The organism is Paraburkholderia sp. J11-2, assembly GCF_905220185.1.
GTDB lineage: Bacteria > Pseudomonadota > Gammaproteobacteria > Burkholderiales > Burkholderiaceae > Paraburkholderia.
The window spans coordinates 1-53,747 of record NZ_CAJMYY010000044.1 but is presented as its reverse complement, the minus strand read 5'-3'; the positions used below and the strand labels follow the sequence as shown (position 1 = coordinate 53,747).

Genomic DNA, 53,747 nt, shown 5'->3' with positions numbered 1-53,747 from the left:
CGGTCGACTGCGGAGAAGACTGGGTCATGAGTGCTTTGCTCTTTGCTCGTCAGAAAGTGGGGCCGGGCAGCAAGGCCGCCGCGGCGCATCTTACGAAATGCTTATATGGGCGCAACAGGCTGCGCTGCAAGCGCTCTCGCAACGCGCGCCGGAGTCGTGCGCGCTGCGGCGCCTTAGCTGCGCGCGAGCACGAACACGCCGATCAGGATGATGCCGATGCCGACGAGCCGCTGCACGCTCATCACCTCGCCGAACAGATACCACGCCGCGAACGCGTTGACCACGTAGCCGAGCGAGAGCATCGGGTAGGCAATCGAGACATCCACGCGCGAGAGCCCGACGATCCACACGACCACGCTGAACACGTAGCACGTGAGGCCGCCGAGAATCGGCACTTGCGTCGCGAGCTTCAGGCCAATGGGCAAGATGTTCGCACGGCTGAATTCGAAGTGTCCAACGGCATTGACACCCGCTTTCAGCAACAGTTGCGCACAGGCGTTCAGGCCGACGCCGGCGAGGATGCAGATCAGGGAAATCGGATTCATCGAGAAGGGTGATTCAACGGGTTATCGGGTTGCGACGGGAAGGCCGGCGTGAGCTGGCCGCCGCCGCGCGGCCAGCCCGATTATCGCGCATGCGTCAATCGGGGCCAGCAAGGTGCCAGGGAGGTGCCAGAAAGCGCTCAGGATTGCGGCTTCTCGACGATCACGCGCCGCGCGTCGCGGGCGATCACCTGCATCGGCAGGCCCTGCGCAGCCAGTTCCTCGTAGCGCTTCACCGGAATCAGCGCGAGCGCATAGCGGTCGGCTTTCCAGCGCGCTTCCCAGTCGGCGATGGTCGGTACCCATTTTTGCGGTTCCTCGGAGATGCCGAAGGCAAGCTCGTCAGTGACCTCGACCATCGTCATCGTGTGGCGCACGTAGAAGGGCATGGTGTGGTCGAGTACGCCCACGGAGTAAAAGGGCGTGTCGGGCGGCAGCTTCGCAATGGCAGCGCGCACCGCGGGTGCGAGCGGCGCGCCGGAGCTCAGCGTGCCGAACACATCGTGGCCCGTGCCCGCGATGGTCGCGAGCAGCAGCCAGGCCGTGCCGAGCGCGAGCGCCGGCGCGCGCGCGCCGGTTTCGGGCGTCCGCTTCGCGCGGTTCAGGCGCAGGCCGACCATCGTGACGACGAAGGCCACCGCGGCGGCGGCGAACACCCACACCTGGAACTCGCGGTAGAGCGCATTGGGGTTGCGCGCGTCGCCAAGATGCGTGAGCACGAACGAGCCCCCCATCAGCACGACGGCGAGAAGCGCGTAGCCCGCAAGGTGCTTGTTCCACTGCGCGCGCGTCATGACCGGCAGATACATGCCGATGATGAGCGCAACCGGCGGCGCGATCGGCAGGACGTAGGAAACGAGCTTCGAGTGCGAAGCGCTGAAGAACAGAAAAATGAACACCGTCCACACGAGCATTAGCACGACGGGCGAGAAACCGTTGGGCTGGCGCGGCGCGCGCAGCGCATGGCGCACACTCTGCACGCTCACCGAAAGCCACGGCAGGAAGCCCACCAGCATGACCGGCACAAAGTAGTAAAACGGGCCGGGACGGTTCTGCGCGGGCGTGAGGTAGCGCTGGAACTGCTGGACGATGAAGAAGAAGTTGAAGAACTCGGGATTGCGCTGCTGCACGAGGATGAACCACGGCGCAACGATCGCGAAGAACACGATCAGGCCGCTCACGAGATACAGACGCTTCCAGAGCGCCCAGTCGCGCGAAATCGCGGTATAGAGCACGAGCACCGCGCCCGGCAGGATCAGGCCGACGAGGCCCTTGGAGAGCACCGCCATCGCCATGGCCGCCCAGCACACCCACATCCACAGGCGTGCGTGGTTTTTGGGCAGGGTCGGGCACTGGGCGAGCAGCAGCGCGCACAACGTGAGCTGCATCCAGAACGACAGGCCCATGTCGAGCGTGTTGAAGTGGCCCATCAGGTTCCAGTACGGCGCGCAGGCGAGCACGACCGCGGCGAAGAAACCTGTGGCGGCATTGAACACGCGCGCGCCGGTGAAGCCGATCAGCAGCACGCCGGCGAAGCCGGTGAGCGCCGTGTAGAGGCGCGCCTGCCATTCGCCGATGCCGAACCACGCGAACGTGAGCGCGTTCATCCAGGTTTGCAGCGGCGGCTTCTCGAAGTACTTGTAGTCGTTGTAGCGCGGCGTGATCCAGTCGCCGGTCGCGAGCATTTCGCGCGCCATTTCGGCGTAACGGCCTTCGTCGCTCGGCAGCAGGTGGCGCCAGCCGAGCGGCAGGAACCAGATCACGGCGAAGGCGAGGATCAGGAGCAGGATCGCGCTGCGGTTGAGCGGTAGCCTCGATGGCGTATCGTTCATGGGTTTCAGCCTGTTCTTGTTGCAGTCGTTGCGGTCGGGATGCGGGCGTGTGCGCCAGGCACGCGCGGCACCTGTGCCACGCCCGGCGCGCGCGCTTCGCACGCGGCGCGCAAGTGTACTACGCCGCCGTTCGGCGACCTGAAGGCAAGCTTAAGGCGCGTCAGCTTTCGATCAGAAGCGCGGCCGCCACGCGGCGGCCTTCGGCCATGAGGATGTTGTAGGTGCGGCAAGCTGCCTTGAAATCCATCGCCTCGACGCCAATGCGTTTCGCGGCGAGCGCCGCGGTCAGGCGCGGGTGCGGAAAACGCAGCCGCTCGCCGCTGCCGAACACCACCACCTCGGGGTTCAGCGGCAGAAGCATCTCGAAGAGTTCGGGCGTGAGGGCGTCGAACGCGTGCACCGGCCAGGGCGTGACCGGCGATTCGGGCATCACGATGATGCTACCCGCGTGGCGTTCGAGGTTCACTTCGACGTAGTCGGCGCCGTAACCGGTCACGGTGTTCAGCGCGGCACTGGAGTCCTGGTGTAGTTTCAAAACGGGGTTCCGGGATAAGGGCAGGCCGGGTGCGCGAGCGAGGGGGCGCCTATCCTGTGCCGGCGCCGGTCTCGGCGCGAACCGCCTTGTCGCCCGCGCCGTATAGCCCGCCGTCACCCGTTTCGCGACCCGCCTCCTGGCCGATTGCGCATTGCGGAAGTTGGTCAAAATCCGCTAAATTATAACTTTTTAGCCGCCGCTGCGGCGGTGAGCGGGGGAGCCCGCGCCGGCAACCGCTACGCGCGCCATCCGCGCATCGGGCAAGGGCAGCCACAAGCTGCCGGGGCGGTCTGAGGTGATCTCAACGGACGCTTGGCGTGGCGTTGTGAGTGCGCCTGGCGCTTCCTCACAATCGTGCACGGCTTTTTTCCCGCCGGGGGCGCGCCTCCGGCTCCCTTGTATGTCTTGTCCGCCAGGGCGCCATCCGCCGGCCGGTCGACGGCATTTCAGCCTGTTCCAGCCCTTTTACCGCGTCTGACTCGTCTCCGACGCCCCGACTGATTCTTTGACCGATTTTCTGACCGACAGCCCGCCGTGAAACCGATTCTCAAATCCAACAAGCTGCAGAACGTTTGCTACGACATCCGCGGGCCGGTGCTCGAGCACGCGAAGCGCCTCGAAGAAGAAGGCCATCGCATCATCAAGCTGAACATCGGCAACCTCGCGCCGTTCGGTTTCGACGCGCCCGACGAGGTCATTCAGGACATGATCCTGAACCTGCCGGGCTCCTCGGGGTATTCGGATTCGAAGGGCGTGTTCGCCGCGCGCAAGGCGATCATGCATTACGCGCAGCAAAAGGGCATCAAGGGCGTCGAGCTCGACGACATCTACATCGGCAATGGCGCGTCCGAACTGATCGTGATGGCCATGCAGGCGCTGCTGAACGACGGCGACGAAGTGCTGCTGCCCGCGCCCGACTATCCGCTCTGGACGGCGGCGGTGAGCCTGTCGGGCGGCACGCCCGTGCACTATATCTGCGACGAGTCGAACGCGTGGATGCCCGACCTCGACGACATTCGCGCGAAGATCACGCCGAACACGCGCGCGCTCGTCGTGATCAACCCGAACAACCCTACCGGCGCGCTCTATTCGGACGACCTGCTGCGCGGGCTTGTGACGATTGCGCGCGAGTACGGCCTGATCCTGTTCGCCGACGAGGTCTACGACAAGATCATCTACGACGGCAAGACGCACACAGCGCTCGGGTCGCTCTCGGAAGACGTGATCACGGTCACGCTCAACAGCCTCTCCAAAAGCTATCGCGCGTGCGGCTACCGCGCGGGCTGGATGTTCCTCTCGGGCATGACGGGCGAGAACCGCCGCCGCTCGAAGGACTACACGGAAGGCCTCGGCATTCTCGCTTCGATGCGCCTGTGCGCGAACGTGCCGGGCCAGTACGCGATCCAGACGGCGCTGGGCGGCTATCAGAGCATCAACGAGCTGATCCAGCCGGGCGGGCGCCTCTATCGTCAGCGCGAGCTGGCGTACAACATGCTCACGGCCATTCCGGGCGTGACCTGCGTGAAACCCGAGGCAGCGCTCTACATGTTCCCGCGCCTCGACCCGAAGCTCTATCCGATCGAGAACGACCAGCAGTTCATCCTCGATCTGCTGTTGCAGGAGCGCGTGCTGCTCGTGCAGGGCACGGGTTTCAACTGGAAGCAGCCGGACCACTTCCGCGTGGTGTTCCTGCCGAACGTCGACGACCTGACCGATTCGATCAACCGCATTGCGCGCTTCCTCGACGGTTATCGTCAGCGGCACGGCACCTGAGTCGCACCTGACTCGCGCCAAACGTATTCCCTTTACAAACACTTAGACGAACACACGCTGCATGGAACCGATCAAAGTAGGTCTCTTGGGCTTCGGCACGGTGGGCAGCGGCACCTTCACGGTACTGCGCCGCAACCAGGAAGAAATCAAACGCCGCGCGGGCCGCGGCATCGAGGTGGCGCGCATTGCCGTGCGCAACCCGGCCAAGGCCACGGCGGCGCTCGGCACTGAGGCCGGCAGCGTTGACCTGACGACCGACTTCAACGCCGTGGTCGACGACCCCTCGATTTCGATCATTGCCGAAATGATCGGCGGCACGACGCTCGCCAAGGATCTCGTGCTGCGCGCGATCGCCAGCGGCAAGCACGTGGTCACGGCGAACAAGGCGCTGCTGGCGGTGCATGGCACCGAGATCTTCGAAGCGGCGCGCACCAAGGGCGTGATGGTCGCGTTCGAGGCGGCGGTGGCGGGCGGCATCCCCATCATCAAGGCGCTGCGCGAAGGCCTCACGGCCAACCGCATCCAGTACATCGCCGGCATCATCAACGGCACGACGAACTACATCCTCTCGGAAATGCGCGAGCGCGGGCTCGACTTCGCGACCGCACTGAAGGCCGCGCAGGAACTGGGCTACGCCGAAGCCGATCCGACCTTCGACATCGAAGGCGTGGACGCTGCGCACAAGGCCACCATCATGAGCGCGATCGCGTTCGGCGTGCCGGTGCAGTTCGACAAGGCTTACGTGGAAGGCATCAGCAAGCTCGACGCCATCGACATCAAGTACGCGGAAGAACTGGGCTATCGCATCAAGCTGCTCGGCATTGCGCGCCGCACCGAGCGCGGCATCGAGCTGCGCACGCATCCCACGCTGATTCCGGCCAAGCGCCTGCTCGCGAACGTGGAAGGCGCAATGAACGCCGTGGTCGTGCATGGCGACGCCGTGGGTACGACGCTCTACTACGGCAAGGGTGCGGGCGCTGAGCCGACGGCCTCGGCCGTGGTCGCCGACCTCGTGGACGTCACGCGTCTGCACACGGCCGACCCCGAGCACCGCGTGCCGCATCTGGCATTCCAGCCGGACAGCCTTTCGAACACGCCGATCCTGCCGATCGACGAAGTCACGAGCGGCTATTACCTGCGCCTGCGCGTGGCCGACCAGACCGGCGTGATGGCCGCCATCACGCGTATCCTGGCCGACAGCGGCATCTCGATCGACGCGCTGCTGCAGAAGGAAGCGGAGCAGGTCGACGCGCAGGGCAAGGCGGAAACCGACATCATCCTGATCACGCACGAGACGGTCGAGAAGAACGTCAACGCGGCGATCGCGCAGATCGAAACGCTTGCGACGGTGAAGTCGCCGGTCACGAAGCTGCGTATGGAAGGACTGAACTAAGGCAAGGGCTATGAATTACGTATCCACGCGCGGCGCGGGCGCCGGCGAGCATCACTCGTTTTCCGACATCCTGCTGGGCGGTCTCGCGCGCGACGGCGGCCTGTACCTGCCGGCCGAGTATCCGCAAATCGGCAAGGAAGAACTCGCGCGCTGGCGCGGCCTCTCGTACGCGGATCTCGCGTTCGAGATCCTCTCGAAGTTCGCCGGCGACATTCCTGCCGACGACCTGCGCGACATCACGCGCCGCACCTACACGGGCGAGACGTACCGCAACGTGCGCCACGGCGAAGACGCGAGCAAGATCACGCCGCTCACCACGCTCGGCGAGGAGAACGGCGCGAAACTGTCGCTGCTCGAACTCTCGAACGGTCCGACGCTTGCGTTCAAGGACATGGCGATGCAGCTGCTCGGCAACCTGTTCGAGTACGCGCTCGCGAAGGCCGGCCAGGAGCTGAACATTCTCGGCGCGACGTCGGGCGACACCGGCAGCGCCGCTGAATACGCGATGCGCGGCAAGAAGGGCGTGCGCGTGTTCATGCTCTCGCCGCACAAGAAGATGAGCGCGTTCCAGACCGCGCAGATGTTCAGCCTGCAAGACCCGAACATCTTCAACCTCGCCGTGGAAGGCGTGTTCGACGACTGCCAGGACATCGTCAAGGCCGTTTCGAACGATCACGCGTTCAAGGCGCAGCAGAAGATCGGCACGGTCAACTCGATCAACTGGGCGCGCGTCGTGGCCCAGGTCGTGTACTACTTCGCCGGTTACTTCGCGGCGACGCAGTCGAATGACGAACGTGTTTCGTTCACGGTGCCTTCGGGCAACTTCGGCAATGTGTGCGCGGGTCATATCGCGCGCATGATGGGTCTGCCGATCGAAAAGCTCGTGGTCGCGACCAACGAGAACGACGTGCTCGACGAGTTCTTCCGCACTGGCATCTACCGCGTGCGCGGCTCGGCGGAGACGTATCACACGACGAGCCCGAGCATGGATATCTCGAAGGCGTCGAACTTCGAGCGCTTCGTGTACGACCTGCTGGGCCGCGATCCGGCGCGCGTGACGCAGCTGTTCCGCGACGTGGAGGAGAAGGGCGGTTTCGATCTCGTGGCGAGCGGCGACTTCGTGCGCGTGCAGCAGTTCGGTTTCGTGTCGGGCCGCAGCACCCACGACGACCGTATCGCGACGATCCGCGACGTCTACTCGCGCTACAAGACGATGATCGACACCCATACCGCCGACGGCGTGAAGGTCGCCCGCGAACACCTGCAGCCGGGTGTGCCGATGATCGTGCTCGAAACCGCGCAGCCGGTGAAGTTCGGCGAGACGATTCGCGAGGCGCTCGACCGCGAACCGGAACGTCCGGCCGCGTTCGAAGGGCTGGAGGCGCTGCCGCAGCGCTTCGAAGTCGTGCCCGCCGATGCAAAGCGTGTGAAGGACTATATCGCCGGTCATACGGCGGACTGATCGACGCAGCCGGGGCCGGATCTGCCTCCGGTCCTGGCGCGTCGACATCGCATCAGCATCTATGCGGCGGCGGGTTGCTCGAACCCGCCCGCTGCAACACGCCAGCCGACCTGCGCATTCGCCTGCATGGCGCGCCAGGGATATCCACGGCATAAGGCGCAGCGCGCCCATCGCGCCGCTACAATAACAGCAGACCAACCGCTGCTGGCGGCCCGCCCGCCAAGTCCGAGACGACCTCGATGTCCACGCCTACGTCCCCGTCTTCCGCTGCGCCGGCACCCGCGCCGCGCGCGCCGATGCTTTCCACCGCCGACGCCCTTGCCACGCTGCTCGCGGCGGCGACGTCGCTTGCCGGCACCGAAACGATTTCGACGTTCGACGCGCTGAACCGCGTGCTCGCCGCGGACGTCGTCTCGCCGCTCGACGTGCCGCCGATGAATACGAGCGCGATGGACGGCTACGCGGTGCGCGTGGCCGATCTCGCGCAAGGCAGCCGCCATCTGCCGGTTTCGCAGCGCATTCCCGCGGGCCACGCGCCACAGCCGCTCGCGGCGGGCACGGCGGCGCGCATTTTCACGGGCGCGACGGTGCCGCCGGGCGCCGACGCCGTGGTCATGCAGGAGCAGACCGAGGCGGCGGACGGCGCCGTCACCTTCCTGCATACGCCGAAGGCGGGCGAATGGATCACGGCGCAGGGCGCGGACATCCGCAAGGACACGGTCATCCTGCCGGCGGGCACGCGCCTCACGCCTGCGGCGCTCGGGCTCGCGGCATCGGTGGGCTGTGCGGCGCTGACCGTCGTGCGCCGCGTGAAGGTCGCCGTGTTCTTCACCGGCGACGAGCTGACGATGCCTGGCGAGCCGCTCAAGCCCGGCGCGATCTACAACTCGAACCGCTTCACGCTCACGGGCCTCTTGCGCAACCTCGGCTGCGAGGTCACCGACTACGGCATCGTGGCGGACCAGCTCGACGTCACGCGCGCGACGCTGCGCGAGGCGGCCGCCGCTCACGATCTCATCCTCACGTCGGGCGGCGTGTCGGTGGGCGAGGAGGATCACGTGCGGCCGGCCGTGGAGGCCGAAGGCCGCATCAGCCTGTGGCAGATCGCCATGAAGCCGGGCAAACCGCTTGCGTTCGGTGCGGTGCGTCGTGCGCAAGGGGCAACGAATGCGCAAGCGGGCGAGGCGTTCTTCATCGGGCTGCCGGGCAACCCGGTTTCGAGTTTCGTCACCTTCCTGCTGTTCGTGCGTCCGTTCCTGCTGCGTCTCGCGGGTGCGACGCACGTCAGCCCCCGCGCGCTCTCGCTGCGCGCCGACTTCACTCAGACGAAGGGCGACCGCCGCAACGAATTCCTGCGCGCGCGCGTGAACCCGGCTGGCGGTCTCGACCTGTTCTCGAACCAGAGTTCGGCCGTGCTGACCTCCACGGTCTGGGGCGACGGCCTCATCGACAATCCGCCCAACCATGCGATCAGCGCGGGCGAGACCGTGCGCTTCATTCCGTTCACCGAATTGCTGTACTGAAAGCCTTAACCGATGAAGATCCAGCTGAAGTTTTTTGCGAGTGTGCGCGAGGCGTTGGGCGTCGCGGACGAAACGGTCACGCTGCCTGAAGGCATCGTCACGGTCGGCGACGTGCGCGGCTGGCTGCGCGCGCGCGGCGGCGTGTGGGCCGAGACGCTGGCGGAAGGCCGCGCGCTGCGCATGGCGTGCAATCACGTGATGACCGACCCGCGCACGCGCATTACCGAGGGCTGCGAAGTCGCGTTTTTCCCGCCGGTGACGGGCGGCTGAGCGCGACAGGAGACTCACCATGCCCGTACGCGTACAAACGGAAGATTTCGACCTCAGCACCGAGGTTGCGCAACTGCGCGCGCGCAATCCGGCGATCGGCGCGGTGGCGTGCTTCGTTGGCACCGTGCGCGACCTGAACGACGGCAGCACGATCGCCTCGCTCGAACTCGAGCACTATCCAGGCATGACCGAGAAGGCGCTGGAGGCGATCGTCGAGGCGGCGCAGCGGCGCTGGGCGGGCATCGAGGTGCTGATCGTGCACCGGGTGGGCAAACTCGCGCCGCTCGACCAGATCGTGCTGGTCGCGACGACCTCGAAGCATCGCGGCGACGCCTTCGCGTCCTGCGAGTTCGTGATGGACTACCTCAAGACCGAGGCGCCGTTCTGGAAGAAGGAGGAAACAGAGCAGGGCGCGCGCTGGGTCGACGCACGCGAGAGTGACGATGCGGCGCTGGCGCGCTGGGGCGTGGCGTCGGGGAACGTTTCGCGGGAATCCAGCTAGGCGGTTGTTCGCCGGGCGCAGGCGGGCCGATCTTATCCGGCCACCTTGCCCGCCTAACGCAACTAACTGCCTAACTCACCCTCTCGCTAGAAGCAGACAGGCTTACTCCGCCGCCGTGTTCTCGTCGACATCCATCTGGCGGCCAACGAAACGGGCTGGAAACGGCTCGCCGCTTGGGCGCGTAGGCAAGTCATGGCCGTGCCCGGCGGGCCGCCTGCGCGGCGCTACGCGATCGAGGATCGCCTGTTGCTCGGGCGGAATCGTGTAGTCCCAGCCGAAGCGGCTCAGTTGCAGGCTTTGCGCAATGCGCAGTGCGGGCTCCATGAACTGCACCGCCGCAGCGGGCTCGTAGCGTGCCTGTACGGTATCGAGGAAGAGATAGAGCCAGCGGCTGAAATGCTGCGGCTCGACGCCCGGCACAGGATCGTGTGCCTGCTGCACATTGCCGCGGTAGGTCTTGGTGCCGAGCACGAGGCTCGACCAGAAGCGGCACATCTTCGGCAAATGTTCGTCCCAACGCCCGGCCAGCACGCCGTCGAACACCGGGCCGAGCATGGCGTCGTCGCGTACGCGGTCGTAGAACGCGTAGACCAGTTCGCGGATGTTTTCTTCGGTTGGCTCGGCGTGCGGAGTGCCGGAAGGGCGGGTGTCGGGGCGAATCATTTGGGGCCTGGGCGATACCTGGAGTGCATGGAGTGTAGCGGGCGGCGGTGCGCCGGTACGTCAGCACACTGCGGCCGTGAGCCGCAGGTACGCTGCCAGGCACTGCGAAGTGACCATTGAAGTGCCCATGATACCCAGTCCGGGCAAAACCTGCATGCTAACTGCATGTTATTGTATGGGTTCTGTCACCCGCATCAGCGCCGTCATTGCCCCCGCCATGAGACTGACCGACTACACCGACTACTCGTTACGCGTGATGTTGTATCTCGCGCTGCGTCGCGACAGCCTGGCCACGATCCAGGAGATTTCGGACGCCTACGGCGTGTCGAAGAATCATCTGATGAAAGTGGTGCAACGCCTTGGAGAACTCGGCTGGGTCGATACCATTCGCGGGCGCAACGGCGGCTTGCGGCTCGCGCCGGCCTCGCTCGATCTGACCGTCGGCGCGGTCGTTCGTCAGACCGAGAGCGACTTCTCGCTGGTCGGCTGCTTTCCGGACGAACACGGCGAGCGGCGTAGCTGCATCATCGAGCCGCAGTGCAGGCTCAAGCACGCGTTGGCGGCGGCGCGCGATGCGTTCCTCGCGGAACTCGACCGTCACACGATCGGCGAACTCGCGCAGCCGGCAGACGCATTGACCGGCCTGCTCGGCCTCGCACCGATCCAGTTCATGCCGCGCGTGCAGACGGCTCGGCCCGCGTCTTCGCGCGAGCATTGAGGGGCGCGTTGGCGCCTCGTTCTCACACACCTGTTCTTCGCCTCGCAGCGGCGCTTTGCCTCGCACGGCCCCGGCCGCCTCTCAGTCATCCCCCGTTTTCTCACGCCTCGGCAACGTTGCTGGCGGCCGCTGCGCGCGCTCGAATGCCGAAAATCGGAAAAAATGACGCCAGAGCGCTTGAAACCGGCGTGTCCCCCCTCAAATTTGGTGACAGTCTAGAAATCTGGAGGTCTCGCATCAAATGAGAATCGACAAACTCACCACCAAGTTCCAGGAAGCCATCGCCGACGCGCAAAGCTTGGCGGTTGGCCACGATAACCAGTACATCGAACCCGTCCACCTGCTGGCTGCGCTCGTCGCGCAGCAGGACGGCTCCGCGCGCTCGCTCATGTCGCGCGCCGGCGTGCAGGTACAGGCGCTGCAGAACGCACTGAACGACGCGATCAACCGTTTGCCGCAGGTGCAGGGCACCGACGGCAACGTGCAGATCGGCCGTGAACTCACGGGTCTGCTCAATCAGGCCGACAAGGAAGCGCAAAAGCTCAACGACACGTATATCGCGAGCGAGATGTTCCTGCTCGCCGTTTCCGAGGACAAGGGCGAAGCCGGTCGTCTCGCGCGCCAGCATGGGTTGACGCGCAAGTCGCTCGAGGCCGCGATCGTCGCGGTGCGCGGCGGCGCGCAGGTGCACAGCCAGGACGCCGAGAGCCAGCGTGAAGCGCTCAAGAAGTACACCGTCGACCTGACCGAGCGCGCGCGTTCGGGCAAGCTCGATCCCGTGATCGGCCGCGACGACGAAATCCGCCGCTCGATCCAGATCCTGCAACGCCGCACCAAGAACAATCCGGTGCTGATCGGCGAGCCGGGCGTGGGCAAGACGGCCATCGTCGAAGGCCTCGCGCAGCGCATCGTCAACGGCGAAGTGCCCGAGACGCTCAAGGGCAAGCGCGTGCTCTCGCTTGACATGGCCGCGCTGCTCGCGGGCGCGAAGTATCGCGGCGAGTTCGAGGAGCGCCTGAAGGCCGTGCTCAACGACATCGCGAAGGACGAAGGTCAAACCATCGTCTTCATCGACGAAATCCACACGATGGTGGGCGCGGGCAAGGCCGAAGGCGCCATGGACGCGGGCAACATGCTCAAGCCGGCGCTGTCGCGCGGCGAGCTGCATTGCATTGGCGCGACCACGCTCGACGAATATCGCAAGTACATCGAAAAGGATGCCGCGCTCGAGCGCCGCTTCCAGAAGGTGCTCGTGGATGAACCGTCGGTCGAGGCGACCATTGCGATCCTGCGTGGCCTGAAGGAGAAGTACGAGCTGCACCACGGCGTGGAAATCACCGACCCGGCGATCGTCGCGGCGGCGGAACTGTCGCATCGCTACATTACCGACCGCTTCCTGCCGGACAAGGCCATCGACCTGATCGACGAAGCCGCTTCGAAGATCAAGATGGAAATCGATTCGAAGCCCGAAGCGATGGACAAGCTCGATCGTCGCCTGATTCAGCTGAAGATCGAGCGCGAGGCCGTCAAGAAGGAAAAGGACGAAGCGTCGCAAAAGCGTTTGCAGCTGATCGAGGAAGAGATCGACCGGCTGAGCCTCGAATATAAGGACCTCGAAGAGATCTGGACTACCGAGAAAGCCGCAGTGCAGGGCGGCGCCCAGATCAAGGAAGAGATCGACCGCGTGCGCGCGGAAATCAATCGCTTCCAGCGCGAAGGCAAGCTCGAGAAGGTCGCGGAACTGCAGTACGGCAAGCTGCCGGAACTCGAAGCGCAGCTCAAGCAGGTCACGCTCGCCGAGGCGAACGAGCAGAACAACCCCACGCGTTTGCGGCTGTTGCGCACGCTGGTGGGCGCCGAGGAAATCGCAGAAGTCGTGTCGCGTTCGACCGGCATTCCCGTGTCGCGCATGATGCAGGGCGAACGCGAAAAGCTGCTGCAGATCGAGGAAAAGCTGCACGAGCGCGTGGTGGGCCAGGACGAGGCCATTACCGCCGTTGCCGATGCGATCCGCCGCTCGCGCGCCGGTCTTTCGGATCCGAACCGGCCGTATGGCTCGTTCCTGTTCCTCGGGCCGACGGGTGTGGGCAAGACCGAGTTGTGCAAGGCGCTGGCGGGTTTCCTGTTCGATTCGGAGGATCACCTCATCCGCATCGACATGAGCGAGTTCATGGAGAAGCACAGCGTGGCGCGTCTGATCGGCGCGCCGCCGGGATACGTGGGCTATGAAGAGGGCGGCTATCTGACCGAGGCCGTGCGCCGCAAGCCGTATAGCGTGATCCTGCTCGACGAAGTCGAGAAGGCGCACCCGGACGTGTTCAACGTGCTGCTGCAGGTGCTCGACGACGGCCGCATGACGGACGGCCAGGGCCGCACCGTGGACTTCAAGAATACGGTGATCGTGATGACGTCGAACCTCGGTTCGCATCTCATCCAGGCGATGGCCGGCGAGCCGCAGGAAGCGGTGAAGGACGCCGTGTGGAACGAAGTGAAGCAGCAGTTCCGCCCCGAGTTCCTGAACCGGATCGACGAGGTCGTCGTGTTCCATGCACTCGATCGCTCGAATATCGAGTCGATTGCGAAGATCCAGTTGCAGCGTCTGCGCGAGCGTCTGGAGAAGCTCGATATGGAACTCATGGTGTCGGACGACGCGCTTGGTCAGATCGCCAAGGTTGGTTACGACCCGCTGTTTGGGGCGCGGCCGCTCAAGCGGGCGATTCAGCAGGAGATCGAGAACCCGGTCGCCAAGCTGATACTCGCGGGCAAGTTTGGACCGAAGGATGTGATTCCGGTCGGCGTGCACGACGGGAAGTTCGTGTTCGAGCGCGTGGTGCACTAAGACGCGTAGCGAAACCCGGGGCAGGCGTGTGCCGTGAGGCGCGCGCCGAGCCGAAACAAGAAGGGCAGCGGAGTGATCCGCTGCCCTTTTTTATGCCTGCAATTTATGGCGCTTAAGCGTCGCTCAGGCCTGCTTGTTGCCGCCGCCAAACAGCGACGCAAGCCCGCCCAGCGTGCCTAGCACGCTTTCGGTGTTGATCTGGCCGCCTTGGGGCACTTCGCCGTTCGGCGTGCCCGCGTTGACCACGTGCGGCAGCACCTGGGCGAGGAGCCCGCTCACCTGGTCGGGCTGCATGCCGACCTTCTGTGCAAGGCCGGAGACGACGTCCGAGCCGAGCACGTTGTGAAGTTGGTCGGCCGAAACAGGCTGGTTCTCGCCGTTGCCGACCCACGACTGCACGACGTCGCCGAGGCCGCCTTGCTGGAACTTCTCGATGAGGCCGTTCAGGCCGCCGGGCTGGTTGTTGACGAACTCCATCGCCGTGGCGATGAGCTGGGCCTGGCCGCCGCCTTGCTGTTGCGATTGCGAACCGAGCAGGGAACCGAGGGTATCTAGCAGACTCATGACGATCTCTCTGAGTGATGGCCGCGACGGGGGACGCGGCCGGTAAGTCGGACGGCGCGCGCGTTGGCGGCGCCGCGATTCGAAGTCCGGCACATGGTGTGCGTGCACCGGTTGATGGCAGCGATCACGCGCCGGAAGCGGCCGCTGCGGACGCGGCCTTGTCCTTCTTCGACTTCTTGGTCTTTTTCGCCTTCGTATCGGATGCCGAGGCAGGTGCTGCCGCAGCGGAGCCCGCTTCCGGCGCACTCGCAGCCGCGGCTGCCGTGTCCTTCTTGCTCTTGTGCTTCGACTTGCCCGCCGCGTCCGAGGCGGCTTGCGCGGTGGTCGCGGCCGCCGGCGTCTGCGCCGTCATCGGATTGGCCGTGGTGGCAGCGGGTGCGGCGGTCGTTGCAGCGGCGCTCTTGCCGCTCTTCGTGCTAGCCGTCTTGCCCGCCGGCGGCGCGGACGAGCCGTTGATCGTGAGGCCTGCCGCCTCGAGGTTCTGCACCGACTTCGGGCCAATGCCCTTGACGCGGTTCGCGAGGTCGTCGGCGTCCTTGAACGGGCCGTTCTTCGTGCGTTCGTCGATGATCGCCTTGGCGTGCACAGGGCCGATGCCCTTGACCGATTCGAGCGCGGTTTCGTCGGCGGTGTTCACTTCCACGGCTGCGGCGAGCGCGGCGGACAGCGACAGGCCGATGGCGAGGAACAGCATCAGCAGCTTCTTGAGCATGGCAATCACTCCATTGAGGGCATTTCAGTTAGCCGGGAACGGACGACGCATCCAGCGGAGGGGCTGCGGTACAAGAATAGGCCAGATGGCCTATTCGTGGATCGCGAGCGCTCGATTTATACCGGTCGAGGTGTGGCAAGTAAATCGCACCGCACAATATTTAATACTTCTGTGCATTTTGGCGACGCCAAATGCCAGGCTGTCAGTGCAATCCGGTTCAAGCGCGGTGCGGCCCGACGATGCCGAGCTTCGCAATGCGCCGATACAGCGTCGCGCGCGAGATGCCTAGCGCCTGCGCGGCGGCGTTCGGACGCCAACGGTGCGCCGTGAGCGCTACGACGATGCGTGCGCGCTCATCTTCGTCGGAGAGCGGCGAGGCTGGCGGCATGCCGGCTGCGGAGCCGGGCGCGGCGGCCGGTGCAAGCTGAGGCAGGCTCGCCGCGAGGTCGGCGCTCAGGTGCTGCGCTTCGACCAGCACGGTGTCGCATACGGCGCATGCGTAGCGCATCGCATTGCGCAGCTGCCGCAGGTTCCCTGGCCACGCGAAGGCCGCGAGCCGCGCGGCGAGCGTGGCGTCGAGCGCGAGCGGACGGCCGGCGGCCTGCGCTTCTTCCGCGAATACCGTGTCGATGAGCATGGCGATGTCGCGCCGCTCACGCAGCGGCGGCAGCGTGAGCACCGCACCGCTCAGCCGGTAGTAGAGATCGTCGCGGAACGTCCCGGCGCTGGCCATTTGCGCGAGGTCCCGGTGCGTGGCGCACACCACGTCGATATCGACGCGCACCGCTGTTTCGCTACCGAGCGGCAAGACTTCGCCCTCGGCGAGCACGCGCAAAAGGCGCGTTTGCAGCGCGAGCGGCATGTCGCCGATTTCGTCGAGAAAGAGCGTGCCGCCGTCGGCCATCGCGATCTTGCCGCGCGCCCCATGGCGGCGCGCGCCCGTGAATGCGCCCGGCGCATAGCCGAACAGCTCGCTCTCGATCAGCGATTCGGGCAGCGCGCCGCAGTTCACGGCGATGAAGGGCCGATTGCGTCGCGCGCTGGCGTCGTGAATCGCGCGTGCGAACACTTCCTTGCCCGCGCCCGTTTCGCCGAGCAGCAGGATCGGCAGGCGCTTGCCCGCCACGCGTTGCGCGATGCGCGCGTTTTCGGCCACGCGTGCATCTGCGCTGCGCAGGAAGGGGCCGAGCGCGCTGCGATCGTATTCGTGCGCGTCGGCGGCGTCGCGCCGCAGCGGCATCGCGCCATGCGCCGCGCTGGCGCCGCCGCTGTGGCCGCTACGTGCGCTGTGTCCGCCGTAACCGCTAGCCCCGAGCGGCGCGCGAATGCGCGCATACAGCATCGAGCCGTTCGCGCGCAGGCGCAGCGCCGCGATGGTTTCGATGCGCCCGATATCGCGCAACTGCACGTGCGACGAATCGAAAATCTCGTCGATATGACGCGGGCCGTCGAGGCACGGCATGCACTCGCGTGCGCGCCGGTTCGCGGCGACCACGTTGCCGTTTTCGTCGAAAGCGATCAGCAGTTCGGGCTGCGCCTCGACGTAGTTGCGATTCTGGTGACCGAAGAGGATCCAGCACGACGCGAGGCGATGCAGGAAATAGCCGTCTTCGATGAGCGTGGCGCTCTGGCGCACGAGCTGGTTGACGATGCGCTGGCTCTCGCGATTGTCGGGCGACTGCACGGCCGAAGCGTCGAGCACGCCAATCAGCTCGCCGCCTGGCGCGAAGATCGGCGCGGCGCTGCACGTGAGCGTGGTGAACGCGGCGCGGAAATGATCGGTCTTGTGCACCGTGATGGGTGCGAGATCGGTGAGCACGTTCGCGATGCCGCAGGTGCCTTCCTCGCTCTCCGACCAGCACGAGCCGATATAGAGCCCGGCGTGCTTGAAGTCGTTGCGGCGCTCGCGGTCGAGTCGATAGTCGATGGTCACGCCATGGGCGTCGGTCAGCATCACGCAGTAATCGGCTTCGCGCACCATATCGTGCAGGCGCGTGAGGCATTGGCCCGAGGCGCGCAGGAAGGACTCCTCGCGATCGCGGATCTCGCGCAGCTCGGCGGCGCTCAGCACGCGCGGACCGATCACGGAGCCGGGGTCCAGCTGATAGCGCTCGAACGAGCGCTGCCACGACGAGACGAGACGCGGCGAATCGGACGGCGCAGGCAGGCGGCCTTCTACGGCGCCACGCACGCGCTCGGCGTGCCGGGTAGACGCAAGGGCGTAGGGCATGAGCGGTTCCAGACGGTGGCTCGCAATGAGCGTCGGGGTACGTCGGCAAAACGTCGGATTACGTCGGACCGGAAAGCGTTCGGCGGGAGTCTTTTGTAGCACATCCTTTGCGCGCGATCACACCGCAGCGCAGCATGCGAGACGGTTGAGACGATTGTCTCAACGGCTGCTGTGCCGCATTCCGGCGCGTGACGCCGGGCGTCTCAGCCGCGGCACAGGCAGACCGCGCGGGCGTGTGCGCGTTTTCGTCCGCGCGGGTGGCCGGTTGCGCGCGTGGACGCATTGCGCGTGCGAGACGACGGCTGAGACGCCACACGCGACGCAAACGGCGCTCGCCCCACGCCATGCGATTGCCGCAGAGCCCCGTCGCGCGGCCTTCTACGCGGATGCAGCGTGTCCTCGCCGTCATTGGCATGACGCTTGCAGAGTTTGCGGGCAAAAGCGGCGCGCAGCAGCTCACAGTGCGACGCCAACAGGAGACAAGACCCGTGACGACGCCCGTGACCGTAGGCGTGATCGCGAACCCCGCATCGGGCCGCGACATCCGCCGTCTCACTTCGCATGCATCTGTCTTTCCCACGGCCGAGAAGGCGAATATGGTCGTGCGCCTGCTCGCGGGCCTGGGCGCGCTCGGCGTCGCTCGGGTGCTCACGCTGCGCGACAACACGGGCGTAGCCGCGCTGTTGCTGCGGGCGATCGGGACGCACGCGGCCATCGCTGCACACGAGCCCTGGCCCGAGGTCGTATTCGTCGATCTGCCGGTGAGCGAAAGCGCCGCCGATACGCACGCGGGCGTCGATCACATGGTGCGTGAAGAAGTCGCGCTGATCGCGGTGCTGGGTGGCGACGGCACCCATCGCGCCGTCGCCGCGCATTGCGGCGCCACGCCGCTGCTCGCGCTCTCGACCGGCACCAACAACGCCTTTCCCGAACTACGCGAGGCCACCGTCGCGGGCCTCGCGGGCGCACTCGTCGCGACCGGCGCGGTGCCCGCGGAAGCGGCGCTCTCGCGCAACAAGCGGCTCGTCGCGCGCTGCGTGGAAGGGCCGTCGCGCGGGCGCGAGGAAATTGCGCTCGTCGATATTTGCGTGGCGCGTCAGCCTTTCATCGGCGCGCGCGCGATTTCAGAAAGTTCGGATATCGAATCACTTTTCTTGACCTTTGCGCCGCCCGACGGCATCGGCCTTTCGTCGATCGGTGGAGCATGGGCGCCGGTCGGGCGCGACGCCGCGCACGGTCTGCATATGACTTTCGCTGAGCCAGGCGCGCCCGAGGGCGGCGCAGCAGGGGTGCCATTGCTCGCACCGATCGCGCCGGGCCGCGTCGAGCGCCTGACGATGCGCACGTGCCAGCGCCTCGAAGTGGGCGTGGCGCTCCCGCTCGAAGCGGGCCACGGCACGCTCGCGTTCGACGGCGAGCGCGAAATCGAACCGGCGCGCGGCGACCGCTATGAAGTGACGCTCGACTGGCACGGCCCGCTGACCGTCGATGTTGCTCGCACGCTGCGTTACGCGGCGTCGCATCAGTTGTTGCGCGAGGCCGCCGCGCGCGTATAGCGGCCTGGCTTGCTTGCTCCACTCATAACCGAAACAAGGAGACATCGGCATGGACACACCCTTGAAAGGCCAGGTCGCGATCGTGACCGGCGGTGCACGCGGCATCGGCCGCGGCATTGCGCTCACGCTCGCGCAGGCCGGTGCGGACGTATTGCTCGCGGATCTGCTTGAAGAGCCGCTGGCAGCGACGGTCGAAGAGATACGCGCGCTCGGCAGGCGCGCGGCATTCGCCAAGGTCGACGTCACCCAGGCGGCCCAGCTCGAAGGGATGGTCTCGCAGGCGATCTCCGAACTCGGTGGCCTCGATATTCTCGTGAACTGCGCCGGCGTGATTTCGATTAATCCGGTATCCGAATTAACGGAGCGGGACTGGGACTTCGTCATGAACGTCAATGCAAAGGGGGTGTTTCTCGGCTGCAAGGCTGCGTTGGCGCATTTCCTTACGCAAAAGCGCGGGCGGATCATCAACGTCGCTTCGATCGCCGGCAAGGAAGGGTTTCCGAATCTCGCGCACTACAGCGCCTCGAAATTCGCCGTGGTCGGCTTCACCAACGCGCTCGCCAAAGAGGTTGCGCGCGAAGGCATCACCGTGAATGCGATTTGTCCCGGCATCGTGCGCACATATATGTGGGACCGGCTCTCCGACGAATGGAAGACGCAGGGCGAGAGCGTCGAAGAATCCTGGCAGCGCCATCAGCTCACGCTGATCCCGCAAGGCCGCGCGCAAACACCGGAGGACATGGGGCGGCTCGCGCTGTTCTTCGCAACCATGGACAACATCACGGGCCAGTCGGTGAACATCGACGGCGGTTTCACTTTTCACTAGGAGCAGTGGCATTTCCCGCAGCAGGCGAATCCAGAGCGATACAGCGTAGTCCACCCAGGAGACAACCATGTCACTTCAGTTGAACAAGGAGCAGTTGCTCACCGCGTACCGGTCGATGCGCACGATCCGTGAGTTCGAGGAACGGCTGCACGTCGAATTCGCGACCGGCGAGATTCCAGGTTTCGTGCACCTGTACGCAGGCGAGGAGGCGTCCGCGGTCGGCACGATGAGCCACTTGAACGACACCGATTACGTCGCCACCACGCACCGCGGCCACGGCCACTGCATCGCCAAGGGCGTGGACGTGCACGAAATGATGGCCGAGATCTATGGCCGGACCACGGGCTCGTGCCGCGGCAAGGGCGGCTCGATGCATATCGCCGACTTGTCGAAGGGCATGCTGGGCGCGAACGGCATCGTGGGCGCGGGCGGTCCGCTCACGTGCGGCGCGGCGCTCGCCGCGAAGCAGAAGAAGACGGGCGGCGTGGGCGTGTGCTTCTTTGGCGATGGCGCGTCGAATCAGGGGGTGATCTTCGAGTCGATGAATCTCGCCTCCGTGTGGCGCCTGCCGGTGATCTTCGTCGCGGAAAACAACGGCTACGCCGAGGCGACGTCGTCCACGTGGTCGGTCGCGGCCGACAATATCGCCGACCGCGCGAACGGCTTCGGCATGCCGGGCGTGATCGTCGACGGTTTCGACTTTTTCGCCGTGTACGAGGCTTTGGGCGAAGCCATTGCGCGAGCGCGCAACGGCGGCGGCCCGACGCTCGTGGAAATGAAACTCTCGCGCTATTTCGGCCACTTCGAGGGCGACGCGCAAACCTATCGCGCGCCTGGCGAAGTGCAAAAGCTGCGCGAGGAAAAGGACTGTCTGAAGCGCTTCGAGGAGCGTGTGGTGCGTGCCGAACTCGCAAGCAGCGACGATCTGCGCAAGGTGGACGCCGAAGTGAAGCAACTGATCGACGACGCGGTCACGCAGGCCAAGGCCGCGCCGTTGCCGCCGGCCGAAGCGCTGCTCACCGACGTGTACGTGTCGTATCCCTGAGCGCTGTGCGCTCGGGTCATCAGGATTCCAGATCAAGGAGACGAAAATGGCACGGAAAATTACCTATTCGCAGGCCATCAACGAAGCGCTGGCCCAGGAGATGGGGCGCGACGAGAGCGTGATCGTCATGGGCGAGGACAATGCGGGCGGCGCGGGCGCGCCCGGCGAGCAGGACGCGTGGGGCGGCGTGCTCGGCGTGACGAAGGGCCTTTACGGCAAGTTCCCGGGGCGCGTGCTCGATACGCCGCTCTCGGAAGGCGGCTTCATTGGTACGGCCGTGGGCGCGGCGGCGTGCGGCATGCGGCCGGTGGCGGAGTTGATGTTCATCGACTTCATGGGCGTGTGCTTCGACCAGATATTCAACCAGGCCGCGAAGTTTCGCTACATGTTCGGCGGCAAGGCGGTCACGCCGGTCGTGATCCGCACCATGTATGGCGCAGGCTTGCGCGCGGCGGCGCAGCACTCGCAGATGCTCACCTCGCTCTTCACGCATATTCCGGGGCTGAAAGTCGTATGCCCGGCGACACCTTATGACGCCAAGGGCCTCATGATCGAAGCGATTCGCGACAACGACCCCGTGATCTTCTGCGAGCACAAACTGCTCTACACGATGGAAGGCGATGTTCCGGAGGAATCCTATTCGATTCCGTTCGGCGAGGCCAATATCGCGCGCGACGGCGACGACGTCACGATCGTCACGTATGGGCGCATGGTGCACTACGCGCTCGACGCCGCGCAGAAGCTCGCGAAAGACGGCATCGAAGCAGATGTGATCGACCTGCGCACCACGTCGCCGCTCGACGAGGAAACGATCCTCGAAAGCGCGCGCCGCACGGGCCGCGTCGTGGTCGTGGACGAAGCGAACCCGCGCTGCTCGATCGCAACCGACATTGCCGCGCTCGTCGGTCAGAAAGCGTTCAAGGAGCTGAAGGCCCCGGTCGGCATGGTGACCGCGCCGCATACGCCGGTGCCGTTCGCGGCGTCGCTGGAAGACCTCTACATCCCCTCGGCGGACAAGATTGCCGAAGCCGCGCGCGCAGCAAGGAGCTGAAGTCATGCCGATTCACATGATCACGATGCCCAAATGGGGCCTGTCGATGGAGCAGGGCCAGGTGAACGGCTGGCTCAAATCGCTCGGCGACAAGGTCACCAAGGGAGATGAATTGCTCGATGTCGAGTCCGACAAGATCGCGTCGGGGGTGGAGTGCGCGTTCGAGGGCGTGTTGCGGCGGCAGATCGCTCAGGAGGGCGACACGCTGCCCGTGGGCGCGCTGCTAGGCGTAGTAGCCGATGCCGAAGCCGCAGACGCGGATATCGATGCCGCCGTAGCCGAATTCCAGCGCGACTTCGTGCCTGCGCAAGCGGGCGACGCCGACGCAGGGCCGCAGCCGGAAAAGGCGCAAATCGGCGGCAGGATCATGCGCTACCTGAAGCAGGGTGAAGGCGAGGGCGTGCCGGTCGTGCTGATCCACGGCTTTGGCGGCGATCTCAACAACTGGCTCTTCAACCACACGGATCTGGCGGCGGAGCGTACCGTCTGGGCGCTCGATCTGCCGGGGCACGGCGAGTCGGGTAAGGCGCTCGAGAGCGGCAGCCTCGACGAGCTTGCGCAGAGCGTGATCGCATTCCTCGACGCGCAGAACATCGGCCGGGCGCATCTCGTCGGGCACTCGCTGGGCGGTGCGGTGGCGATGGCGGTGGCCGAGCAGGCGACCGGGCGCGTGGCTTCCCTTGCGCTGATTTCGAGTGCGGGCCTGGGGAGCGAGATCGACAGCGCGTATATCGAGGGCTTCGTCGCGGCGGCGAACCGCAACGCGCTCAAGCCGCACGTGACGAAGCTATTCGCCGATCCCGCATTGGTCACGCGTCAACTCGTCGAAGACCTCGTGAAGTACAAGCGGCTCGAAGGCGTGCAGGCCGCGCTCGGCAAGATCGCCGGGCAGGCGTTCGAGGGCGGCGCGCAGCGGCGCGTGTTCCGCGAGCGCGTTGCCTCGCTCGCGCCGCGCGCGCTCGTGATCTGGGGCGAGGCCGACCAGATCATTCCGGCGCGCCATGCGCAGGGGTTGCCCTCGCAGGTGCGCGTGGAAGTGATCGCGGGCAAGGGGCATATGGTGCAGATGGAGGCCGCGCAGGAAGTTAATCGCCTGCTCAACGCCTTTCTCGACGAAGGAGCCTGAGCATGGAGGCCGCTACGTCCCGTACGTCTCATGCGCCTCACGTGTCGAGCACGGCGCTCGGTCAGGAGGGGCTGCGCAGCCGCGAGAAGCTTGCGCGGATTCCGGTGAAGATCGTACCTCCCACCGGTAGCGACTCGGTCTTGCCGAAGCCGTCGTGGCTGCGCGCACGGCCGCTCATGAGCGAGACCGTCGCGGGCGTGGCGGCCGTATTGCGCGAACACCGGCTTCATTCGGTGTGCGAAGAGGCGATGTGCCCGAACATCGGCGAGTGCTTCGCGCAGCGCACCGCGACTTTCATGATCATGGGCGGCCTTTGCACGCGGCGCTGCCCGTTCTGCGACGTCGCTCACGGGCGGCCCGCGCCGCTCGACGAGGATGAACCCGCGCATCTGGCGGCGGCGGTCGCGGCGCTGGGCTTGCGTCACGTCGTCATCACGTCGGTCGATCGCGACGACTTGCGCGACGGCGGGGCGGCGCACTTCGCGCGCTGTATTGCACAAGTGCGCGAGCGTGTGCCGGGGATCGGCGTCGAAGTGCTGACGCCGGATTTTCGCGGCCGGATCGCCCGCGCGCTAGACGCGCTTTCGCTCGCCTGGCCCGACGTGTTCAATCACAACATCGAGACCGTACCCTCGCTTTATCGCGCGGCGCGGCCAGGTGCGGACTATCGCGGCTCGCTCGATCTGCTGGCGCGCGCCAAAGCGGCGAACGGTGCGCTCGTCACGAAGTCGGGGTTGATGGTGGGGCTGGGCGAAACCGACGCGGAGCTGCTCGCGACCCTGCGCGATCTGCGCGAGCATCGCGTAGAAGTGCTGACGATCGGGCAGTATCTCGCGCCGTCGAAGTTTCATTTACCGGTGAAGCGCTATGTGCATCCTGATGAATTTGCCGGGTTACGCGCGGCAGGCCTCGCGATGGGGTTTAGCGAGGTCGTGGCCGGCCCGCTTGTCCGTTCCTCGTATCACGCGGCGCAGACGGTGGAGTCGGCGCGACGAGCCGAGGCGGGGTGAGCTGTCTTTGCAACTAACCGCCAAACGCATTTTGCGACAGCAGGCTACGCGCCGGCTCGCAAAAATCGCGTACTCACCCGAGAGAGATAGAACAGAAGTCCAGCACCGGCAATCAACAGGCTCGCCATGTTGGCGAGCCAGAAGCCGCGCGCGCCCGTTGCCCAGGCGGGCATCGTGCCGGTCACGTCGAAGCCCAGCGCGTAGCCGCCGCCAAGCCCCACGCCCCAGAGCGCGATCGCATAGATGATGGTCGGCACGACCGCGACCTTGTAGGCGCGCAAAGCGAAGGCTGTCGTGATCTGCAGCGCGTCGAACACGTGATAGCAGGTGACGATGGCGACGAGCGGCATGGCCGCGACCGCCACGGCGGGGTCCGGCGTGTAGCCGCCGATGATGAGCGGGCGCAGCACGAACACGATCGCGCCGTAGCAGCAGGCAATCGCCACGGCAGTGGCCACGCCGTGCCGCGCGAGCGTGCGCGCCTCGGCCGGGCGATTGCCGCCCAGCGCCTGCGCAACGAGCGTCGAGGTTGCCACGCCGATCGACAGCGGCGTCATGTAGAGCACTGCGCCGATGTTGCCCGCGATCTGATGACCGGCGAGCGTGGTCGTGCCCATGCGCGCGATGAAGATCGCCATGAACGTGTACGACGTCACTTCGATGAGGTAGGAAAGCCCCATCGGAATGCCGAGCTTGAGCAGTTCGGCCTGGCGCTTCCACTCGGGCCAGCAGAAGTGCTTGAAGATTTCGAACGGCGCGAATACATCGACACGCGTGAACGCGACGGCCGCGCACAACGCAAGCGCCCAGTTGATCGACGTGCTCGCGAGCGCGCAACCCGGGCCGCCGAGCGCCGGCACCCCAAGACCGCCGAAGATGAGCCACGTGTTGAGCGGCACCTTTAGCACGAGCGCGCCGACTTGCAGGAACATCACGAGGCGCGGCCGCCCCACGGCATTGGCGAGCGAGCTGTAGATGCGAAAGGCCAGCGCCGCGGGCAGCCCGAACGAGAGCAGCCGCAGATAGCCGACGGTGCGCTCGCGCAGCGCTTCGGGCGCCCGCGCGAGGTCGAGCAGCGGACCGGGAAAGTAGAGGATCGTGAAGCCGATCGCCATCAACACGAGCGCGAGCCAGAACGCCTGGCGCACTTCGAGACCGATTTCGGTGTCCTTGCGCGCACCGTAGAGCTGCGCCGCAACCGGCTGCAGCGCGCTGAGAATGCCTGTGAGGGCAATGTAGACCGAGACGTAAATCGACGATCCGAGGCCGAGCGCTGCGAGGTCGAGCGCCGAGTAGCGGCCGACCATCGCGGTGTCGATCACGCCGAACGCGATGATCGCGAGCTGGCCGACCAGCACCGGCCACGCCAGCGCGGCAATGCGCCGGACGTCACCGACGAGCGTCGTCGTCACCGCAGCCTCAGTCCGGACGCTTGCGCCAGACATGCTTCTTGAGCGGCGGCGTCGGGCGGTCGGTGCGCACGTACAGGCGGAAGCGTTCGTCGCGGTCGGCCGCGCGGCGGCCTTCCCATACTAGCTTCCAAACGTAGTCCGGCATCGGGCTCGGCTCGCTGTAGTCCTGCGTGTCCTGGCGCAGGATCACGTCGCAGTCCTCGTTGAACGAGAAGTGCATCTTGCCGAAGTACGCGAAGGTGGCGATCTGAGCGTCGCCGAGGCGCACGGGCGAGATGCACTGATAGTCGGCGGGCAGGTGCGCGGAGATCTGCTCGGCCACATCCTTATAGGTCCGGCTGTAGTTGACGACCGGCAACCAGAGCGTCATGAGCAGCACCCACATGAGCGTGGTGCCGCCGCTCGAGAGCACGACGCTGCGCCACAGCACCTTCGGATGACGCGCCACGCGCCACTGCACGAGCGCCATCCAGCACACGGTGACAGCCACCGCGCACACGAACGAGAGAATCTTGAACTGCGGCACGAAGCCCGGCGCGAGGCGCGCGAGATTGCGCGCGAGCGGCGCAGGGAAGCCGGTCATGCCCGCGAGCCACACGAGCCACACGAAGGTGCCGAGAATCGTGAAGCTCAGCACCGCGAACCAGTCGATCGCGTTGATTGCGCCGCGCTTGAGCGTGGGCAGCGCGAAGGTCGCGAGCACCGAAAGCGCGGGCAGCACGAGCATGAAGAGCCGGTTCGATTCGTGGCTCTGCACGACCACGAGGATGAGCAGCGGCACGATCACCGACAGCGGAATCGCGATGTGCGGCTTGCGGCGCAGTCCCGCCCAGCTCACGAAGGCCCAGATCGCCAGCGGCCACGCGGGCCAGGTGAAGAGCGGCAGGTTCTTGGCGGCGTAGCGCAGCACGTAGCCCGGCGGTCCCGCAAAGGCATTGACGTTGGTGTGCGCCCACTGGTTGAGAAACCAGACGGCGTCGTCGGGGTAGAAGTGCAGCGCCAGCAGTGGCCATGATGCGGAGATCACGAGTGCGACGGGCAGGCCCGCCACGAGGAGCCAGCGCGAGCGCGTTTCGGGCGCGATGGCGAGCATGGCGAGCGTGCCGATCAGGAGTGCGCCCACCAGCACGGGGCCGCTCGAAAGCATCACGATGCCGAGCGCGAGGCCCCACCAGAGGGCGCCCTGAACCGGCTTGTCGATGGCGCGCACGATGCCGTACACGACCATGGCGATGCCCACGAACTGCATGAGTTGCGGCGTGGTTTCGTGACCGCGCTCGGCGAGACCGAAGCAGGCGAGCAGAATGAGCAGGGCGCCGTCACCGAGGGTGCGGCCGTAGTCGCGCGGCTCGGGCTCGCCGCCGAATGCGTACTTGAACGGCTGGACTTCGGGGCGTCGGCCCAGCAGATACGCGCTGTACCAGACGAACGCGCACGCGAGACAGAACAGCACGCCCGTGGCGATACGCGAGGCGTTGCTGGCGTCGACCCACGGTGCGAACAGGCGAATACAGGCGGCGCCCAGCCAGTAACCGAGCGGACCGTTCTCGGTCACGTACTTGCCGACGAGGTTCGGCAGCAGCCAGTCGTGCGACGTGCCGCCCGCCATCGTCCACATTACGCCGAAGCCCGCCGCATCCTCGTTCTTCCACGGGTCGCGGCCAAAGAGGCCGAACGCCGCGAAGACGATACAAATGGTCAGCAGCAGCCAGCGCGGCAGGGCGCTGGTGGCGGAGGCGGTCAGTCGAATGGCTGGCTTCATGCAGTACGAAGGGAGACGGATAAACCGGGCGTGCTCGAGCGGGCGGCTCACACGCGAGGATCAAGCAGGCATGCGCGGCAGACGGTACACCCGGCCGTGCGCCGCGGAGCAATCCGGCATTCTAGCCGGGCCGGTGACCGCGCGTCACGGCGTTAGCCGCGTATTAATCCAACGAAATATCTGAAAAGGGGCGGTAAGTCGCATCCGCCTGGCCCGCTGGACTGCACAACGGTGGCGCAGACAACAAAAAAGGGCAGCGTATGCTGCCCTTTTTGTGCACGTTCAATGCGGGACCGGCGAGAAGCCGGTGCGGCGAAGTGCTTACTTGCCGGCCTTGCCCGAGGCGCGTGCGCCGAACTTCTTGTTGAACTTCTCGACACGGCCTGCCGTATCCATGATCTTTTGCGTGCCCGTGTAGAACGGATGCGATTCCGACGACACTTCGATCTTGGCGAGCGGGTAGGTCTTGCCGTTGAATTCGGCGGTTTCGCGCGTCTGGATCGTCGAGCGGGTCACGAACTTGAAGTCGTTCGAAACGTCGATGAACAGGACTTCGCGGTAATCCGGGTGAATGCCTTCTTTCATGATTATTCCTTAAATCTGGCGGTAGCCAACCCGCGTGCCTGCAACACCATGCTGCCGACTTTGCTCGCGCGAGCCACTTACCCAAGGGTCGAAAAACGGCGATTATGCCAGATAATCAGCCGGTTGGCGAATTTTTGAGGGCTCCGCGCGACAGGTTTCAGGCGGGTCGGCCGTCCAATGCGCCCACGCGCGCCGGGTCCTGGCGGTAATACCGCGCAAGCAGCCGGTAAAGCTCGGGATATTCCGCTTCGAAGGCCTTCGGCTTGACGAAAAGCGCCTCGCTGCACACTGCAAAGAACTCCGACGGATGGTCGGCGGCATAGGGATCGATCAGCGAATCGCGCTCGAAGCGCGCCCAGCGGCGCTCCGGCACGGCGTCTACCTTGTCGCAGAACTGATCGTAGGCGTTGTCGAACACGTCGGCCCACGCCTGCGCGTCGAGCGGCGCGTGCCAGCGTCGAAAAAGGGGCGGATGACCGTCGGCCTCTCCGTTGAGCATGTCGATCTTGTGCGCGAACTCGTGGATCACGACGTTGTACGCGTCGCTGCCATCGGTCATCTGCGCGTCTTCCCACGAAAGGATCACGGGGCCGCCTTCCCAGGCTTCGCCGCTCGCATCGTGCTCGACCTCGTGGACCACGCCATCCTCGTCCTCGACGGTTTTGCGGATCACGAATTCGCCCGGATAGACGACGACGCCCACCCAGCCCTTGTAGAGATCGAGCGAAAGATTGAGCACGGGCAGCGACGCTTGCGCGGCGATTGCCACAGTCATCGGGTCGGTCAGTTCGAGATCGTGCGCCGTCGAGAATTCCTTTTGCGCGATGAAGAGGCTTGTCAGCTCGCGCAGGCGCACGAGGTCGGCGGCGTCGAGGTGCTTGAGAAACGGCAGCCCATTGACCGTAGCCTGCCAGAGCGCGTCGTCGATCGCGTAGGCGCGCAGCGCTTTTTCGCGGCGGCGCGCGTCGAACCAGTGAGAGAGTTTCGAAAGCATCGCTGGGTGTGTTTTCCCGTGCGTCTGAGTGTCGTTCAGTCAATCTGCTTTTGCCACGCGGCGAAGATCCCGCCGCACACCGCCACGCCGATCAGGAAGTAGAACCCGTCGAGCGAACTCAGAAAGCTCGCCTGCTGCGCGACCATGCGGCTCACCTGCGCGAGCGCGAGTCCATGCGCTTCGCTTGCGGACCGGCCCATGAGCTCGAACGAATGCGTGAGCGCGGCGTACGTGCGCTGAAACGCCGGGTTGAACGGATTCACGAATTCGGCGAGCCGCGTCTGGTGCAGCGCGAGCCGGTGCTGCTCGACGATGATAACCGTGGCGGTGGCGAACGATATCGTCAACTGCCGGACGACGTTTTTCAAGCGGTAACCGTGCGTGAATTCTTCGATTGCGAAGATGCGAAACGTGAGATTCGCGACGGGCAGCACGATGAAGAGCAGTAGCAGGCCGCGCAGCAGCAGCGGCGGGATGAGCCAGGCTTCGCTCGCCTCTGGCGTGAGCTGCGTCATCCAGAACGAGATGAATGCCGAGAGTACGAAGCCCGGCACAATGATCCATTTCTTGTGCGTGATGAACTTCGCGTAGCGGAAATAGAAAAAGAGCGCGCCGGCCGAGATGAGCGATGTGACACCGGTGAGGCGGCCGGCATTTTCGACAGGGTAGTTGAATCCGCCTTCGAGTAGCCGCGAGACCAGATAGCTGAGTGCCGTGCTCAGGTAGTAATAGGCCATGTAGAGCAGCAGGCCCACCTGGAACGGTTTCTCGCGTAGCGCGTGCAGGCGCATGAGCGGCTTCGGATGATGCCACTGGTGCCAGCCGAACCAGGCGAGCGCGGTGACGCCGACGAGCGTGAGCAGGATGATTTCCGGCGACGCGCTGAAGAGTTCGAAGCGCACCTGCTGCATGGCGATTTGCAGCGCGCCCTGCGCAAACGCGAAGAGGATGTACGGCCAGAAGTGCGCTTCGCCGCGCTCCTCGGGCAACAAGTGACCCGTATCGGGCAATGCGAACAGGGCTAGCACGGCATAGAGCACGCCTGCGGGCGCGCAAAAGGCAAACAGGGCGCGCCAGTCGAAATGCGCGACGAGCTGACCGCCCACGAGTGGCGCGAGCGCGCTGGAGAGCACGATGAGAATGAGGAACGCGCGCGTTGCGACCGGGCGTTGCTGCGGCGTGAAGCTGATCTGGATGAGGATGCGGCAGGTGCCCATCATCGGGCCGATGAAATAGCCCTGAAACCCGCGCGCGAAGGCGAGTTCGATCGATGATTCGCACAGAGCGGCCGCGATTGCGCCGGCGGAATAGAGCAGCAGGCAGCTAGCCACGTAGCGCCGGTAGCCCATGCGCTCCACCCACCATTGCTGCTGCAGGATGCCCAGAACGGCGCATACGGCGTAGGCGCTCGACGACCAGACGAGCTCGTCGGGCGAAGCGTTGATGCCGCCCGCGATATAGCTCGTGAAGAACGAAAAGATCGCGTTGTCGTAGTAGTCGAGACCGGTCGCGAGGGCGAGCACCCATGGGAAAAAGTCGCCGCGCAGGCGTGCCGCGCTGAAGATCGGCTCGCGGGGTTGGGCCGTGCTCATGCCGAATCGTTGTCGTCGCGTGCTTGGCCTGCAGGCTCTGTAGCCTTGCCGCTCGCGGCCGCCTTGCGGCGCCGCGTGGCGGCGAGGCGTTGCTCGATCAATTGATCGGAAGGCTCGCCGGCCAGCCGCCGCTGCAGGTAATCGAGATCGTCGGCAAGCTCCGCGCGCACCGTCTGCGCTTCCTTCAACTCGCGGCGCACGTCCGCAATGCGGGTGTCCAGCGTTGCGATCTGCTGCGTAAGCGCGTTAGCGATTTGCTGCAACGACTCCTGCGAGTAGCGCCGGCGGCCTTCGCCCGCCTGCTCGAGCGGCCGCTTGAGCATTTCGGTGATGCCGTGCAGCGAAAAGCCGAGCGCGCGCAGCCGCAGGATGCGCGAGAACTGCTCGAGGTCGTGCTCGTCGTAGAGCCGGTAGCGGCCTTCGCTGCGCGAGGGGCTGACGAGCCCACGCTCTTCGTAATATTTGAGCGTGCGCGGCGTGACATTGAGCCGCTCGGCGGCGTCGCGCACCGTGAGTAGCGCAGGGGAATCCTTGGACATGAGGCACTCTTTTTTCGCCGTGGGGCGATCGAGACATGCCGCGCATTATAGTTCAACGTGAACGTTCACGTACACGTTGTGGCGTGAAACGATGTGCTGCCGGAAAAGAAAAACGCCCGCGAATTCGCGGGCGTTTTGCACTGAATCGAGCGGGCGAGGGCGTTAGCCGCCGCGGCGCATCATGTCGAAGAACTCGGAGTTGTTCTTCGTCTGACGGATTTTGTCGAGCAGGAATTCCATGGCCTCGACTTCGTCCATGTCGTGGATGAACTTGCGCAGCACCCAGATCTTCTGGAGGATGTCCGGCTTGATCAGCAGCTCTTCGCGGCGCGTGCCCGACTTGTTCAGGTTGATCGACGGGTAGACGCGCTTTTCCGCGAGGCGGCGCTCGAGGTGCACTTCCATGTTGCCGGTGCCCTTGAACTCTTCGTAGATCACGTCGTCCATGCGGCTGCCGGTTTCGATCAGCGCCGTACCGATGATGGTGAGCGAGCCGCCTTCTTCGATGTTACGTGCCGCGCCGAAGAAGCGCTTCGGACGTTGCAGTGCGTTGGCGTCCACACCACCCGTGAGCACCTTGCCCGATGCGGGCACAACGGTGTTGTAGGCGCGTGCGAGACGCGTGATCGAGTCGAGCAGAATCACGACGTCGTGCTTCATTTCGACGAGGCGCTTGGCCTTTTCGATCACCATTTCGGCGACCTGCACGTGACGCGCAGCCGGTTCGTCGAAGGTCGAGGCGATCACTTCGCCTGCCACCGAACGCTGCATTTCGGTCACTTCTTCCGGACGCTCGTCGATCAGCAGCACGAACAGGACCACGTCGGGGTGGTTCTGCTTGATGGCGTGCGCGATGTGCTGGAGCATCACGGTTTTACCGGACTTCGGCGACGCGACCAGCAGGCCGCGCTGACCCTTGCCGATAGGCGCGATCATGTCGATGATGCGGCCCGTCACGTTCTCCTCACCGCGCATTTCGCGCTCGAGCAGCAGCACCTTGTTCGGGTGCAGCGGCGTGAGATTCTCGAACATGATCTTGTGCTTCGAGGCCTCGGGCGGCTGGCCGTTGACCTTGTCCACCTTCACGAGCGCGAAGTAGCGTTCGCCGTCCTTCGGCGTGCGCACTTCACCTTCGATCGTGTCGCCGGTGTGCAGGTTGAAGCGGCGGATCTGCGACGGGCTGATATAGATATCGTCCGTGCTGGCGAGATACGAGGTTTCCGGCGAGCGCAGGAAGCCGAAGCCGTCGGGGAGCACTTCGAGCGTGCCGTCACCGAAGATCGTTTCGCCCGTCTTGGCGCGCTTTTTGAGAATCGCGAACATGAGTTCCTGCTTGCGCAGGCGGTTCGCATTTTCGATCTCGAGGCCATTGGCCATCTCGATCAATTCGGACACGTGCAGAGACTTGAGCTCGGAAAGATGCATACGGAGAACCCGTCGGGGAGGATGCGACGAAAAGAAGTCAGGGGGAACAGAAGCGAGCGGAACCGCTCAAGGACTTTTGCTTGAAACTTTGCTTGAAACTTTTATAAGGGCGCCGGATAGACGCTTTATGAATTCTAGCATAGCACACGCCAGAAACCGTCAGTGAAGACCGACAGCAAGTTTTGACGTGTTTTTATGGTGCGTGTTGTCGCATGACAACACGCACCATTGCGTGGCTCGTTCCCTTGCTGGCCGGACAATGCGCCCGGCAGGGCGGGGCGGCCGACGAAGAAGTTACAGGTGGCTGTCCAGGAACGCGGTGAGCTGCGACTTCGACAGCGCGCCGACCTTCTGCGCCGCCACGGCGCCGTTCTTGAAGAGGATCAGCGTGGGGATGCCGCGCACGCCGAACTTCACCGGCGTCGACTGGTGCTCGTCGACGTTGATCTTTGCGACCTGAAGGCGATCGCCATAATCCTTCGCGACTTCATCGAGAATCGGCGCGATCATCTTGCACGGACCACACCACTCGGCCCAGAAGTCCAGCAGCACGGGCTTGTCCGATTTCACGACGTCCTGTTCGAACGATGCGTCGCTGATATGCTTGATTTGTTCGCTCATTGTATGAATACCTCTTTCGATTCGAGGCTGAGTAAATTGCTCGCCACGATACACCAAAACTGAAAATTCATCCGGGGCCGCCGGGGCGGCCAGACCGAACCCGAGTCACACGTCCGAATCACACGCCATTCGCACGAAAACCACGTGGCCCAGCCAATTGCCGACGCCAGTGTAGCCTAAATCCCTATGCGTTGCCGACGGTGATAGTACTCATGCCGCAAACAGGGTTTCCGTCCTGCAGACCACATTCGGCGGGATATTCCGGCAGCGGCGTGAGTATTTTCGCGGGGCGTTTTCGTGCGACACCTCGTGTTCCTGAACGCTATCTGGAGGCGGCGCGGGCCGTTGCAAGAGGGGGCGCTTCATGGTGCGCAAGGACGTCCGGAGCGGCTTGGCACGTTTTTTCGCACTGCAGCAGTCGCATTGCTGCGCGAGCGATGTTAGAATGCGCCGTGACGGGCCTCCTCGCATGGAGGGGCGGTCAACCTGGTCAGGTCGGGAACGAAGCAGCCACAGCCGTTTTCCGCCAGTGCCGAGGGTCAGGCTCGTCACCTTCCTCTTTTTTCTTCCGGTTTTTCCCCCCGATACGACATTCACGCCGCGCAATTGACTGCGCGACGCAGTGCTTCGTTCGTCGTGTTTTTCAAGCCTTCATCGCCGCTGTTTCGGCGCTCCGCAATCGCCCGCTGGTGCCGCCGCGCGGCCGCGGGGCAGTAAGCATTGGCCGCCTTTCGATTCATCTGGACGCGCGGGCGTTGCTGATACAATTTCCGGATGACCTATCAAGTTCTCGCACGCAAATGGCGACCGAAGGATTTCGCTTCGCTCGTCGGACAGGAGCATGTGGTGCGCGCGCTCACGCATGCACTCGACGGCGGCCGCCTGCACCACGCGTATCTCTTCACGGGCACGCGCGGCGTGGGCAAGACGACGCTGTCGCGGATCTTCGCCAAGGCGCTCAACTGTGAGACCGGCGTGACGTCGAAGCCGTGCGGCGTGTGCCGTGCGTGCCGGGAAATCGACGAGGGGCGCTTTGTCGATTACGTCGAGATGGATGCGGCGAGCAATCGCGGCGTGGACGAAATGGCTGCGCTGCTCGAGCGTGCGGTCTATGCGCCGGTCGATGCGCGCTTCAAGGTCTACATGATCGACGAAGTGCACATGCTCACGAACCACGCCTTCAATGCGATGTTGAAGACGCTGGAAGAGCCGCCACCCCATGTGAAGTTCATCCTTGCGACGACCGATCCGCAGAAGATTCCGGTCACGGTGCTGTCGCGCTGTCTGCAGTTCAATTTGAAGCAGATGCCCGCGGGCAACATCGTCGAGCATCTCACGCACATTCTCGGTGAGGAGAAGGTCGAGTTCGAGCAGCAGGCGCTGCGCCTGCTCGCACGCGCGGCCGACGGCTCGATGCGCGACGCGCTTTCGCTCACCGACCAGGCCATCGCGTATTCGGCCAACCAGGTCACCGAAGAAGCGGTGCGCGGCATGCTCGGCGCGCTCGATCAAAGCTATCTCATCCGCCTGATCGACGCGCTCGTGGCCGGCGACGGCGCGAACGTGCTCGCCATCGCCGACGAAATGGCGCTGCGCAGCCTGTCGTTCTCCACGGCGCTGCAGGATCTCGCGAGTTTGTTCCACCGCGTTGGCTGGGCGCAATTCGCGCCTTCGTCGGTGCTCGACGAGTGGCCCGAAGCCGACGACATCCGCCGTTTTGCGCAGTCGTTGAGCCCGGAGCAGGTCCAACTTTTCTATCAGATCGCGACCCTCGGCCGCAGCGAGCTAGGCCTCGCGCCCGACGAATACGCGGGCTTCACGATGACGCTGCTGCGCATGCTCGCGTTCGAGCCTTCCGTGGGCGCGGGCAGCGTGGGCAGTGCGCCGGCTTCGAAGCCCGCTGTGGCGGGTCCGGGCGCGCGTGCGGCGGCTCCGGTTGCGGCGTCGGCGCGCGGCGCGGAGCCTGCCGTTGCGCAGCCGTTCGCGCCGAAGCCGGCAGCACCCGTGCCGCCGCAAGCCGAAATCCTGGCGAGTGTGCCGCCGGCGGTGGAAGCCGCTCCGGCGAATACGCCCGTTGTCGAGCCGCAAGCGAGTGTGCCTGCACCGCTCGCCAAGCCAGCGGCCGAAGCGCGCGTCGTGCCGCCGTGGGAGGACGAGGGCGAGTCTGCACCGAACGTGAGCACGGTGCCGGATGCTGCCGCTGCCGCCGAGGTCGAAGCGGCCACAGCTGCACCCGCTCCAGCCGAAGGGACGCAAACCGTTCAAAGCGCCGCAGCCGTTGCGCCCGCACCGCAAGTCGAGACGCGTGAAGAGCCTGCAACTGCGGCGTCCACGCGCGGTGGCGCAAGCGCTGCGCTCGACGTGCTGCGCAGCAAGGGCATGCGCGTTGCCACGGGCCGCGCTCCCGCAGCCGCTGCCAGCGGGGCCGCCCCGGCGCCCGCGCCGAAGGCTGCGCCGCGCATGGAAGTGAAGGTGCCGACGCCCGATCCGGCCCGCCGCGCCGCCGCCGCGCAGGAAGCGCAGGCGCGCCAGCCGGCGCGCAACGCCAACGCGCAGCAAGATGCCTCGGGCGCGCCGCCGTGGGACGATATCCCGCCCGACGACTATGTGCCGCTCGGCGCCGACGACGCGTATTTCGCGCCGCCCGACGATGGTTTCGTGTCGGCCTACGACAGCGAGCCGTCCGCGCCGCGCGCCGGCGCTTCGGCGCCGACGCCGTCGCCGGCCGTGGTCGATGTGAGCAAGCTGCCGCCGGGCATCCCGCTCGATCCGATCGGCTTCACCGGCGACTGGCCCGCGCTTGCCGCCACGCTAACGCTGAAGGGCATCTCGTACCAGCTCGCCTTCAACAGCGAACTGATGGCGCTCGAAGGCACGCTGCTCAAACTTAGCGTGCCGGTGCCGCAGTACGCCGAAGCCTCGCAGGTGGCGAAGCTGAAGACGGCGCTCGCCGAGCGTCTTGGCAAGGTCGTTGAAGTGAGCGTGGAAGTCGGGCCTGCACGCCGTACGGCGGCCGCGCTCGACGCCGCAGACCGCGCCCAGCGTCAACGCGAAGCCGAGCGCGAGATCGGCGCCGATCCCTTCGTGCAGCAACTGATTCGCGACTTCGGCGCGAGCATCGTGCCGGGCTCGATCCGGCCGGTCGCGCCGGACGCCGCATCGGGCGGCAGCCAGGCCGCCCACTGATTTGCGCCGCGCGGCGCGGCAAGCGTCGCGCGCTTTTGAGCGCATCGATTCGAACGACTACGATCCAGAAGGAGCAGTGACTATGTTGAAAGGCCAACTCGCAGGGCTCATGAAGCAAGCCCAGCAGATGCAGGAAAACATGAAGAAGATGCAGGAGCAGCTTGCCCAGATCGAAGTCGAGGGTCAGGCGGGCGCCGGTCTCGTCAAGGTCACGATGACCTGCCGCAACGACGTGCGCCGCGTGTCGATCGATCCGAGCCTGCTCGCAGACGACAAGGACATGCTCGAAGACCTCGTGGCCGCGGCGTTCAACGACGCGGTGCGCAAGGCCGAAGCCACGTCGCAGGAAAAGATGGGCGGCATGACCGCCGGTCTGCCGCTGCCGCCGGGCTTCAAGATGCCGTTCTAAGGAACGTTGCGAGCGCCGCGTCTGCTTTCGGCAGGCCGGCGCCCGCGCGTCTCGCGTGCCTTCTCGTGGCCGGTACGGCTGCGCAGGCGCTGGCATCGAGGCGCCAAAGCTACCAGGCAGCAGCCAGTCGTCGCAAGAAGCTACATCCGCTTCAACCCCCGTCGCGCATCTCGCGCTGAATCCGCATGAAACAACCTTCCGCTCTCGCCGCTCTCGTCGAGGCGCTGCGCGTGTTGCCCGGCGTCGGGCCGAAGTCGGCGCAACGCATGGCGTATCACCTGATGCAACACGACCGCGACGGCGCCGAAAAGCTCGGCAAGGCGCTCCTGTTCGCGACCGAGAATCTGAAGCATTGCGAGAAGTGCAACACCTTCACCGAAGCTCAGGTCTGCGAAACGTGCCTCGACGAGGAGCGTGACCCGACGCTCCTGTGCGTGGTCGAAACGCCGGCCGACCAGATCATGCTCGAACAGACCATGACGTACCGCGGTTTGTATTTTGTGCTGATGGGGCATCTGAGTCCGCTCGATGGCATCGGTCCGAAAGAGATCCATTTCGACCGCCTCGTGAAGCGCGCCTCGGACGGCGTTGTCAAGGAAGTGGTGCTCGCAACCAATTTCACGAACGAGGGCGAGGCAACGGCCCACTACCTCGGCCAGACGCTCAAGGCGCGCGGGCTCGCCGTCACGCGCCTCGCACGCGGCGTGCCGGTGGGCGGCGAGCTCGAATACGTCGACGCGGGCACCATTGCGCGAGCCATGCTCGACCGGCGCTCGATGTAGCGTTTCGCCATGCCTTGGCGCCGTTAGCCGAACAGAACGACAGGAGACACCATGAGCGCAGCCGCTGCTTCCCCCAATTCCGCCGATTCACAATCGAACGCATCCGCAGCCAAAGGTACGGGACCGCTTGCGGGCGTGAAAGTCCTCGAACTCGGCACGCTGATCGCCGGCCCCTTCGCCGCGCGCTTTCTCGGCGAGTTCGGCGCCGAAGTGATCAAGATCGAAGACCCCAAGGGCGGCGACCCGCTGCGCAAATGGCGCAAGCTCTATCCGGAAGCGGGGGGCACGTCGCTCTGGTGGGCCGTGCAGGCGCGCAACAAGAAGTCGGTTACGGTCAATCTCAAAGCCGAAGAGGGCAAGGAGATCGTGCGGCGCCTCGCGAAGGAAGCCGATATCGTCATCGAGAACTTCCGGCCTGGCCTGCTCGAAAAGCTCGGGCTCGGCTACGACGTGCTCTCGAAGGAGAATCCCGGTCTCGTGATGGTGCGGCTCTCTGGCTACGGCCAGACGGGCCCGTACCGCGACCGCCCGGGCTTCGGCGCGATCGCCGAATCGATGGGCGGTCTGCGTCACATCACCGGCTATCCCGAGCTGCCGCCGCCGCGCATCGGCATTTCGATCGGCGACTCGATCGCGGCTTTGCACGGCGTGATCGGCGCGATGATGGCGCTGCATCACCGCAACATGAACGGCGGCAGCGGCCAGATCGTCGATGTCGCGCTCTATGAGGCCGTGTTCAACATGATGGAGAGCGTCGTACCCGAGTACGGTGTGTACGGCATGGTGCGCGAGCGCACCGGAGCGTCGCTGCCGGGTATCGTGCCGTCGAATACGTATCCGTGCCGGGATGGCAGCATCGTGATCGGCGGCAACAGCGACCCGATCTTCAAGCGCCTGATGATGGCAATCGAGCGCGCGGACCTCGCGAATGATCCGCAACTTGCACACAACGACGGCCGCGTGCCGCGCACGGCGGAGATCGATGGCGCCATCGCGGCGTGGCTTTCCACGCGCACCATCAACGAAGCACTCGACGTGCTCAACGCCGCCGACGTGCCCGTGGGCCGCATCTACAGTGTGGCTGACATGTTCGCCGATCCGCAGTTCGCGGCACGCCAGATGATTCAGCAGTTCCGCTGGCAGGCGCCGGGTGCGAAGGAAGGCGAGGGCGTGGATATCGCGCTGCCTTCGGTCACGCCCAAGCTCTCGGCAACGCCTGGCGACACGCGCTGGCTTGGACCCGCGCTCGGCGAGCATACCGATGAAGTCCTGCAAGCGTTGGGTTATGGCGCGGACCGCATCGCACGGTTGCGCGAGCAACAGATCGTCTAGGGCAGCTGGCATCATGCAAAACGGCTCGCACATCGCGAGCCGTTTTCGTTTTACTTGCCATGTTGCAGGAAGCGTTCAGGGCTCGATCACGATCTTGCCTGTCACCTTGCGCGAAGCCATGTCCTTGAGTGCTTGCGCTGTATCGGCGAGCTTATAGCGCTTCGAGACGTACGGCTTGAGCTTGCCTTCGCCGATCCAACCGACCATTTGCGCGAACGCTGCCGCGTTGTGCTGCGGCTCGCGGCGCGCGAAATCGCCCCAGAACACGCCGACGAGGCTCGCGCCCTTGAGCAGCGCGAGATTGAGCGGCAGCCTTGGAATCTCGCCATTCGCGAAACCCACGACGAGATAGCGCCCGCGCCAGCCGATGCTGCGAAACGCCGGCTCGGCATACTCGCCGCCCACCGGGTCATAGATCACGTCGGGGCCCTTGCCGTCGGTGAGCGCCTTGACGCGCTCGCGCAAGTCCTCGGTGCTGTAGTTGATGGTGGCGTCCGCACCGAAGCGGTGGCAGACTTCGAGCTTCTCCTCGCTCGAGGCCGCCGCGATCACGCGCGCGCCGAGCACCTTGCCGATCTCCACCGCAGCAAGCCCCACGCCGCCCGCGGCGCCGAGCACGAGCATCGTTTCGCCTGCGCGCAGCGCGGCGCGATCGACCACGGCGTGGTGCGACGTGCCATACGCAAGCGTGAAGGCGGCGGCCGTCGCGAAGTCGGCGCCCTCCGGCAACGCCACGCACGCCGATGCATCCGCAAGCGCCTGTTCGGCGAACGCACCCGTGCCCACGTACGCCACCACGCGCGTGCCCGGCGCGAGCTTCACGCCTTCGCCCGCGGCGCGCACCACGCCTGCGAGTTCGGCGCCCGGCGTGAAGGGCAGCGGCGGCTTCATCTGATACTTGTTTTCGATGATGAGCACGTCGGGGAAGTTGACGGCCGCGGCCTTCACGTCGATCACCACCTGGCCCGGGCCCGGCACCAGGTCGGGCGAGTCTTCGAGCGTGAGCGAGTCGGGCGGGCCGTACTGGTTGCAGCGGATTGCGCGCATCGTGTCTCCTGTCTTGATCCGGTTCGGTTGCTTTCAGTTGCATCGGTCATGGATTCGCTACAGCAGGACAGTGTACGGCAATCCGTCTTGATGCGAACGATCGTGCGATTTATTTCGTATCGTTGACACGTGTCTTTCCAGGCGTAGCGCGAATGCGAATGCGTCCCGGATCGGCAAGCGATTCGACGTTCGACTCAAGGCCCAACGCGTGCTGCCGCAAGGGCCGGGCTGTCGTTCGCGTGCCTTCTTTCCTCGGTTACAATCGCTCGATGCGAATACTACTCAGCAACGACGACGGTTATCTCGCCCCCGGCCTGGCCGCGCTCTATGAAGCGCTCAAGCCGCTCGGCGAAGTCACGGTCATGGCGCCCGAGCAGAACTGCAGCGCCGCATCGAACTCGCTTACGCTGTGGCGCCCGCTGTCGGTGTTGCGATCGGCGAGCACCGGCTTCTACTACGTGAACGGCACGCCCACCGACTCGGTGCACATCGCGCTCACGGGCATGCTCGACCAGCAGCCCGACCTCGTGGTCTCCGGCATCAACAACGGCCAGAACATGGGCGAGGACACGCTGTACTCGGGCACCGTGGCTGCGGCGACCGAAGGCATCATGTTCGGCATACCCGCCATCGCGTTTTCGCTCGTCGACAAGGACTGGGTGCACCTCGATTCCGCTGCGCGCGTTGCGGCCGAAATCGTTGCGCATTACCTCGCGAACCCGTTGCCGGGTCATCCGCTGCTGAACGTCAACATCCCGAACCGGCCGTACGACGAACTGGGCGATTGGCGCGTCACGCGCCTCGGCAAGCGTCATCCTTCGCAGCCCGTGATCCGCGAGACCAACCCGCGCGGCGAGCCGATCTACTGGATCGGGCCGTCGGGCAGCGCGCGCGACGCGAGCGAGGGCACGGACTTCCACGCGGTGTCGAACGGCCACGTGTCGATCACGCCGCTGCAACTCGATCTCACCCATACGCAGATGCTGTCCGCGACGCACGACTGGGCGCGCAAGGGCGGCAGCGTTTCATGACGGGCGAGCGCACGAAGCGTTTTCCGCTCGGGCTTGCGGATCTCGTGCGCGAGCCGCGCCGGCGCGACACGCGCCCGGGCGACGCACGCACGCCGCTCGCGGGCGCGGGCAACAGCGGCGCCTCGAAACCGGGCGTCGGCGCGCTCGCGAAGCCGGGCACGAAGGTCGGCACGCCGGCCGTTGCGAAGTCCAACGCAAACGCACCGTTCAAGGCGCCGCCTGCGAAGGCGGTCAATGCGAAGCCAATGGCCGCGAAGCCGGCAGGTTCGATCAAGCCAATGCATCCTGCTGGCAGCGCGGCCGCGCCACGCGCCGCAATGCCGGGTGGTGCGAGTGCGCCGCGTCCTGCCGTCACCGTCACGGGCGCGCCTGGCGTTGCGCTCAACGGCGCGCATGCACTGACTTCGGAACGCGTACGCGAACGCATGGTCGAACGCCTGCGTGCAAACGGCATTGCCGATGCGCGCGTGCTCCAGGCGCTCGCGGCCGTGCCGCGCCACATGTTCATCGACCCGGGTCTGGCTACCCAGGCCTACGAAGATGCGGCGTTGCCGATCGGTCATCACCAGACCATCTCGAAGCCTTCCGTGGTCGCGCGCATGCTCGAACTCGCGGGCGCGGGCCGTGTGCTGGAGCGCGTGCTGGAAATCGGCACCGGCTGCGGCTATCAGGCCGCCGTGCTGAGCCAGATTGCGCGCGACGTGTATTCCATTGAACGCATCAAGCCGTTATACGAGCGCGCGAAGACGAATCTTCGTCCGCTGCGTATCCCGAATATCCGCTTGCACTACGGCGACGGACGGCTCGGTTTGCCGTCGGCGGCGCCGTTCGACGCGATCGTGATCGCCGCCGCCGGCTTCGACGTGCCGCAGGCGCTGCTTGAGCAACTCGCCATCGGCGGGAAGCTCGTGGCGCCCGTGGCGGTGTCCGGCATGCAGAGTGCCGCCGGTGAAGCGACGCAGGTCCTCACGCTCGTGGAGCGCACGGGGCCGGCGCAGTGGCGGGAGTCACGCCTGGATCGCGTTTTCTTTGTCCCCTTAAAATCTGGAGTGATCTGAATCCGATGAGTATGTTGCGCGCGATCAAAAGAAACCGCCCGAATGTCGACCTGCCCGCAGCCACGCTGATCGCAGCCCAGCGCGGCACCGCGGTCGTCGCGCTCTGCCTTCTGGCCGCATGCGCCACGCGACTCGATCAGGCACCTGTGGTGGACCGCACCGCGCCGCTCGGCACGGCGGCCGCGCAGCCTCCGGTGCCGCTCGGGCCGCCGCCTCCGGGATACTACCGGGTGAAGCCGGGCGATACTCTCTATAGGATTGCGCTCGAAAACGGCCAGAATTATCGCGACATCGCGACGTGGAACAATCTCACCAATCCGAATCAGATCGAGGTGGATCAGTTGTTGCGCGTCGTGCCGCCGGGTGCGAATCCGTCGGCGTACACGCCGGGCGTTGTGACCGCGCCGGTTCCGGGTGTGGGTGCTGCACCGGGCGCAGCGGCAGCAGGCTCGCCTGCGCAGCCGCCGCTCTACGGTCCGGGTGCGAATGCATCGGCGCCTACGGCGGCCGTGCCGCCGCAGCCGGGTGCAAGCGGCGGTGATATGGCCGCGGCGCCAAGTGGCAACATCGCGCTTGCGTGGCCGGTGCGTGGTCCGGTGCTCAACGGCTTCGACGATACGAAGAACAAGGGCATCAATATCGGCGGTGCGCCGGGCGATCCTGTCAAGGCTGCTGGCGATGGGCGCGTGGTTTATGCCGGAAATGGGCTGCGCGGTTACGGCAATCTCATTATCATCAAGCATGACGCGACGTTCTTGACCGCGTATGCACACAACCGGACTTTGATGGTAAAAGAAGGGGATGCGGTCACCAAAGGTCAGAAGATCGCCGAAATGGGCAATACCGACTCGGACCGGGTGATGCTGCATTTCGAAGTACGCCGTCAGGGTAAGCCCGTCGACCCACTGAAGTACTTGCCGCCGCAATAAAAGCGAGCCGACCATGCCGAAATCGAAGCGCCGTCTGCAGCAATCCGAGTCTGACAGCCAAGCCGCCCAGGTTTCGGTGGAGGACGGCGCGCAGGCGGGCGACGACGACACGTCGCCCGACCTCGACGGCGGCCGCGATTTCGAGGAGCGCGACGAGCGCGAGGAACGTGAAGAGCGCGATTCCCCGGCCGACGAAGGCGGCTCGGGCGAGGGCGCCGAAACGGCCGAAGCCGCACCCGACGCCGACGATTTCCGTGCCATGCTGCAGGCCGAACTCACGGCCGACACCATCCAGCATTATCTGAACCGGATCAGCGTGAAGCCGCTCCTCACTGTCGAGGAGGAGCAGCGCTACTCGCGTCTCGCCAAGGCCGGCGAGTTCGAGGCGCGTCAGGTCATGATCGAGCGCAATCTGCGCCTCGTCGTCAGCATTGCCAAGGGTTATCTCAATCGCGGTGTGCCGCTGCTCGACTTGATCGAGGAGGGCAACCTCGGCCTCATGCACGCGATCGAGAAGTTCGATCCCACACGCGGCTTCCGTTTCTCGACGTATGCGACCTGGTGGATCCGCCAGAGCATCGAGCGCGCCATCATGAACCAGGCGCGCACCGTGCGCTTGCCGGTGCACGTGATTCGCGAGCTCAACCAGGTACTGCGCGCGAAGCGCCATCTGGAGAAGAATTCGCTCAACGCCGACTCGGCCTCGGAGCGGCGTGACGCGAGCATCGACGACATCGCCTATCTCACCGGCAAGACCACCGATGAGGTCACCGACATTCTCGCGCTCAACGAACACACGGCTTCGCTCGACGCGCCGCTCGACCTCGACCCGGCCAGCAGCCTGCTCGACCTGCTTTCGGACGACCAGAGCCAGTCGCCCGATGCCGAAGTGCAGCACCGCGAGCTGGAAACGCTTACACGCGCGTGGCTCGGGCGTTTATCCGATAAGCATCGCCACGTCATCGAACGGCGCTTCGGGCTGAATCATATCGAGCCCGCCACGCTCGAAGAGCTGGCCGACGAGATGGGCCTCACTCGCGAGCGCGTGCGGCAGATCCAGCAGGAAGCGCTGGTGCGTCTCAAGCGCTTTTTCGCATCGAACGGCGTGCGCAAGGACGCCGTTCTCTAAACCCTCGCAGTCCATCTGAATGACAGTTCCTGTACTCGTATTCGACATCGAGACGATTCCCGATGTCGACGGCATTCGCCGTCTCGAAGATCTGCCCGCCACACTCACCGACACCGAAGTGGCCGAACACGCCTTCGCTGCGCGCCGCGAGAAAACCGGCAGCGATTTTCTGCCGCATCATCTGCAGCGCGTCGCCGCGATCTCGTGTGTGTTCCGCGACGGGCAGGGCTTTCGCGTGCGCTCGCTCGGCACGCCCGAAGACGGCGAAGCGCGCCTGATCGATTCGTTCTACCGCACAATCGAGAAGTACTCGCCGCAGCTCGTTTCGTGGAACGGCGGCGGCTTCGACTTGCCGGTGCTGCACTATCGCGCGCTCGTGCACGGCATTCGCGCGGTGCGCTACTGGGAAATGGGCGACGCGGACCGAGAGTTCAAGTGGAACAACTACATCAGCCGCTACCACACGCGCCACACTGACCTGATGGACCTGCTCGCGATGTACCAGCCGCGGGCGAATGCGCCGCTCGACGCGCTCGCGAAGCTCTGTGGTTTTCCGGGCAAGCTCGGGATGGACGGCGGGCAGGTGTGGACTGCATTTCAGGAAGGCCGCATCGAGGAGATCCGCAACTACTGCGAGACCGACGTGGTCAACACGTATCTGCTCTATTGCCGGTTTCAGATGATGCGCGGCGGTTTCACAGAGCGCGAATATGCGGATGAGATTGAGTTCGTGAAGCAGTCGCTCGCCGCCGAAACCGCACCGCATTGGGGCGAGTACCTCGAAGCGTTTGTCGGCTGAGCGCGCAGCCGGCCGATTACCCCTTAGCCTAGTTCGAGCACGATCGGCTGATGATCCGAAGCCTGGGTCGCGCCGTCGATTTCGCAGCTTCGCAGGCGTGGGCGCAAATCCGCCGTGACAAAGACGAAGTCGCACGCAAGCGGGCCGTCCGACCATTGCTTCGTGTCATAGACGCCGGCCGTGGGCGGCGGCGTCGCGCCGGCGTGCAGCGCGGTCCACGCGTCGATAAAGGCGGGGCTGCCCGCGAGCGGCTCGAGCATGCGTGTGTACGCCTCGCTGCCCCATGCGCTGTTGAAGTCGCCGCACACGATCGCCGAGACGGGGCGCGCGGTGCGGGCGAACGGCCCCGCATCGTTTTCGGCGGGCGCGGGATGCGCCGCGTGATCGGCGGCTTCCTGCTGCAGGCGCCGCAACTCGTCCACTTGCGCGAGCCGTTGGCGCAGCGAGTAGAACTCCAGATGCGTGGTCAGTACGCGCAGCGCGCCGCCCGGCGCGTCGAGCACAGCTTCGAGCACGACACGCTGCATTGAGGGCGCGGCGGAGTCGGCGGGCCACGGCAGGGCGTGGCGAAACACCTGCGCGACGGGCAAGCGCGCGGCGAGCGCGTTGCCGAACTGGCGGCGCGGCATCGGCGCCGCGTCTTGACGGGAGCCTGGTGGGTCAAGGTGCGCAGGCAAGTCGGCGCCGATTGCCTCGATGACCGCAAAGCCTGGCAGCAGCGCCCGGAGTTCGGCGAACTGATCGTCGCCTGGACCGCCCGGCAGCGCCCGGAACCCGCGTGTGATTTCCTGCAGGCATAGCACGTCGAAGTCGGCAAGACGCCGCGCCTCGCGCACCGTGCGCGCGAGATCGACGGCGCCAGAAGCGTCGCGGCCCCACTGCACATTCCAGCTGACCAGTTTCATCGGCACGCTCCTCGCATGGCGCGGCGGCGGTTCCCGCACGTGTAACCCTAGCCTGGTTTCTCCTGCCGTGTTGTATGAAGAATATCGTGTGCGAAACGCTGTTCGCCCGCCCGCTGGCACGGGTAGGCGTGTGCACGCAGTGGCGTCGCTCGCTCGAGCGTATTGACGTTAGATCCGGCGACCCTGACACGCGGCGCGCGTCGTGCCGGCAACATGGTTGCTGCGGTCGAAATACACGGAGAACGGCACGTTGCGGGCGCTGCCGAGATCGTATTTGCCGAGGTCGTACTGGAAACAGTCGAGGCCGTTGGTCTGGTAGCCGCGATCGGGCGGCCCCATACGCTTGTAGACATCGCTTTGCGTCATGCCCGGCTGGATGGAGGCGACGAGTTGATCGGGCTGGATGGTCGGGCCGCACGCCGCAAGGCCCACGAGCGTCGTTGCGACGAGCGCACAAAGAGGTAGCTTGCTCACTTCGGTTCCGTTGGTGAAGGGGTGGATATCCTTGCCGCCGCAACCGGCGTCAATCTATGGGACGATTCTGAAAGCGTCTGATCGAGCTGCATCAGTCGAACAGAATGCGCAGGCCGAACAGCAGCAACGCGAACAGCGCGATGGGGATCGCGAGGTTGGCAACGCCGAGCAGCAGCCGGCGGTGCGTGCTTGCGCGTCTGGAAGCCAGCGGTTCGGCGACGGTGGCGGCGCCGAGTGCGACAAGCAAAAGCGCGAACGATTGCAGGAAGACGAGGGCAGACATGTTGACGATTCCTTCGCGTGAGTGGGGCTTATCACGCCTCAGGAATCATCGTAGTGACGGGGGGCAGCGAGCACGATCGGACAAGTTCGAAAACAGCAGCGCCGGAGCGCGGGCGCAGACTTCGACTACAATCTCGCCTTCGCCCACAATTGACTCATCGTCAGTCAGGAATCCGCTGGTGTCTCAAGCTGCCCCCGACCCTCAAGCCGAGCCTGCTCAGGCCGAGCCCATGCCGCCCACGCCCACGAAAAAGCGCAGCAAGCGCGAGCGCCGCGCCGAAAAACGCGCCGCCATCGAAGCCTCGGTCGCTCATGCCCCCATTCTCGAGATCGAGTCGCTCGACATGGAGGCGCGCGGCGTTGGCCGCACCGTCACCGAGACAGGCGAGCCCGGCAAGGTGATCTTCGTCGAGGGCGCGCTGCCGGGCGAGCGCGTGACCTACTCGAGCTACCGCAAGAAGCCCACGTTCGAACAGGCGCAAGTGGTGAGCGTGCTGCGTGAGAGCGCGATTCGCACGAAGCCGCAGTGCGCATTCTTCGGCACCTGCGGCGGCTGCTCGATGCAGCACCTCGACGTGCGCGCCCAGATCGCCGTCAAGCAGCGCGTGCTCGAGGACAACCTCATGCACCTTTCGAAGGTGCGTTCGGAGACGATGTTCCGGCCGATTCACGGGCCGTCGTGGGGCTACCGCTATCGCGCGCGCCTCACGGTGCGCAACGTGCCGAAGAAGGGCGGCGTGCTGGTCGGTTTCCACGAAAAGAAGAGCAGCTATGTGGCCGACATGACGAGCTGCGAAGTGCTGCCGCCGAACGTCTCGGCGATGCTCGTGCCCCTGCGCCATCTCGTCGCCCAGCTGTCGATCAGCGATCGCATGCCGCAGATCGAACTCGCCGTGGGTTCGAGTGTGACGGCGCTCGTGCTGCGCATTCTCGAGCCGCTCACGGCCGCCGACGAAGACCTGCTGCGCGCATTCGCCGACGAGCACAACGTCCAGTTCTGGCTGCAGCCGAAGGGCCCGGACACCGTGTTCCCGTTCTATCCGCTCGACAAGGAACTGGACTACACGCTGCCCGAATACGGCATTCGCATGCCGTTCAAGCCCACGGACTTCACGCAGGTCAATCACCAGATCAACCGCGTGCTGGTGGGCCGCGCGCTGCGTCTGCTCGCGCCGGAGCCGGGCGACCGCGTGCTCGACCTGTTCTGCGGCATCGGCAACTTCACGCTGCCGCTCGCGCGTCTCGCGCGCGAAGTGGTGGGGATCGAAGGCAGCGACACGCTGACGGCCCGTGCACTGGAAAATGCGCGCGCCAACGGCGTGGACGGGCATACGTCGTTTGCATGCCGCAACCTGTTCGAAGTCACCGCGGACGACATGCGCGCACTCGGCCACTTCGACAAGTTCCTCGTCGACCCGCCGCGCGAAGGCGCGTTCGCCGTTTCCCAGGCGCTCGCGGAAATCGCGCAGAGCGGCAATGGCCCGCTGCCCAAACGCATCGTCTACGTGTCGTGCAGCCCCGCGACGCTCGCGCGCGATGCGGGCGTGCTCGTCAACGAGGCCGGCTACCGGCTCAAGGGCGCGGGCGTGGTCAACATGTTCCCGCACACGTCGCACGTGGAGTCGATCGCGCTGTTCGAGCGCGATTGAGGATGTCAGCGCGGCGCAGGCGCGAAGCCTGCGCCGCCGCAGAAATAAAAAAACGCCACGGAAAACCGTGGCGTTTTGCTTTCCTGCGCGCCTCAATGCAGAGGCGCGGCGATCACCAGATCTGCCACCAGGACTTGTCTTCCTTGCCAGGGCGCGCGTGACCGGTGATGTACGGGCTGTCCGGGAAGGTGCCGGCGAGCACGCGGCGCGTGTCTTCGGCGAGCTGCGGCTGATCGAGCTTCTGATACGACAGGATCATGATATGCAGCGCGTCTTCAATCGCCGGCGCGCTCTTGTAGTCCTGGATCGCGAGCTGCGCGCGGTTGATGGCCGCCACATAGGCGCCACGGCGGTAGTAGTAGTCGGCCGCATGTACTTCGTGCGAAGCGAGCGCGTTCACGATGTAACGCATGCGCTGGGCGGCGTCCGGGGCGTACTTGCTCTGCGGATACTTGTCGACCACGACCTTGAATGCGTCATACGACTCGCGCAGCGACTTCGGGTCGCGCTCGCTCATGTCCTGGCCCGAGAAGCGGCCGAACAGACCCAGGTCGTCGTTGAAGTGGATCATGCCCTTGAGGTAGTACGCGTAGGCGACGTCCGGGTGATCCGGGTGCAGCTGGATGAAGCGGTTGATCGCCTGGTCGGCGGCGTCGTTCTCGTTGTCCTTCCAGTTGCAGTAGGCTACGTTGATCTGCGCCTGCTGGGCGAAGTGGCCGAACGGGTCGCGGCCCTGAAGTGCTTCAAAATATTTCGCGCACTTGCCCCAGTCGCCGCCGGAGAGCGCATCCTGGGCCTCCGTATATAATTTGTTGTTGTTCCACGCTGCCGTTTCGTCGGTCTTTTCCGGCAGGCCGTGGCAGGCCGCGACGACGGCGATAGCCGCGCCGCAGACAGCCAGGCGAACGACGTTGCCAATCTTGCCGAGCAGGTTTGCTCGCGCCGCGCGCATTGCGTTTCGGTCCACCGCGTGTTGGGCCAGTTTCGTAATCGTGTTCAAGGCTCGCATTTATCCAGTCCAGCTTCAGGTCCACAGGTGACCCAGACTCAATGACCCGTACAGTTATTCCGGGGGCCGGCGCTCCCGGCGCCCAAAACAGCATCAGCGATTATAGCCTGGGCGATGCACCCGATGACGCAGCCGCCAGTGAGGCGTTCGACGACGAACTCGCAGGCGAGGGCGCCGGTCGCACCCCGCGTGCGCGCGCCGACGAGGCCCCGCGTTCGATTCAGGTGCCTGATGAGCTCGCGGGCGAGCGCCTCGACAAGGTGCTCGCCAAAGTATTTCCGGAATTTTCACGCAGCCGTTTGCAGGGCTGGATCGAGGAGCAGCGCGTGCGCGTGGACGGCAAGCCGGCCAAGGTGCGCCAGCCGGTGCCGCTCGGCGCGACCATCGAACTCGTGCCGGACCTCCTGCCCGAGCAGCTTGCGTTCACGCCCGAGCCGGTGCCGCTCGACATCGTTTATGAAGACGACGCCATCGTGGTCATCAACAAGCCCGCCGGGCTCGTCGTGCATCCGGCGGCGGGCAACTGGAGCGGCACGCTCCTCAACGGCCTCCTGCATCGCTATGGCGAAGCGGCGGCGGGGCTGCCGCGCGCCGGCATCGTCCATCGGCTCGACAAGGAAACGTCCGGGCTGATGGTCGTCGCGCGCACGCTGCAGGCGCAAACCGACCTCGTGCGCCAGTTGCAGGCGCGCACGGTCAAGCGCCGCTACCTCGCGCTCGTGTGGGGCAACATGGCCGACGAAGGCACCATCGACGCGCCCATCGGCCGCGACCCGCGCGAGCGCACGCGTATGGCGGTGATGAAGGGGGCTTCGGGCAAGCCCGCGCGCACGCATTTCCGGCGTATCGACAAGACGCTCTGGCACAACCAGCCCATTAGCGCCATTCATTGCGATCTGGAAACGGGGCGCACGCACCAGATTCGCGTGCACTGCGCGCATGTCGGCCATCCTTTGCTGGGCGATCCCGTGTATGGCCACGCGCGCGGCAAGCGCTCGGTCGCGGCGTTGCCCGACGGCTTTGCGCGCCAGGCGCTGCATGCGTGGCGCCTCGGCCTCGTTCATCCGGTCACGGGCCGCGCGATGCAATGGCGCGCCGAGGTGCCCGACGACCTCGACGCGCTGATCGAGGCGCTTGGCTTCGGCGGCAAAGAAGACGAGGACGAAGTCGGCTTCGATGAAGACATGTTCGACAGCGCGTACACCGACGAAGGCTACGTGATCGGCAGCGACGAAGACGATTACGAAGACGACGAAGACGATTCGCAAGACGAGGACAAGCACGCATGACGACCCGCCCGGAACTGACGTCCGACGATGTGTTGCATCCCGACTGGCAGGTTTCGCCGCGTGTGCGCGCGCTGGTCACGACGCGTAACGGCGGCGTGAGCGAGCCGCCATTCGGTCGTTGGCAGGCGGCGCAGGGCGGTGAAAGCGGTGAGGGCATCGATCTTCCCGGCGGCTTGAATCTGGGCCGCGGCTCCGGCGATGATCTCGCGCACGTCGAGGCGAACCGCGAACGGCTGCTCGCGCATGCGGGCGCGCCTGCCGCGTGGCTCAAGCAGATCCACGGTCCCGTCGTGGTCGACGCCGCAGCCGCGCTTGCCGCCGCGCGCAAGGGCGCGCCGCTCGAAGCCGACGCGAGCGTCACCGCCGAGCCCGGCATCGCCTGCACGGTGATGGTGGCCGACTGCATGCCCGTCCTGCTGTGCGATGGCGAGGGCCGCGCCGTAGGCGCCGCGCACGCGGGTTGGCGCGGGCTGGCTGCAGGCGTCATCGAGCGCACCGCCGAGCGCGTCGCCGCGCTCGCAGGCTGTGCGACTGCAGACCTCCACGCCTATCTCGGCCCCGCCATCGGGCGCACGGCCTTCGAGGTCGGTGCAGACGTGCGTGACGCGTTCATGACCCATGTGGAGCATGTCGATGCGGCACAACGCGATGCGTACCGCGCGGCCACCGCGGCGGCTTTCGTCGCGCGCCCCGAGGCGAGCGGAAAATACCTCGCCGATCTTCCCGCACTCGCGCGGCTGCGCCTCGATACGCTCGGGGTGCGCCACGTCAGCGGCGGCGACATGTGCACGGTTACGCTGCGCGAGCGTTTCTACTCGTACCGGCGCGATCGCGTCACCGGCCGCATGGCCGCGTTGATCTGGCTTCACCCCTGACTTTGCCGCACCGCGCCGCCGTGACGCAACGCGGCGGCGCGTCGTGAACCGGACGATGATTTGTTGCGATGCAGCGATTCCCGCAAAGTGCCATGTGCCACCCAGCGCGCATCGAATCCCTATCTGCCGCATTGCACTGCAAGCGCTTGCCGCCACGGCAGATTTTTGTGCGCCAGACCGCACAACGATATGTCGCGACAGTTAAACAATTGATTACATCGGGAAAACGATAATTAAAAAAATATCGCAGCGCGGCAAAATCGGGCACAAGCATTGACACGCTTTGCAATGGGGAGCAAGAATGTCCCTCACCCACGGGACAGGTCGTGACGAGCGCCGCAACGGCGCCCGTATGCGTACCACCTGCCTCTCAACCAGTCCTTCGGGACACATCGGTCAAAAGCAGGCATGACGGCATCTCAACGTTCCAAGACTGCCCCGGGCTCGGGCGCTTCAACTGATGGTGCAACGCGCGGCAATCCGCCTTTCGCCCCCGACGCAGCAGGCATGCAGCACTATCTCGACGCGTGGACGAACGCCTGGAAGAGCGCCCTGAATGCTGCGCAGCAAACGGGCGGCGCGGCGCAGCAAGCACCTTTTGCGGGACTGGCTGCCAACTGGTGGCCGTCGGCGGGCAACGGTGCGTCGAGCAACCCCTTCGCTGCGGGTAACCCCTTCGCTGCGGGTAACCCCTTCGCTGCAGGCAATCCCTTCGGCGGCGCGAACCCGTTCGAAGGTTTCAAGCTTCCTACGGCGTCGATCGAACCTACACGGCTGCAGCATCTGCAGGCGGAATATTCGCGCGACGCGCTCGACTTGCTGCGCCAGGCCACCGACACCACGCCCAAAGCGCCCGAACTCAAGGACCGGCGCTTTAGCTCCGACGCCTGGAAGGCAACGCCCGCGTACGCGTTCACGGCGGCATGGTATCTGCTCAACGCGCGCTACCTGCATGAACTCGTCGACGCGATCGATACCGATCCGAAAACGCGCGAGCGCATTCGCTTCGCCGTGCAGCAGTGGACCGCGGCAGCCTCGCCCAGCAATTTCCTCGCGCTCAATCCCGACGCGCAAAGCGCCTTGCTCGAGACGCACGGCGAGAGCCTGCGCCAGGGTGTCATGAACCTGCTCGGCGACATGTCGCGCGGCAAGATCTCGCAAACCGACGAATCGCGCTTCGTGGTGGGCCGCAACCTCGCGACCACCGAAGGCTCGGTCGTGTTCGAGAACGCGCTCTTCCAGCTGATCCAGTACAAGCCGCGCACGGCCACCGTGCGCGAGCGGCCGCTCTTGATCGTGCCGCCGTGCATCAACAAGTACTACATCCTCGACCTGCAGCCCGAGAATTCGCTCGTTGCATATGCGCTCGAGCAGGGGCAGCAGGTGTTTCTCGTCTCCTGGCACAACGGTGACGCGTCGATCGCGGACCGCTCCTGGGACGACTACATCGAAGAGGGTGTGCTCACAGCGATCGAGACGACGCGCAGCATCAGCGAGCGCGAGCAGATCAACACGCTCGGCTTCTGCGTGGGCGGCACGCTGCTCGCTACGGCGCTGGCCGTGGCTGCGGCGCGCGGCGAACATCCCGCTTCGTCCATGACGCTGCTCACCGCGATGCTCGACTTCGGCGACACGGGCGTGCTCGACGTGTTCGTCGACGAAGCCCACGTGCAGATGCGCGAGCAGACCATCGGCGGCAAGAATGGCGGCACGCCGGGCCTCATGCGTGGCGTCGAGTTCGCCAACACGTTCTCGTTCCTGCGGCCCAACGATCTGGTCTGGAACTACGTCGTCGACAATTACCTGAAGGGACGTACGCCCGCGCCGTTCGACCTGCTGTTCTGGAACAGCGACTCGACGAGCCTGCCGGGGCCCATGTACGCGTGGTACCTGCGCAATACGTACCTGGAAAACAAGCTGCGCGAGCCCGGTGCGCTCACGGTGTGCGGCGAGGAAGTGGATCTTTCGCGCGTCGACGTGCCGACGTTCATCTACGGCTCGCGCGAGGATCACATCGTGCCCTGGCGCACGGCTTACGCTTCGGTGCCGCTGCTGTCCGGGCCGTTGAAATTCGTGCTTGGCGCGTCGGGGCATATTGCGGGCGTGATCAACCCGGCGTCGAAGAACAAGCGCAGCTTCTGGAGCATCGAGGCCGACGCGAAGCATTTGCCGGAAGAGGCCGACGACTGGTTTGCCGCCGCTGAGGAGAAACCCGGCAGCTGGTGGCCAACCTGGGCCGAATGGCTCGAGCAGTACGGCGGCAAGAAGGTGAAGCCGCGTGCGCAAGCCGGCTCGGCGGAATTCCCCGAGATCGAGCCGGCGCCGGGGCGTTATGTGCAGCAACGCGATTGAAACGATCGAAGCGATTCGAGCGTTTGACACGCTTGCTGCGGAATTCGGATTAACAACTTGACGGGCGGGGCGCATGGCGCGCCCTCAAGCCGCCCGGAGGATCTGGAA

The 53,747-nt window shown here is 65.4% G+C and carries 47 protein-coding genes and 1 other RNA gene; 28 read left to right on the top strand and 20 right to left on the bottom strand.

The genetic code is table 11. The features are described from left to right. Window positions 1-173: 173 nt before the first annotated feature. From U5A57_RS38275 to U5A57_RS38265, 3 genes are all read right to left on the bottom strand, one after another. A complete protein-coding gene (locus U5A57_RS38275) occupies window positions 174-545 on the bottom strand; it encodes an SMR family transporter (protein ID WP_158757904.1) in 372 nt (123 codons plus the stop codon). Between the two features lie 137 nt (window positions 546-682). After that, window positions 683-2,374, bottom strand: a complete 1,692-nt coding sequence (locus tag U5A57_RS38270; protein ID WP_321917234.1) for a glycosyltransferase family 39 protein — start codon at window positions 2,372-2,374, stop codon at window positions 683-685. A gap of 160 nt (window positions 2,375-2,534) precedes the next feature. Next, a complete protein-coding gene (locus U5A57_RS38265; RefSeq protein WP_321917233.1) occupies window positions 2,535-2,909 on the bottom strand; it encodes an Mth938-like domain-containing protein in 375 nt (124 codons plus the stop codon). 534 nt (window positions 2,910-3,443) lie between these two features. Between U5A57_RS38265 and U5A57_RS38260 the strand changes: the two genes are divergently transcribed. The 6 genes from U5A57_RS38260 (at window position 3,444) to U5A57_RS38235 (ending at window position 9,832) form a co-directional block, all read left to right on the top strand. Beyond that, a complete protein-coding gene (locus U5A57_RS38260; RefSeq protein WP_321917231.1) occupies window positions 3,444-4,682 on the top strand; it encodes a pyridoxal phosphate-dependent aminotransferase in 1,239 nt (412 codons plus the stop codon). A gap of 61 nt (window positions 4,683-4,743) precedes the next feature. Then, on the top strand, window positions 4,744-6,075 hold the full coding sequence (locus U5A57_RS38255) for a homoserine dehydrogenase (protein ID WP_321917230.1): 1,332 nt from the start codon (window positions 4,744-4,746) through the stop codon (window positions 6,073-6,075). A gap of 10 nt (window positions 6,076-6,085) precedes the next feature. Then, window positions 6,086-7,537 carry a threonine synthase gene (gene thrC / locus U5A57_RS38250; protein WP_321917229.1) on the top strand — a complete coding sequence of 484 codons (1,452 nt, stop codon included), beginning with the start codon at window positions 6,086-6,088 and terminating at the stop codon, window positions 7,535-7,537. Between the two features lie 296 nt (window positions 7,538-7,833). Further along, window positions 7,834-9,060: a gephyrin-like molybdotransferase Glp gene (gene glp, locus U5A57_RS38245; RefSeq protein WP_415774710.1), complete on the top strand. Its 1,227-nt coding sequence runs from the start codon at window positions 7,834-7,836 to the stop codon at window positions 9,058-9,060. A 12-nt stretch (window positions 9,061-9,072) separates the two neighbouring features. Next, a complete protein-coding gene (gene moaD, locus U5A57_RS38240) occupies window positions 9,073-9,330 on the top strand; it encodes a molybdopterin converting factor subunit 1 (protein WP_233881646.1) in 258 nt (85 codons plus the stop codon). A gap of 19 nt (window positions 9,331-9,349) precedes the next feature. Continuing rightward, the gene (locus U5A57_RS38235) at window positions 9,350-9,832 is read left to right on the top strand and encodes a molybdenum cofactor biosynthesis protein MoaE (protein ID WP_321917225.1); all 483 of its coding nucleotides are present in this window, start codon (window positions 9,350-9,352) and stop codon (window positions 9,830-9,832) included. A 102-nt stretch (window positions 9,833-9,934) separates the two neighbouring features. Here U5A57_RS38235 and U5A57_RS38230 read toward each other — a convergent pair whose 3' ends face one another. Further along, window positions 9,935-10,495 (bottom strand): group III truncated hemoglobin, encoded by a 561-nt coding sequence (locus U5A57_RS38230; RefSeq protein WP_321917223.1) that lies wholly within the window; start codon window positions 10,493-10,495, stop codon window positions 9,935-9,937. Between the two features lie 217 nt (window positions 10,496-10,712). Here U5A57_RS38230 and U5A57_RS38225 point away from each other — a divergent pair, with 217 nt between their 5' ends. Next, window positions 10,713-11,213, top strand: a complete 501-nt coding sequence (locus tag U5A57_RS38225; RefSeq protein WP_321917239.1) for an Rrf2 family transcriptional regulator — start codon at window positions 10,713-10,715, stop codon at window positions 11,211-11,213. Between the two features lie 241 nt (window positions 11,214-11,454). Then, window positions 11,455-14,052, top strand: a complete 2,598-nt coding sequence (gene clpB, locus U5A57_RS38220) for an ATP-dependent chaperone ClpB (protein WP_321917222.1) — start codon at window positions 11,455-11,457, stop codon at window positions 14,050-14,052. Window positions 14,053-14,175: 123 nt separating this feature from the next. On the opposite strand, the gene U5A57_RS38215 is transcribed toward clpB, so the two are convergent. The 3 genes from U5A57_RS38215 to U5A57_RS38205 form a co-directional block, all read right to left on the bottom strand. After that, a complete protein-coding gene (locus U5A57_RS38215) occupies window positions 14,176-14,709 on the bottom strand; it encodes a YidB family protein (RefSeq protein ID WP_415774709.1) in 534 nt (177 codons plus the stop codon). 31 nt (window positions 14,710-14,740) lie between these two features. Further along, window positions 14,741-15,328, bottom strand: a complete 588-nt coding sequence (locus tag U5A57_RS38210; RefSeq protein ID WP_321917218.1) for a helix-hairpin-helix domain-containing protein — start codon at window positions 15,326-15,328, stop codon at window positions 14,741-14,743. A 217-nt stretch (window positions 15,329-15,545) separates the two neighbouring features. Continuing rightward, the gene (locus U5A57_RS38205; protein ID WP_321917217.1) at window positions 15,546-17,558 is read right to left on the bottom strand and encodes a sigma-54-dependent Fis family transcriptional regulator; all 2,013 of its coding nucleotides are present in this window, start codon (window positions 17,556-17,558) and stop codon (window positions 15,546-15,548) included. A gap of 488 nt (window positions 17,559-18,046) precedes the next feature. Between U5A57_RS38205 and U5A57_RS38200 the strand changes: the two genes are divergently transcribed. From U5A57_RS38200 to lipA, 6 genes are all read left to right on the top strand, one after another. Further along, complete coding sequence (locus U5A57_RS38200; RefSeq protein WP_321917215.1) at window positions 18,047-19,114, top strand: ATP-NAD kinase family protein; 1,068 nt, start codon at window positions 18,047-18,049, stop codon at window positions 19,112-19,114. A 49-nt stretch (window positions 19,115-19,163) separates the two neighbouring features. Then, window positions 19,164-19,940 carry an SDR family NAD(P)-dependent oxidoreductase gene (locus tag U5A57_RS38195; RefSeq protein WP_321917213.1) on the top strand — a complete coding sequence of 259 codons (777 nt, stop codon included), beginning with the start codon at window positions 19,164-19,166 and terminating at the stop codon, window positions 19,938-19,940. A 67-nt stretch (window positions 19,941-20,007) separates the two neighbouring features. After that, window positions 20,008-20,985: a thiamine pyrophosphate-dependent dehydrogenase E1 component subunit alpha gene (locus U5A57_RS38190; protein ID WP_321917211.1), complete on the top strand. Its 978-nt coding sequence runs from the start codon at window positions 20,008-20,010 to the stop codon at window positions 20,983-20,985. A 46-nt stretch (window positions 20,986-21,031) separates the two neighbouring features. Then, window positions 21,032-22,036, top strand: coding sequence for an alpha-ketoacid dehydrogenase subunit beta (locus U5A57_RS38185; protein WP_321917209.1), 1,005 nt, complete (start codon window positions 21,032-21,034; stop codon window positions 22,034-22,036). A gap of 4 nt (window positions 22,037-22,040) precedes the next feature. After that, complete coding sequence (locus U5A57_RS38180) at window positions 22,041-23,162, top strand: acetoin dehydrogenase dihydrolipoyllysine-residue acetyltransferase subunit (RefSeq protein ID WP_321917208.1); 1,122 nt, start codon at window positions 22,041-22,043, stop codon at window positions 23,160-23,162. 2 nt (window positions 23,163-23,164) lie between these two features. Then, complete coding sequence (gene lipA, locus U5A57_RS38175) at window positions 23,165-24,172, top strand: lipoyl synthase (RefSeq protein ID WP_321917206.1); 1,008 nt, start codon at window positions 23,165-23,167, stop codon at window positions 24,170-24,172. 44 nt (window positions 24,173-24,216) lie between these two features. On the opposite strand, the gene U5A57_RS38170 is transcribed toward lipA, so the two are convergent. From U5A57_RS38170 to trxA, 8 genes are all read right to left on the bottom strand, one after another. Then, entirely contained in the window at window positions 24,217-25,584 is a 1,368-nt protein-coding gene (locus tag U5A57_RS38170; protein WP_321917204.1) for an MATE family efflux transporter, read from the bottom strand. A 7-nt stretch (window positions 25,585-25,591) separates the two neighbouring features. Further along, window positions 25,592-27,346 carry a glycosyltransferase family 39 protein gene (locus U5A57_RS38165; protein ID WP_321917203.1) on the bottom strand — a complete coding sequence of 585 codons (1,755 nt, stop codon included), beginning with the start codon at window positions 27,344-27,346 and terminating at the stop codon, window positions 25,592-25,594. A 321-nt stretch (window positions 27,347-27,667) separates the two neighbouring features. Continuing rightward, entirely contained in the window at window positions 27,668-27,931 is a 264-nt protein-coding gene (locus U5A57_RS38160) for a type B 50S ribosomal protein L31 (protein WP_069267507.1), read from the bottom strand. A gap of 157 nt (window positions 27,932-28,088) precedes the next feature. Beyond that, window positions 28,089-28,925, bottom strand: coding sequence for a M90 family metallopeptidase (locus tag U5A57_RS38155; protein WP_321917200.1), 837 nt, complete (start codon window positions 28,923-28,925; stop codon window positions 28,089-28,091). A 35-nt stretch (window positions 28,926-28,960) separates the two neighbouring features. Then, window positions 28,961-30,517, bottom strand: a complete 1,557-nt coding sequence (locus U5A57_RS38150) for an MFS transporter (RefSeq protein ID WP_321917198.1) — start codon at window positions 30,515-30,517, stop codon at window positions 28,961-28,963. Further along, window positions 30,514-31,056, bottom strand: a complete 543-nt coding sequence (locus tag U5A57_RS38145) for a MerR family transcriptional regulator (RefSeq protein ID WP_321917196.1) — start codon at window positions 31,054-31,056, stop codon at window positions 30,514-30,516. Before U5A57_RS38145 ends, U5A57_RS38150 begins: the two co-directional genes overlap by 4 nt. 162 nt (window positions 31,057-31,218) lie before the next feature. Continuing rightward, window positions 31,219-32,481 (bottom strand): transcription termination factor Rho, encoded by a 1,263-nt coding sequence (rho, locus tag U5A57_RS38140; protein ID WP_027818379.1) that lies wholly within the window; start codon window positions 32,479-32,481, stop codon window positions 31,219-31,221. A 294-nt stretch (window positions 32,482-32,775) separates the two neighbouring features. Beyond that, on the bottom strand, window positions 32,776-33,102 hold the full coding sequence (gene trxA / locus U5A57_RS38135; RefSeq protein WP_027818380.1) for a thioredoxin TrxA: 327 nt from the start codon (window positions 33,100-33,102) through the stop codon (window positions 32,776-32,778). A 454-nt stretch (window positions 33,103-33,556) separates the two neighbouring features. Here trxA and ffs point away from each other — a divergent pair. From ffs to U5A57_RS38110, 5 genes are all read left to right on the top strand, one after another. After that, an RNA gene (gene ffs / locus U5A57_RS38130) (signal recognition particle sRNA small type) lies at window positions 33,557-33,655 on the top strand. Between the two features lie 221 nt (window positions 33,656-33,876). Next, window positions 33,877-36,288 carry a DNA polymerase III subunit gamma/tau gene (locus U5A57_RS38125; RefSeq protein ID WP_321917194.1) on the top strand — a complete coding sequence of 804 codons (2,412 nt, stop codon included), beginning with the start codon at window positions 33,877-33,879 and terminating at the stop codon, window positions 36,286-36,288. Between the two features lie 82 nt (window positions 36,289-36,370). Further along, complete coding sequence (locus tag U5A57_RS38120; RefSeq protein ID WP_028204938.1) at window positions 36,371-36,697, top strand: YbaB/EbfC family nucleoid-associated protein; 327 nt, start codon at window positions 36,371-36,373, stop codon at window positions 36,695-36,697. 185 nt (window positions 36,698-36,882) lie between these two features. Beyond that, entirely contained in the window at window positions 36,883-37,479 is a 597-nt protein-coding gene (recR, locus tag U5A57_RS38115) for a recombination mediator RecR (RefSeq protein WP_321917192.1), read from the top strand. Between the two features lie 51 nt (window positions 37,480-37,530). After that, window positions 37,531-38,811, top strand: coding sequence for a CaiB/BaiF CoA-transferase family protein (locus U5A57_RS38110; RefSeq protein WP_321917190.1), 1,281 nt, complete (start codon window positions 37,531-37,533; stop codon window positions 38,809-38,811). A gap of 75 nt (window positions 38,812-38,886) precedes the next feature. On the opposite strand, the gene U5A57_RS38105 is transcribed toward U5A57_RS38110, so the two are convergent. After that, window positions 38,887-39,858 (bottom strand): NADPH:quinone oxidoreductase family protein, encoded by a 972-nt coding sequence (locus tag U5A57_RS38105; RefSeq protein ID WP_321917189.1) that lies wholly within the window; start codon window positions 39,856-39,858, stop codon window positions 38,887-38,889. 269 nt (window positions 39,859-40,127) lie between these two features. Between U5A57_RS38105 and surE the strand changes: the two genes are divergently transcribed. The 5 genes from surE to U5A57_RS38080 are packed head-to-tail and all read left to right on the top strand — an operon-like array spanning window position 40,128 to window position 44,804. Further along, on the top strand, window positions 40,128-40,889 hold the full coding sequence (gene surE, locus U5A57_RS38100) for a 5'/3'-nucleotidase SurE (RefSeq protein WP_321917188.1): 762 nt from the start codon (window positions 40,128-40,130) through the stop codon (window positions 40,887-40,889). After that, complete coding sequence (locus U5A57_RS38095) at window positions 40,886-41,947, top strand: protein-L-isoaspartate(D-aspartate) O-methyltransferase (RefSeq protein WP_321917186.1); 1,062 nt, start codon at window positions 40,886-40,888, stop codon at window positions 41,945-41,947. The genes surE and U5A57_RS38095 overlap by 4 nt, the downstream gene beginning before the upstream one ends. A 5-nt stretch (window positions 41,948-41,952) precedes the next feature. After that, a complete protein-coding gene (locus tag U5A57_RS38090; RefSeq protein ID WP_321917185.1) occupies window positions 41,953-42,876 on the top strand; it encodes a peptidoglycan DD-metalloendopeptidase family protein in 924 nt (307 codons plus the stop codon). A gap of 13 nt (window positions 42,877-42,889) precedes the next feature. Beyond that, a complete protein-coding gene (gene rpoS / locus U5A57_RS38085; protein WP_321917182.1) occupies window positions 42,890-44,005 on the top strand; it encodes an RNA polymerase sigma factor RpoS in 1,116 nt (371 codons plus the stop codon). A 19-nt stretch (window positions 44,006-44,024) separates the two neighbouring features. Then, window positions 44,025-44,804, top strand: a complete 780-nt coding sequence (locus U5A57_RS38080) for a 3'-5' exonuclease (protein WP_321917181.1) — start codon at window positions 44,025-44,027, stop codon at window positions 44,802-44,804. A 23-nt stretch (window positions 44,805-44,827) separates the two neighbouring features. On the opposite strand, the gene U5A57_RS38075 is transcribed toward U5A57_RS38080, so the two are convergent. The 3 genes from U5A57_RS38075 to U5A57_RS38065 form a co-directional block, all read right to left on the bottom strand. Further along, window positions 44,828-45,709, bottom strand: a complete 882-nt coding sequence (locus U5A57_RS38075; RefSeq protein ID WP_321917179.1) for an endonuclease/exonuclease/phosphatase family protein — start codon at window positions 45,707-45,709, stop codon at window positions 44,828-44,830. 168 nt (window positions 45,710-45,877) lie between these two features. Further along, the gene (locus U5A57_RS38070) at window positions 45,878-46,183 is read right to left on the bottom strand and encodes a hypothetical protein (protein ID WP_321917177.1); all 306 of its coding nucleotides are present in this window, start codon (window positions 46,181-46,183) and stop codon (window positions 45,878-45,880) included. A gap of 91 nt (window positions 46,184-46,274) precedes the next feature. Next, a complete protein-coding gene (locus U5A57_RS38065; RefSeq protein ID WP_321917175.1) occupies window positions 46,275-46,466 on the bottom strand; it encodes a hypothetical protein in 192 nt (63 codons plus the stop codon). A 229-nt stretch (window positions 46,467-46,695) separates the two neighbouring features. Between U5A57_RS38065 and rlmD the strand changes: the two genes are divergently transcribed. Continuing rightward, window positions 46,696-48,114: a 23S rRNA (uracil(1939)-C(5))-methyltransferase RlmD gene (gene rlmD / locus U5A57_RS38060; RefSeq protein ID WP_321917237.1), complete on the top strand. Its 1,419-nt coding sequence runs from the start codon at window positions 46,696-46,698 to the stop codon at window positions 48,112-48,114. Between the two features lie 112 nt (window positions 48,115-48,226). On the opposite strand, the gene U5A57_RS38055 is transcribed toward rlmD, so the two are convergent. Beyond that, window positions 48,227-49,066, bottom strand: coding sequence for an outer membrane protein assembly factor BamD (locus tag U5A57_RS38055; protein ID WP_415765986.1), 840 nt, complete (start codon window positions 49,064-49,066; stop codon window positions 48,227-48,229). Window positions 49,067-49,164: 98 nt separating this feature from the next. Between U5A57_RS38055 and U5A57_RS38050 the strand changes: the two genes are divergently transcribed. The 3 genes from U5A57_RS38050 (at window position 49,165) to phaC (ending at window position 53,639) form a co-directional block, all read left to right on the top strand. Then, the gene (locus U5A57_RS38050; protein WP_321917172.1) at window positions 49,165-50,412 is read left to right on the top strand and encodes an RluA family pseudouridine synthase; all 1,248 of its coding nucleotides are present in this window, start codon (window positions 49,165-49,167) and stop codon (window positions 50,410-50,412) included. Then, window positions 50,409-51,287: a peptidoglycan editing factor PgeF gene (gene pgeF, locus U5A57_RS38045; protein ID WP_321917170.1), complete on the top strand. Its 879-nt coding sequence runs from the start codon at window positions 50,409-50,411 to the stop codon at window positions 51,285-51,287. Before U5A57_RS38050 ends, pgeF begins: the two co-directional genes overlap by 4 nt. 408 nt (window positions 51,288-51,695) lie before the next feature. Next, window positions 51,696-53,639: a class I poly(R)-hydroxyalkanoic acid synthase gene (gene phaC, locus U5A57_RS38040; protein WP_321917169.1), complete on the top strand. Its 1,944-nt coding sequence runs from the start codon at window positions 51,696-51,698 to the stop codon at window positions 53,637-53,639. Window positions 53,640-53,747: the final 108 nt, after the last annotated feature.

Excerpts from the sequence above, each read along its gene's own strand:
- U5A57_RS38275 (WP_158757904.1), bottom strand. The coding sequence starts at position 545 with ATGAATCCGATTTCCCTGATCTGCATCCTCGCCGGCGTCGGCCTGAAC.
- U5A57_RS38270 (WP_321917234.1), bottom strand. The coding sequence starts at position 2,374 with ATGAACGATACGCCATCGAGGCTACCGCTCAACCGCAGCGCGATCCTG.
- U5A57_RS38255 (WP_321917230.1), top strand. The coding sequence starts at position 4,744 with ATGGAACCGATCAAAGTAGGTCTCTTGGGCTTCGGCACGGTGGGCAGC.
- thrC (WP_321917229.1), top strand. The coding sequence starts at position 6,086 with ATGAATTACGTATCCACGCGCGGCGCGGGCGCCGGCGAGCATCACTCG.
- glp (WP_415774710.1), top strand. The coding sequence starts at position 7,834 with ATGCTTTCCACCGCCGACGCCCTTGCCACGCTGCTCGCGGCGGCGACG.
- moaD (WP_233881646.1), top strand. The coding sequence starts at position 9,073 with ATGAAGATCCAGCTGAAGTTTTTTGCGAGTGTGCGCGAGGCGTTGGGC.
- U5A57_RS38235 (WP_321917225.1), top strand. The coding sequence starts at position 9,350 with ATGCCCGTACGCGTACAAACGGAAGATTTCGACCTCAGCACCGAGGTT.
- U5A57_RS38230 (WP_321917223.1), bottom strand. The coding sequence starts at position 10,495 with ATGATTCGCCCCGACACCCGCCCTTCCGGCACTCCGCACGCCGAGCCA.
- U5A57_RS38225 (WP_321917239.1), top strand. The coding sequence starts at position 10,713 with ATGAGACTGACCGACTACACCGACTACTCGTTACGCGTGATGTTGTAT.
- clpB (WP_321917222.1), top strand. The coding sequence starts at position 11,455 with ATGAGAATCGACAAACTCACCACCAAGTTCCAGGAAGCCATCGCCGAC.
- U5A57_RS38210 (WP_321917218.1), bottom strand. The coding sequence starts at position 15,328 with ATGCTCAAGAAGCTGCTGATGCTGTTCCTCGCCATCGGCCTGTCGCTG.
- U5A57_RS38205 (WP_321917217.1), bottom strand. The coding sequence starts at position 17,558 with ATGCCCTACGCCCTTGCGTCTACCCGGCACGCCGAGCGCGTGCGTGGC.
- U5A57_RS38195 (WP_321917213.1), top strand. The coding sequence starts at position 19,164 with ATGGACACACCCTTGAAAGGCCAGGTCGCGATCGTGACCGGCGGTGCA.
- U5A57_RS38190 (WP_321917211.1), top strand. The coding sequence starts at position 20,008 with ATGTCACTTCAGTTGAACAAGGAGCAGTTGCTCACCGCGTACCGGTCG.
- U5A57_RS38185 (WP_321917209.1), top strand. The coding sequence starts at position 21,032 with ATGGCACGGAAAATTACCTATTCGCAGGCCATCAACGAAGCGCTGGCC.
- U5A57_RS38180 (WP_321917208.1), top strand. The coding sequence starts at position 22,041 with ATGCCGATTCACATGATCACGATGCCCAAATGGGGCCTGTCGATGGAG.
- lipA (WP_321917206.1), top strand. The coding sequence starts at position 23,165 with ATGGAGGCCGCTACGTCCCGTACGTCTCATGCGCCTCACGTGTCGAGC.
- U5A57_RS38165 (WP_321917203.1), bottom strand. The coding sequence starts at position 27,346 with ATGAAGCCAGCCATTCGACTGACCGCCTCCGCCACCAGCGCCCTGCCG.
- U5A57_RS38160 (WP_069267507.1), bottom strand. The coding sequence starts at position 27,931 with ATGAAAGAAGGCATTCACCCGGATTACCGCGAAGTCCTGTTCATCGAC.
- U5A57_RS38155 (WP_321917200.1), bottom strand. The coding sequence starts at position 28,925 with ATGCTTTCGAAACTCTCTCACTGGTTCGACGCGCGCCGCCGCGAAAAA.
- U5A57_RS38150 (WP_321917198.1), bottom strand. The coding sequence starts at position 30,517 with ATGAGCACGGCCCAACCCCGCGAGCCGATCTTCAGCGCGGCACGCCTG.
- U5A57_RS38145 (WP_321917196.1), bottom strand. The coding sequence starts at position 31,056 with ATGTCCAAGGATTCCCCTGCGCTACTCACGGTGCGCGACGCCGCCGAG.
- rho (WP_027818379.1), bottom strand. The coding sequence starts at position 32,481 with ATGCATCTTTCCGAGCTCAAGTCTCTGCACGTGTCCGAATTGATCGAG.
- trxA (WP_027818380.1), bottom strand. The coding sequence starts at position 33,102 with ATGAGCGAACAAATCAAGCATATCAGCGACGCATCGTTCGAACAGGAC.
- U5A57_RS38125 (WP_321917194.1), top strand. The coding sequence starts at position 33,877 with ATGACCTATCAAGTTCTCGCACGCAAATGGCGACCGAAGGATTTCGCT.
- U5A57_RS38120 (WP_028204938.1), top strand. The coding sequence starts at position 36,371 with ATGTTGAAAGGCCAACTCGCAGGGCTCATGAAGCAAGCCCAGCAGATG.
- recR (WP_321917192.1), top strand. The coding sequence starts at position 36,883 with ATGAAACAACCTTCCGCTCTCGCCGCTCTCGTCGAGGCGCTGCGCGTG.
- U5A57_RS38110 (WP_321917190.1), top strand. The coding sequence starts at position 37,531 with ATGAGCGCAGCCGCTGCTTCCCCCAATTCCGCCGATTCACAATCGAAC.
- U5A57_RS38105 (WP_321917189.1), bottom strand. The coding sequence starts at position 39,858 with ATGCGCGCAATCCGCTGCAACCAGTACGGCCCGCCCGACTCGCTCACG.
- surE (WP_321917188.1), top strand. The coding sequence starts at position 40,128 with ATGCGAATACTACTCAGCAACGACGACGGTTATCTCGCCCCCGGCCTG.
- U5A57_RS38095 (WP_321917186.1), top strand. The coding sequence starts at position 40,886 with ATGACGGGCGAGCGCACGAAGCGTTTTCCGCTCGGGCTTGCGGATCTC.
- U5A57_RS38090 (WP_321917185.1), top strand. The coding sequence starts at position 41,953 with ATGAGTATGTTGCGCGCGATCAAAAGAAACCGCCCGAATGTCGACCTG.
- rpoS (WP_321917182.1), top strand. The coding sequence starts at position 42,890 with ATGCCGAAATCGAAGCGCCGTCTGCAGCAATCCGAGTCTGACAGCCAA.
- U5A57_RS38080 (WP_321917181.1), top strand. The coding sequence starts at position 44,025 with ATGACAGTTCCTGTACTCGTATTCGACATCGAGACGATTCCCGATGTC.
- U5A57_RS38075 (WP_321917179.1), bottom strand. The coding sequence starts at position 45,709 with ATGAAACTGGTCAGCTGGAATGTGCAGTGGGGCCGCGACGCTTCTGGC.
- U5A57_RS38065 (WP_321917175.1), bottom strand. The coding sequence starts at position 46,466 with ATGTCTGCCCTCGTCTTCCTGCAATCGTTCGCGCTTTTGCTTGTCGCA.
- rlmD (WP_321917237.1), top strand. The coding sequence starts at position 46,696 with ATGCCGCCCACGCCCACGAAAAAGCGCAGCAAGCGCGAGCGCCGCGCC.
- U5A57_RS38055 (WP_415765986.1), bottom strand. The coding sequence starts at position 49,066 with ATGCGCGCGGCGCGAGCAAACCTGCTCGGCAAGATTGGCAACGTCGTT.
- U5A57_RS38050 (WP_321917172.1), top strand. The coding sequence starts at position 49,165 with ATGACCCGTACAGTTATTCCGGGGGCCGGCGCTCCCGGCGCCCAAAAC.
- pgeF (WP_321917170.1), top strand. The coding sequence starts at position 50,409 with ATGACGACCCGCCCGGAACTGACGTCCGACGATGTGTTGCATCCCGAC.
- phaC (WP_321917169.1), top strand. The coding sequence starts at position 51,696 with ATGACGGCATCTCAACGTTCCAAGACTGCCCCGGGCTCGGGCGCTTCA.